Here is a 57671-nt window from a genome sequence, read left to right on the forward strand (position 1 = left end):
CGGACAACTACGCGACGAGCTGCTCAACGCGTGGCGGTTCGATTCGCCGCTGGAAGCCCGGGTAATCATCGAGGACTAGCGCTGCGATTACAACGCCAATCGGCCCCATTCCGCCCATGGCGAACTCACCCCAGCCGAGTTTGCCCTACAGTGGGCCACGACCCACCAACCCCAAGTCGCATAGCGACTAGACCACCAAACGGGTCCCCCTCAATACCCGCACACCATCGTCAGCACCGGCAACTGCCGCGCGGTACGGGCCTGCCCATAGCCGACCGGCACCGTGGTCGGCGGGAACCACAAGTCGCACTGCGCGATATCGCCGGCGTCATAGCTGGCGCGACCCGACGGATCCGGCGGAAGATAGGCCGGCCGCAATTCGCGGACACGTTCCTTGAACACCGTCATCCCACGCGTCCAACCGACTCGCTCAGCGATCACCGCCAACAATTGCGCGCGGATCGCCTCCTCGAAAACATCTACCGCCGACCCGGCCGGCTTACGCTCGTACTTCGGCGGCCCCTCAGAAGCCAACGCCGCCCGCACCGTGTTACGCGAGACACCCAACGTCCTGGCGATCAACTTGATCGGCAACTCCTCGGCTCGATGCAGCCTGCGGATCTCAGCCCAGTCCTCCACTGACAACAACTCCCTTCTCCTGTCGGCTCATAAGCCGAGACTCAGTCGAAGGGGGTCAAAATTCACCCGTCGACACGGGGTCAATTTTCAAGCGACGCCGACAAAATTGAACGAATCGAAAAAGTCCCGAGAGACCCGCTAGCCCAGGTAGGTTCATGACTATGACGCAACCAAATCCCCCAGGTTGGTACCCCGACCCCTCCGGATCTCGGGGCACCAGATACTGGGATGGCGCCCAGTGGACCGGGGCAGCCCCGGCCGCACCGGTCAAGAAGCGCAAGGTATGGCCGTGGGTCCTACTCGCTGTGGTGGTGCTGTTCTTCGGCGGTTGCGGAGCACTGGTCGCGATCGTAGGCAGTTCAGCCGGCGAAAAAACAACCAGCGCGGGAGGCAAAGGCAGCAAGGCGGATTCCAGTGCCGGTGTCGGGCAAGAGGTCCGTGACGGGAAGTTCGCGTTCACCGTCACCGGCGTCCGCACCTCGCCCGATACCGGAACGTCGAAGGCACGCGGCGAGTTCATCATCGTCACCATGACGGTAAAAAACACCGGGAACGAACCACAGTCTTTCTTCGTGGAGAACCAGAAGCTGTTCGATGGCGACGGCAAGCAGTTCGCGGCCGACTCGATGGCGGCAATCGAGTTGAACAGCGGCGCGAACGGAGAGAACACGTCGATGCTGGTCAACATGAATCCCGGATTCACAATCACCGCCCAGGTGCCCTTCGACGTCCCCCCGGGCACCAAGGCCACTGTTATCGAACTTCACGATTCGGCGTTCAGCGGCGGGGTAAAGGTCAAACTCAGCTGAGCAGGATTTATTCGAGTTTCCGCGCTCGGCGCGGGTTTGGGTTGGTCGACGTGGATGTAGCCGCAGTGCCCGGCGGCAAATAAGAGCAGGTGATTTGCATGCTCTCATCTTTGGGGTCACCGAGTTCTTAGAGCAGCGTGGTGGCGATGTGACGGATGGTATGTATCCACTTGGCCGAGGCCTGCCGCCGCGAGCACAGTACGTCTTTCAGGGCGTCGTCGATCTTCGACAGCGACACCCAACCCGGTTTGCGCATCGGAACCATCGGGAGTCGCCAGCGGTCGACCGACGCAGTAACGCATTCCTGCCGCATCTTCTTTGGCAATGTAAGCGATAAATACAGGAGTGCAGATCTTGGGCAATACGGTCCGGCTCGCTTTGTCGAAAGCGATCATGCACCGGACGACGGCAAGCGGGGAAGGCGCTCTCAATCAGCGGGTCCGGGGTTCGAAACCCTGACGGCGCACCACCACAAGCGTGTTTGTCTACCGGCTTACCCAACGCCCGGCAGCACCAACTCCGGCTCGACCGGAACCCTGCCCGCAGTCATCACCCAGCGAAGGCTCCCAACCAGGACGTGCCCGGACATGCGCGTCACGGTGGACTCCAGCACCGGGGCGTACGGCAACCACAACGGGCGCCGCGCCCACGTCGGCAGCATCGCGACCGCCACCGCGGCCAGCACGCCGTACACCGGTCGGGCCGGCAGGGCCAGCGGTGGAGTCAGCAGCAGAAAGCGCGCGGCATCCCGGGCCGCTGGCGTGGCGCGCAATTCGGGTCGGTAAGCCTCAATGCGCTCATGCAACTCGCGTTCGGTCTCCGGCGGCGTCGGCACGCCCAGTGCCCTTGCCACCACGGCCATATCGGCGACGTACCCGTCCCGGCCGGATTGGTCGAGCGGCGCTGCGCCATACAGTTGATGGGCGAGCAGGAAGCTATCCACCTCGGCGATGTGCACCCACTCCAGTAGGTGCGGGTCCGACGCGTGATACGGCCGTCCATCAACGGTGACACCACGCACGAAGGTGTGGATGCGCCGGACCTGGTCGACGGCATGCTGGGCGTCGGCAGCGCAACCGAACGTCGTCGTCGCCAGGAAGGTGCTGGTGCGCTGCAACCGCCCCCAGGGGTCACCTCGATAGTCGGAGTGGTCGGCAACGCCGGCCATTGCCAGCGGATGCAGCGACTGCAGTATCAGGGCCCGCAACCCGCCGACGAACATCGACGCGTCCGCGTGGACGCGCCGGATGGGCCGGTCCTCGCCGAACCACCGTTCGCCCGGGGTGTGGTGGATGCGCTCACGGTTGGTCGGCCCCTGCGGTCCGGCCACCATGGCGAACAATCTGCTTTCCAGGTCGCGCCTGACCGCGCTGACCGCTGACGACAGAGTCATCCCTTCACCGTACGAGCTGAATGTTGGGCGGCGCTCTTGAAGATGATGTCGACGGCGGCTTCGATGATCTCGTCGTTGGGCACTGTGCCGTACATCAGCGACGGGCACGCGACGACCCCGGTGAGCATCGACACGGCAGCGTCCAGCGCCGCTCCGGAGAAAACCTCTCCGAGCATGGCGTACATCTGGTGCTGGCCGTCGGTGTTGACCTTGTCCCGGACCTGCCTCATCTGCTCCTCAGAGGCCCATTGCGCCATGCTGGCGAGCACCCGGTCGAGCCGCAGTTCGAGAATCCCGGAACGAAATACCTTGAGTTCCTCGACGACATCCGCGCGCAGGTCACCGGTGCGTTCGTGATGGGGCATCTCGCCGAGCGATTCGATCGCCATGATGATCAGGTCGATGCGGGTGGGCCAGTGGGTGTACACGGTGGTCTTGGAGTAGCCGGCGATCTCGGCGACCCGCGCATGGGTGATCGCCTCGGACCCGTCCCCGGTGAGAATTTTCAGGGTGGCACGGGCGACGTCCGCGCGGGTGCGGGCCACCCGCGCGTCTTCAACGCCGGACTCGTCGTTAGCCGAGACGGGGGTCATATTCGCCGCGCCACCTAGTTTGCATCGGCCCTTCCTTTGCGGGCGCCGCCAGAGAGAACTCGTTCGGCCCAGAAGTCTACTGGGCGGCTCGTCGACCCTCTGTAAGTCCGACTCAGTAGTGAACCCATCTATCAGTAGACACTTTTCTGTTCACTATTGTACGTTTAGATCAGTATTGAACGGGTGATCCATCACACTGACATCCACGCAATGGAGGGAAACCCATGTCAGCTGTCTTGTTCGGGTCCATCAGCACTCTCGCCGACACGTCGGAATTACAGCGGCAAGCCTTCAACGAGGCGTTTGCAGCCTCCGGACTCGACTGGGAGTGGTCACGCGAGGACTACATCTCGATGTTGGCTTCCAACGGTGGGGCACAACGGATTCAGGATTACGCAGAGTCCCGCGGTGAGGACGTCGACGCCGCGGCGGTACACGCGCGCAAGTCCGGCATTTTCCAACGGCTTCTCGGCGACTCGACTGTGCCTCTGCGTCCCGGTGTGGCTGCCGTCGTTGCCGAGGCCAAGGAACACCATCACAAACTTGGCTTCATCACCACCACCTCACCGGACAACGTCGCCGCGCTGTTGAAAGCTCTACAGCCGCAGATCAGTGCGGACACTTTCGATCTCATCGTGGACAAGGAGTCCGTGACAGCACCGAAACCCGATGCCGTGGCGTACGAATTCGCCCTCGAACGACTCGGCGAGCACGCTGACAGCGTGGTGGCGATTGAAGACAACGTCGGAGGAGTCGCCGCCGCGACTGCCGCCGGCATCACCTGCGTCGCCTTCCCGAACCGGAACACCAGCGGTGGCGACTTCAGCGCCGCCACGGAGACCGTCGAATCTCTGGACGCCGCAGCCGTTCTCGGCCTGGTGACCCGCTGAGTCCAGCCCTGACCTATCCGAGGAACACGCAATGAGCAATCTTCAGGCCCGAGTGACCACGAGTGACAGGGCGTTTCACGTCGAAGGGTACGAAAAGATCGAGTACGACCTGCTATACGTCGACGGCGTCTTCGGCCGCGACAACACACTGCTGGCGGACAGTTACCGTCCGTACGGCCGGACGCTGATGGTGATCGACGAGACCGTGTATCAGCTCTACGCCGACTCGATACACGACTACTTCGAGCAGCACGAGATCAAGCTGACCGTGGTCCCGGTCCAGATTCGGGAGACGGCCAAGTCACTGGAGACCTACGAGCGGATTGTCAGCGAGTTCAATGCTTTCGGGCTGGTCCGCACCGAACCTGAGCTCGTCGTGGGCGGCGGATTGACCACCGACGTGGCGGGGTTCGCCTGCGCGAGTTACCGGCGCAACACCCCGTACATCCGGATTCCAACCACCCTGATCGGCCTGATCGACGCGAGCGTGTCCATCAAGGTCGCGGTGAATCACGGCAAACACAAGAACCGCTTGGGTGCCTACCACGCTTCGCAGCAGGTCCTGTTGGACTTCTCGTTTTTGAAGACGCTTCCTGAGGATCAGGTGCGCAACGGGATGGCCGAACTGATCAAGATCGCCGTCGTCGGCAACGCCAAGATCTTCGAACTGCTCGAAGCGCACGGCGCCGATCTCCTGCGCACGAGATTCGGCCATCTGCACGGCAACTCGGAGTTGCGTTCCGTGGGTGACCATCTCACCTACCTCGCGATCGCCACCATGCTCGACCTGGAAGCGCCCAACCTGCACGAGATCGACTTGGATCGGGTGATTGCGTTCGGGCACACGTGGAGTCCGACACTGGAGCTCACCCCGCCCATCCCGTTCTTCCACGGTCACGCGATCAACATCGACATGGCGTTGTCAACCACGCTGGCCGAGCAGCGGGGTTATCTCTCCGTCGCCGACCGCGATCGCGTGCTGGGGGTGATGAGCGCACTGGGACTGGCTTTGGACAGTGAACATTTGACCGAACAACTGCTTGCCGAGGCGACGGCAGCCATCCTTCGAACCCGCGACGGCCTGCTTCGTGCGGCGGTACCCGACCCGCTAGGTCGATGCACGTTCCTCAACGATGTCAGTGCCACCGAACTGGCCGATACGTTGTTGCTGCACAAGAAGATCTGCCTGGAATTTCCCCGCGCTGGTGACGGCGTAAATGTCTTCGCCGCACCGGAGGTGGTGGGGCAGTGACGGCAACGTTGGAGATCGAGCGGCCGGCAGCGGTTCGCGAGCCGGCACGCAGGGACGCCAACGTCGGCCGAACTGTTGCCACGTTGCTCGCCCTGTTGCTCACGCTGCCGATCGACCTCGCCGTGGTAGCGCTGACACTGCTGAGCCGGCGGCGGCCACCCCAAACGCCGGTCGCCGCCCAAGCCCGTCGCACCATCTTGCTCAACGGCGGCAAAATGACCAAGGCCCTGCAGTTGGCCAGGTCCTTTCACCTGGCCGGGCACCGGGTGATCCTGGTCGAATCTGCCAAGTACCGCCTGACCGGACACCGGTTCTCCCGCGCCGTCGACGAGTTCTACTGCGTGCCCGAGCCGACGGCTCCCGACTACGCCTCGGCACTCCTGCGTATCGCCCAGTATGAGAACGTCGACGTGTTCGTGCCGGTGTCCAGCCCGGCGGGCAGCGTCCCCGATGCCTGGGTGGGAGCACTGCTCGACGGCACCTGCAACACTCTTCATGTCGATCCCGGAACGGTTCGACTGCTCGATGACAAGGCCGAATTCGCGGCTACTGCAGCATCACTGGGCCTTCGCGTACCCGACTCCCACCGGATCACCAGCGCTGCGCAGGTCGCGGATTTCGAATTTCCACCCGACCGCGACTACATCCTGAAGCGAATTGCCTACGACCCGGTGGGCCGCATCAACCTCGCCCGCCTGTCGGCCCGCACACCTGAGCGCAACGCCGCCTTGGCGCGGTCCCTCCCGATCTCGGCGGACGACCCCTGGATCTTGCAGGAGTTCATCGACGGGCGCGAATACTGCACCCACGGCACCGTGCACGACGGCTGGCTGCAAGTCTACGGGTGCTGCGAATCCTCGGCGGCCCAACTGAACTACCAGCATGTGGACAAGCCCGAAATACAGTACTGGGTAGAGACATTCGTCGGGAGTCTCGGCCTGACCGGGCAGGTGGCCTTCGACTTCATCGAAGGTCGGGACGGGCACACCTACGCCATCGAGTGCAATCCACGGACCCATTCCGCGATCACCATGTTCCACGATCACCCGGCATTGGCCGCCGCCTATCTCGACGACGAACACCCGCTGATCACGCCGGACCGCGGTGCTCGCCCCACCTACTGGATCTACCACGAGTTCTGGCGTCTACTCACCCAACCCGGACGGTGCCGCAGACTCCGGACCATGCTGGGCGGTAAGGACGCGATCTTCACCCGGTGGGATCCGTTGCCGTACCTCATGGTGCACCACCTGCAGATTCCGGCACTGCTGTGGGACAACCTGCGCAGCCGAAAAGGCTGGAGCCGCATCGATTTCAATATCGGCAAGCTCGTCGAGGACGGCGGCGACTGAATGGCCGTCTCAGCACGCGTGTCGGTGTTGCACCTCGTCGGGTCGGCCCTTGACGACTTCCATGCCGAGTTGTCCTGCCTGTATGCGCGCGCTTGTCTGGGTGCGCTCGCCGATCCGGACCGCTACGACATGCATGTGGCGTACGTGTCACCGGGTGGGACGTGGCGATTCCCGAAAGACCTCAGCACCGAAGCACTGAAATCAGCTGCGCCGATGACGGTATGGGATGCAGTCGAGCACCTGCGCTGCCTGAAGGTGGATGTCGCCGTGCCGCAGATGTTCTGCATCTGCGGGATGACCTCCTACCGCCGCCTGCTGGGTGTGCTGGGCATCCCGTACATCGGCAACCGACCGGAAGTGATGGCGGTTGCTGCCGACAAAACCATGGCACGCGACATCGTGGCCGCGGCAGGCGTCGCTGTCCCGGCGGGCCAGGTGGTGCGAGATGGTGATCGTCGATTGAGGCTGCGGCCGCCGGTCGTCGTCAAGCCGGTGAACGCAGACAACTCGGTGGGCGTATCGCTGGTGCGCAGGCCGATGGATCTTGGCGCGGCGATCGACGCGGCGCTCGGGCACAGCGCAGCCGCCCTCGTCGAGTCTTATATCGAGCCGGGACGAGAAGTACGGTGCGGCATCGTCGTTCGCCGCGGCAAGCTCGTGTGCCTGCCGCTGGAAGAGTACGCCGTGGACGCCACGACCAAACCGATCCGGCACCGCGATGACAAACTGCGCCGCACCAACGCCGGCGAACTGTACCTCGCCGCAAAGGAACCCAGCCGGGCCTGGATCGTCGCCCGCGATGATCCGATCACCGAGGTCGTATGGGAGGCAGCCCGGCAGTGCCACCGGGCTTTGGGCTGTCGCCACTACAGCCTGTTCGACTTTCGCATCGACCCCACCGGTAAGCCCTGGTTCCTCGAAGCCGGTCCGTATTGCTCGTTCGCCCCGTCCAGCGTACTTGCGGTGATGGCTGCAGCATCAGGGGTGGACGTCACCGAACTGTTCGCCGACCAGCTTCGCGAACTCGGCCTCGAAGGGGGGCCATGCTCGCGCACACCGCACTGACGCCGCTGGGGGCGCGGGTGCCCGACATGCGGGTCGACGGTTTGGGTGGCCGCGACGTTCGCCAGCTCCGCCGGTTGCTGGCCCGGCACGGGGTGCTCGTCCTCCCCGGGCAGGTCATCGGTGACGCGGCTTTCCTGCGGTTCTTGCGCAGCTTCGGTGAGACCGTGTTCACGGTCGGCGAGACTCCGGTGCCGGGATTCCCAGACCTGAATATCGTGAGCAATGTGGGTCGCAGCAGGCCACCACGCTCGACGTTTCACACCGACACCAGCTACGTGCGAAATCCCCCGTCCTACACCGCCTTACGGGCGGTGCGCGTGCCGGAACACGGTGGGCACACCTTGTTCACCGATCAGTACGCGGCGTACGCGACGCTGCCACCGGAGGTGCGCCACCGACTCACCGGGTGCACCATCACCCACGTCGTGACGGGTCTGGAGCCAGGCCCGGAGCAAGAGACGCAGGCGGAGCATCCGGTATTCCTGCGGCACCCGCTGTCCGGGCGGACCGCGCTGTATCTCTCGGCGCCGCAGCGCTGCGCCGCGGTCAGTGGGATGTCGCCGCGGCAGGGAGCCGAAACGGTCGGCTTCCTGTTCCGCCACTCGACGCGGGACGACAACGTCTACCGCCACGAGTGGTCACAAGGCGACGTCGTGATGTGGGACAACCGATGTGTACTGCACCGTGCCGACCACCGCGGAGTGATCGGCGGCCGCGTGATGCATCGTGGCATGGTCGTCGATCGGGAGCCGTTGACCGTCGAGCGATCGGATTGGTGACATGGAAGAAACCGAAATACTCGTCATCGGCGCTGGTTTGGCCGGTTTGCGCTGTGCCGATGTGCTCGCCGCGGCCGGTCGCGAGGTGCTGGTCTGGGAAGCGTCGGACGCCGTCGGCGGTCGCATCCGGACCGATGTCATCAACGGGTTCCGTTGTGACCGAGGCTTTCAGGTCCTCAACCCCGCCTACCCCGAGTTGCGTCACACCGTGGATTTGGCGCAGCTGCGACTGCAACCTTTCGGGGCCGGCGTGATCGCGCGCCGCGATGAGGGCTCCGCGGTCTGGGTACACCCGATCCGTCACCCGAAGCGGGTGTTGACAATGCTGTCCTCGGGTGGGGTAAGGGCACGCGATGTGATCGCGCTGGCGCGGTGGGCGTCCCCAGCGCTACGACCGAAAAAGCTGACGGCACCCCAGCATTGGGATGTCAATGTGAGCGAAGCGCTGGATCGGGCCGGTGTGAGCGGCGACGTGCGCCGGGTGGTGGATCGTTTTCTGGCCGGGGTGTTGCTCGAAGAGTCCGGGGCCAGTTCGAATGCGTTCACACTGTTGTTGGCCCGCATGTTCGCGTTGGGCTTGCCGGCGTTGCCGGCCGACGGTATGCAGGCTTTGCCGAGTCAGCTCGCCGATCGACTTGGCAAACGAATTGCGCTGCAGCACCGGGCCATTCGGGTGGTGTCGGACACCCACGGGTCTCACGTCCAGGGCGACGCGGGCAGCGTCCGCGCCCAGCACGTGGTAGTCGCCACCGACGCTGTCGCGGCAACGCCCCTGACCGGCGAAGCGGCACCCCAGATGCACGGGGTGGTGACCGATTGGTGGGCGAGCGACCAGTCGGTACCGGGTCCCCCGATGCTGCGGGTGGATGCCCGCCGAGGGCGCGGACCGGTGCTGAACACGGCGGTGATCAGTGCCGCCGCACCGACTTACGCGCCACCGGGTCAGCACCTGATCGCGGCTTCTGCGTTGGTGCGCGATGGCACCGTCCCCGACGAACATACGATGCGTCAACATGCCGCAGACATCCTGCAGACCGACCATCGCGATTGGGTGCCGGTGACCCGGCACGTCATTCCTGGCGCACTGCCTGCACAGCACCCGCCGCTGCGGGTGCGACGGCCGATCCGCACTCCGGCAGGGACGTGGCTATGCGGCGATCACCGTGATAGCGCTTCGATTCAGGGTGCGCTGGTCAGCGGTCGTCGCACCGGCGAGGCGATTCTGCAGGCCATCGGGGCCAACACCGGCTGACCGCTGCCACCTTCGCGGTGTGCGCGGGGGTTACTTCGACTCGCAGGCGAAGCCGTCGTTATCGCGGTCCAACGGGGGCCGGTAGGCGGGATCGCCCCTCGGGATGTTGTAGCGGCCATCGGCGACAGCCGCCTTGCAGTTGGCATACGGCGCATCGGGCTGTGCAGCAGGTGCGATAGCCGTCCCGTAACCCAGGACACCAACAGTTGCGGCCACCGCAGCAACGAGCATACGAACTGTCGTCTCAACACCCTCCCTGTGTTGATTGGCGAGATTACGACACCGCGACCGACGGCGGGCGGAAGTCGAGAAAGTGCCGAACTCCCCGCGAACGGGTTTGGGGCGGGTCCACCTCCGAACTGACCGCGCTTCAGCCGGCGGGACTCACAATCCGCCGGGCGGCCTCCACCACGGCGGCCCGTCGGGCCGCAATCACTTCGGAATCGACCGTTCGCGCATCGGGGTGCGGCGACTGCGCCCAGGCCAGGCCCACCCCGAACAACAGCACCAGCAATTCCATCGGCTGCCAGCAAACGTCCACGTAGCCGGCGGCTTGGGCTGCTTCGATGGCGCGGATATGACGGGCCGGCATGGAGTCCCATTCGTCGGCGGGGGGCGGGTCGAGCGCCAGCCCTTCCAGGTTCGCCCAGGTGATCATGCGCAGATGCTCGGGCCGCTGACAAGCCAAATCGTAGATTTCGCCGACGAATTCGGGCACCGCCTCCGGATTCAGCGTGGTGGCGGCGAAGAATTCCTCGCTGTCGGCGGCGACCACGCTGCGAAACAACGTTTCCTTGTCCCGGAAGTGCGCGTACAGCCGCTCCTTACTGGCGGTCGCCGCTCGGGCGATCCGGTCGATGCGGGCGCCGGCCAGGCCGTACTGGGCGAACTCGGAGCGCGCGGCACCGAGAATCGTGTCGCGAAGCTCGGACCGGGTGCGCACGATCCGATCATAACCCATACGAACTAGTTCGTTCGGTATAGTGGTCAGCATGGCACCCTTCCCCCCGCCGCGAACAAAAGACGTCGACAGCCGGCCGATCGACATGGATGCGGTGATGAACCATCCGCGCCGCGTTGAGCTTCTGCGTGGTGCATTGGAGCGCGTGCACGACGGCATCGCACCGGTGATCGACGCGACCCGGCCGTACGTGAGCGGTCTGAACACGTTGCCGGCCGACGGTCGATTCCTGTTGGTGGGCAATCATACTCAGTTCATCGGTGGCGAGGTGTTGCTGATTCCGCACTTCGTGCGACGCGCGATCGGCACCCGGGTCCGGCCGCTGGCCGACCGCCGTTTCGCCCAGCAGCCCGGGTTCGGCCACGACGTGATGACCGCCTACGGCGGAGTGGTCGGCGACCCGGAGACCGCACGGGAACTGATGCGCCACAACGAGACCATCCTGGTGTTCCCCGGCGGCGGACGCGAGATCGCCAAATTCAAAGGCGAGGAATATCAACTGAATTGGCGTGGCCGGGCCGGCTTCGCCCGCATCGCGGTGGAGAACGACTATCCGATCGTTCCGGTCGGGTTGGTCGGCGGTGACGACGTCTACAAGAGCCTGGTCACCCGCGACAGCCTGTTGGGTCGGCTCAGCCGGGCGGTCAGCACCAGGATGTCCGGCGATGCCGATATGGCGATGCCGCTGCTGCGCGGCGTTGGGCCCACCTTCATCCCTCGTCCGCAACGGATGTATCTGCAATTCGGTGAGCCGATCTGCACGACGAAACCAGCGCGCATGTCTACCGAGAAGTGGGTTGAGTCGGTGCGGGCGGACACCCAGCAGTCCCTGGAAGCGATACTGGACCGGCTGTTGGAGATCCGTACCGGCGACCCGTTCCGGGAGCTGAACCCGCTGGCGTGGACACGGGCAGCCACGGCGGCCTGAAGCGACTACTCAGCGGCGTCGAACTCGACCGGAAGCGTTGCCGGACCGGTGATTCCGACGATCGGCTGCCACGTAACCGGTCCGTAGCGACGAAGATTGCGCATCCGGGCGGCCATCACCCGCAGCGCCTCGGCGAGGTCGCGCCGGGCGAGGTTCGAGCAGTCACCGCCAGGTTGGGCTGCTCGGCGAGGAGCTGCCACTGCCCGGGATGGTCGCAGAAGACCTCCACCGCCGCGGCCAGTTGGTTGCGGGTGGTGTCGGTGCCCGCCATCAGAATGCCGATCGCGAGCATCCGCAGCTCCTCGATGCTCAGCCGGTCGCCGTCGTCCTCGGCGCGGATCGAGTCCGAAATCAGGTCATCGGTCAGTGAGTGGCGCCGGTCAGCCACCATGGCATCGATGTAGGCGTCGAGTTCGGCCCAGGCGGTCAGGATGTCGCGTTCGTACTCTCTGACATTCCAGGTGAACAGCGTGAAGAAGTCGTCGGCCCAGGCCGAGAATCGGCGCCGGTCGTCGCGGGGGGCGCCCAGTACGGGCTGATGACCGGTACCGGATAGGGCCGGGCGACATCCGAGACGATCTCGCTGCGGCCCGCGGCCATCAGAGGGTCGGTCAGTTCGGTGATGATGTCGGTGATGACGGTGTCCAGGCGGGCTACCGAGCGAGGAGTGAAGGCCTGGGGTGGATCGGGCGAGATGCAACGCGTAGACGACTACTCTATTTTCGGTTGTCGCTACGCGACGGGATCATCGGGCAGCCCGCGATCCTGACAGCGCTCGTCGCGCAGCGAGATCCAGCCCGTAGCCGATCAACCCGATGACCACGATCACCGCAACCACTTGTCCGTACGCCAGTTGATCGCGCGCGTTGAGGATCTGATAGCCCAGACCCGAACGCACGCCAAGCATTTCGGCTGGCACCAACACGACCCAGGCGATACCCAGGGCCACGCGCAGACCGGTCTGCAGATGGTCGCGGATGGCGGGCAGCACCACCACGGTGAGTTGTTCGGCCCGGGTGGCACCGAACGATCTGGCCACCTGCAGGTACCCGGGATCGATGGCGTGCACGCCGGCGGCGGTGTTGATCAGGATGGGCCACACCGACGCCGCAGCGATCAGGAAGATCACCGGCTCGTTGCCGATTCCGAACAGTGCCACCGAGATCGGGGCCCACGAAAGCGGTGAGATCATGCGCAGGAACTGCACCACGGGTCGGGTCGCGCGATCGGCCGTGTCGTTCAGCCCGATGAGCAGCCCGGTGGGCATGCCGATGACCGCGCCCACCAGTAACCCGACCAGCAGCCGCCACAGGCTGACACCGGTGTCGGGCAGCAACACTCCGCGGTGGTACAGATCGACCAGCGATGTGGCGACTCGTAACGGTGTCGTCTCACGCAGCAGCGACTGCGCGGGCGCCAGGACGGCGGTCGCCAACCACCACAACCCGATCGCCGTCCCGATCGCCAGCGTGGGCGGCCACCAGCGCCGGACGAGTGCACCTGACGGGGAATCTACGGGTGCCGAGAGGGTCGCTGTATCCAGAGTCATCGCGGTTGCACCTGTTCAGTTCGACTGAAATCGGAAGGGATGCCGAAGGATTCGAGCCCACCGCGGGCGCCCAGCGCACCACGCACGAAGGAGTCGTCGACCAACTCCGAATGCACGGTCGCGGGATCCAGTCGGTCGAGGAACCCGCGATCGCCGTCCACGACGGTGTCGTGCATGGCTTCGACCAGGCGGCGGGTGAAGCTGGGAAATGGAAAGGGTTGATATCCCAGCCGCTGTGGTTGCCAGTCGGGGTGGACGATCCGATAGTCCTGCGCGCGGTAGTTGAGCGCGGTCTTGATCGCCGGCAGGGGCTGCGGCAGGTACGCGCCGTTCGACAACGCCGCTGCTGCTGCAGCCCGGTCCGCGTTAATGCGTTGCTGTCCAGCGACAATTGAATCCACCAAGGCGGCGGCCGCCTGCGGCCGGTGTTCGATCAGGTCGTCGTGCGCGAGCACCACACAGCAGGCATGGTCACGCCACACGTCGCCGAGGAACGCATGGATGCGGCCGATCTTGCGGACCTGGGCCATGGCGTTGAACGGATCTGCCACCACGTAGCCGCTGATCGAGCGGTTGGCCAACGCCGGCACCATGTCCGACGGACTCATCACGATCAGTTCGACCGTGCGGGCGGTGCGTGAGGCGCTGCGGCGCACCACCGGCACCAGGTTATGCGCGCGCAGCAGTTGTTGCAGGATGATGTTGTGGATCGACCACCAAAACGGTATTGCCACTTGAGTTCCGGCCAACTGGCCGTAGTCGGTGATGTGCGGCGCTACGGTGAGTGCTGATCCGTTGGTGTGGTTCCAGCTCAACACCCGCACCGGACTACGCAGGAGGAATCGCAACTGGATCGCCGTCGGCATCAGCATGTGCACGGCGTCAACCTGGCGGGTGACGAACGCCTCGGCCAGGGAGGCCCAACTGCGAAACAACACCGGCTTGGCCGCGCTCACCACACCCGGCTGGTAGAGACCGGCGGCGTGTGCGATCAACAGCGGCGCCGCGTCGGTGATCGGCAGGTAGCCCACCCGCAGTTGTCCGCTGGTGTTCGTCCGGTCGACACTGGCGGCGTGCGCCAGATCAGCTACGCCGGCCACTCCGCCCGCCGCGGCGAGGGCCGCCGCGCCGGTCAGCAAGGACCGCCGCGACACCAGGCCCGTCACTGCCCCACCAGGCGGTAGTGGTCGAGGATCTCCTGTCGCAACTGCTGGCTGCCGGGCTGCCATTCGCGCCGGATCCGCCCGTCGGGACCGAGCAACACGACACGGCTGGCGAGCAACAACGCTTCGTCGACGTCGTGAGTGACCAGAACGACGGTGACGCCCAACTCGGCGGCCAGCGTGCTCAGCCACCGCTGCAGGTCGGCCCGGATGGCCGGGTCCAGTGCGCTGAACGGTTCGTCGAGCAGCAACAATCGGGGCCGGGTAGCGACCGCCCGGATGATCGCCACCCGTTGCGCCTGCCCGCCGGACAGCTGGTCGGGATAGCGGTCGGCGACCCGCTCCAGATCGAAGCGACGCAACAACTCCTCGGCGTAATCCCGGTTGAACGACGCCTGCTGGGCGGCGAACCGCCCGGCGATCAGCACGTTCTCCCCCGCGGTCAGCCACGGCAGCAGCAGCGCCTGCTGGAACACCACGCCGGCGTGCGGCCGCGTGGAGCCGGTGGACCATTCGACGGTTCCCGACGAGAGCTGTTCCAGCCCGGCAATCACCCGCAACAGAGTGGACTTGCCACTGCCGCTGCGGCCCAGGATCGCCAGGAAATCGCCGTGCTCGACGGTCAGGTCGATGTCGGCCAGCGCGTGGCTGCCGGCGTCAAAGCGCTTGTGGCCACCGACTATTCGTACAGTGGCAGCTCCCACGTTCGCGTTCCTTTCGACGACTGTGCCGTCGGCAGGGCACGGCACAGGCAGCACGCTGCCATTGCGGCGCGGGCATTGCTCCTGCACGTCGCCGCGGCGACTGTGGACAGCTGGCGCGCAGCTACGCCGGCAGCGAGCGGAAGCAGCGCGGTTGTGATCCCGAATGATGTTCCAGCACAGTGCATTCAGGTGTCTCAGTCCGAGATCGGTGGCGCGGCGTCCGCAACTCCGGCGGCCAGATGGGATCGTGCTGATCGCAACCGGTGCAAAAGCGTCCCGCTGAGTCGACACGCACTACCCCAGTCCCGCCACACCCGGTAGTTTTTCCTCACCGAGAATCGGCCGCTGTCGAAGGAGTCGCTATGGGGTTCATCCAGCCCAACCTCCCCGTCGTCGACGCGGAGTGGAGCAAGCGGACTCGTTCCGAGCGGGTGATCCCGATGATGCGCCACATCGCTGAGAACGGCTTCGGCACTCCCCTGGTGATGCATGTTATGTACGGCGTCAAGATCGTGCTCTACGTCCTGGGCATCTGGGTGTGCGCGTGGTCCACAGCGGGCATCGGCGATTTCACCGACCTCTCCGCCTGGTGGACCGAACCCATCGTGTTCCAGAAGGCCGTGTTGTTCACCATGCTCTTCGAAGTCGTCGGGCTCGGTTGTTGCTTCGGACCGCTGGCCGGGCGGTACTTCCCACCGATCGGCTCGATCCTGTACTGGCTGCGGCCAGGCACCATCCGGTTGCCCCCGTGGCCCGACCGGGTGCCGCTGACCAAGGGCCACAACAGAACTCCGCTCGACGCGGTACTCTACGGCGCACTGCTCACGCTGCTCGTCACGGCGCTGGTGTCTGACGGGAGTGGGCCGATCCCGGCCCTGCACACCGCGATCGGAGTGTTGCCGCGGTGGCAGAGTGTCGCGATCCTGACGCTGCTGGCCGTACTCGGCCTGCGGGACAAGGTGATCTTCCTGGCCGCGCGCGGCGAGGTCTACGCGCCGCTGGCGCTGGCGTTCCTGTTCTCCGGTGCCGATAGCGTGGTCGCCGCGAAGCTGGTCTGCCTGGTGATCTGGATGGGCGCGGCCACGTCCAAGCTGACCCGGCACTTCCCGTTCGTGATCTCGACCATGCTGGCCAACAATCCGTTCATCCCGTCGGGCGTCCTTAAGACGTCGTTGTTCAAGCACTACCCGGACGATCTGCGGCCCGGTGCGTGGTCGGGATTCATCGCGCACTTCTCGACCGCGATCGAAGGGCTGGTGCCGCTGGCGCTGCTCTTCTCACACGGCGGCTGGCCGACGACCGTCGCTGCGTTCGTGATGATCGTGTTCCACCTGAACATCCTGCTGGCCTTTCCGATGGGAGTGCCACTGGAGTGGAACGTGTTCATGATCTTCAGCGTGCTGTGGCTGTTCGTGGCGCACGCGCCGGTCGGACTTGCCAGTGTCATCAACCCGCTGCCGGTCGCCGTGCTGTTCGTGGTCCTCGTCGGCACCGTCATCGTCGGAAACCTGTTCCCGCACAAGGTGTCTTTCCTGCCCGGCATGCGGTACTACGCCGGCAACTGGGACACCACCGTGTGGTGCGTGAAGCCGTCGGCCGACGAGAAGATCCGCATCGGCGCCCGCGCGCTGGGACCGATGCAGCATTTGCAACTCGAGCGGTTGTACAAAAGCAAAGAGGACACCCTGGTCCCCATCCATCTTGCCTACGCCTTCCGCGGGATGAACACCCACGGGCGCGCGTTGTTCACCCTGGTCCACCGGGCGCTGGCCGGCTACGACGAGCAGGACTACAACCTGTGTGAAGGCGAGATGTTGTGCGCGGTGGCGGTTGGCTGGAACTTCGGCGACGGGCACATGCACAACGAGTGCCTCATCGAGGCACTGCAGCAGCGGTGCGGATTCGCCCCCGGTGAGGTTCGGGTGGTGATCCTCGACGCGCAGCCGATCCACATTCAGCGTCAGGAGTACCGGCTGGTCGACGCGGCGACGGGTGAATTCGAGCGCGGTTACGTCAACGTCGACGACATGGTCACCACGCAACCTTGGAACGACGATCTCCCGGTACACGTCACCAGCAGCACCGGGCTGAACGCATGACGACCGCCCTGGTCACCGACGCGTCGACCGGTCCGGGGCACGAACTGCCCGGTCTGTTCGCCGCCGACGGTATTGCAGGATTCAAGGCGCTGGTCTCCGGGCACTTTCGTGGCGCGCCACTGATTCAGTGCCGCGCCAACAGCGCGGTCCGTGCCTCAGATGTGGTGTGCGGCAACCATAATGCTTGAATGGGCACTAGCGGCGGGTCGTCCAGGGCCCGCACTTCGACACGACCGTGTAACGCCGGGCCCGCCGGCGCGGTCACCAATGCGACGTAGTCGTTGCCGACGACCGCGGTGACCGGCGGGGTGCCCTGCATCTTGTTGACCACCACCGTCGGCTCGAAACCCGCACGGCGACAAGCTGCTACGAGGAAGTCCGTATAGAACGAGAACGTTGGCGGTGCCCACACAACAAGCGGGTAGGCGGCGATGTCGGTGAGCGCGATGCTGGTCTGCTTGCTCAGCGGGTGACCGGCTGCTACCGCGACCCGCAGTTCGTCGTAACCGATGACCGCCCCGGCGAACTCCGGTGGCGTGGTGGCGCCGCGCCGCAGACCCACGTCGATGGATCGATCGAGCAGGGCTTGCTGCATGTCGGAGGGGAACATCTGTCGCGCCGTCACCGAGACCTCCGGCAGCGCCGCGCGCACCGGTTCGATGATCGTGAAGATCTCTTCGGCAGTGATCGCCGGGGTATGTCCGACGACGAAGGGCGGCTGACGGCCGGCGGCCACCTGCCGCGTGGCGTCGGTGAGTGCGGCGGCGGCAGCCAACAGCAACGGTGCACCCTCGCGCAGCTTCTGCCCGGCCGGGGTCAGCTGCAGTCGCCGGCCGCGACGGTCGAACAGGCTGACGCCGATAGCGTGCTCGAGTTGGCGCATGGCCGTACTCAATGCCTGCTGAGTGAGATGAAGCCGCTGGGCGGCGGCGGTCAGATTCTCGTGTTGGGTCACCGCGATGAACTGGGACAGCCGGTACAGGTCTAATGGTGCATGGTGGTCCGACACCGCCAACCCCTCACCATGGACAACTTCCGGTTGTCATTCGACCATTAAACACTGTTGGCGATTTGTATATCCGCCGACATAGTTTCGCGTCATGAGCAACCACAGCCTGAACGGTAAGACAGTGCTGATCGCCGGCGGCGCCAAGAACCTGGGCGGACTGCTCGCCCGCGATCTGGCGACTCGCGGCGTCAAAGCCATTGCGATTCACTACAACAGCGACGCCACCAGAGCAGCCGCGGACCAGACGGTCGCTGCCATCAGGCGACGCCGGACCCGAGGCCTATGCCTTCCAGGGCGACCTGACCTCGGCCGCAGCGGTCTCGTCGCTGTTCGACGACGCCAAGGCCGCCCTGGGGACGATCGACATCGCGGTAAACACCGCCGGGATGGTGATCAAGAAGCCGATCGCCGACATCACCGAGAACGAGTACGACACGATCTTCGCCGTCAACTCCAAAGCCGCGTTCTTCTTCATCCAGGAGGCGGGCAAGCACCTCACGGACCAGGGCAAATTGGTCACCGTGGTCACTTCGCTACTGGCTGCTTACACCGGGTTGTACTCGATCTATGCCGGCTCCAAGAGCCCCGTCGAACACTTCACCCGCGCGGCCTCCAAGGAGTTCGGGGAACGTGGTATCTCGGTGGTCGCCGTCGCACCCGGACCGATGGAGACGCCCTTCTTCTACGGGCAGGAAACCGATGAGTCGGCGAAGTTCAACCAGACGGCGGCCGATTTGTCGAAATTCACCAGGACGGGTTTGACCGATCCGGACGATATCGTTTCGCTGATCCGCTTCCTGGTCAGTGACGGTTGGTGGATCAACGGACAGACCATCTTCGCCAACGGCGGTTACTCCACGCGTTGAGCGGGTCAGCGGTTCCTGATCCTGTGGATCACCACGATGACGGCGACGACGCCGGCCCCGGTCAGTGACACCGTCACGATGGGCTTGTTGAGGAACTCGAACACCTTGGCTTTGACGTCGTCGGCCAGGCGGCGCGGGTTGGCCCGCTCAGCAAGCGAGTCGACCGTGGCAGCCAACTGCTCGCGGGCGACATCGATCTCCTTCTTGATGGTGTCGGGATCGCGGTCCGCCACGTGTCTGTCCTCCAAATCAAGCTGATGCACTGACCAACTACCCTAGTGCCGACGCTTCGGCGACGAGAAAGGGATGCACTTTGACCGAGACCACACGACTGGCACCCGGCGACCCAGCGCCCGCTTTCAGCCTGCCCGACGCTGACGGCAACACGGTGTCGCTGTCGGACTACAAGGGCCGCCGCGTCGTCGTGTACTTCTACCCGGCGGCTTCCACGCCCGGCTGCACCAAGCAGGCGTGCGACTTCCGGGACAGCCTGGCCGAGTTGAACGAGAGCGGTCTGGACGTCGTCGGCATCTCCCCCGACAAGCCGGAGAAGCTGGCCAAGTTCCGCGACGCGGAGAAGCTGACCTTCCCGCTGCTGTCGGACCCGGACCGCAAGGTGCTGGCGGCCTACGGCGCGTTCGGCGAGAAGAAGATGTACGGCAAGACGGTCACCGGCGTCATCCGGTCCACTTTCGTCGTCGACGACAAGGGCAAGATCGAGATCGCGCAGTACAACGTGAAGGCCACCGGGCACGTGGCGAAGCTGCGGCGGGACTTGTCGGTTTAGGCCCGATCGAGCCTTCCCCGGCGGCCGGGAGTTGTCGTACCCCGGTGCTGTGATGGTGTTGTGTCTGCCGCCGCTGTTGCTGAGCCTGTCGGGTTGATGCCCAAGGAGCGCTTGGAGGTGTTGTTTGAGGAGTTGGCGGAGCTGACGGGTCAGCGTAATGCCATCGATGGGCGCATCGTGGAGATCGCTGCTGAGGTGGACCGTAAGCAGTTGTGGGGGATGACCGGGTGTCGGTCGCTGGCGTCGATGGTGGCCTGGAAGACCGGGGTGTCGCCGGCCAACGCCCAGACGGTGGCGGCGATCGCCGGGCGACTGGAGCAGTTCCCGCGGTGTGCGGCCGGCATGCGCGAGGGCCGGTTGTCGCTGGATCAGGTGGGGGTGATCGCCCAGCACGCCGCGGACGGCTCTGATGAGCATTATGTGGAGTTGGCGGCGGTGGCCACGGTCACCCAGTTGCGTACCGCGGTCAAGCTCGAACCCCGAGCTGATCCCGGGCCCGCCCCCGAGCCGCGGCGGCGGATCACCAAGACCTGCGATGAACACACGACCACGTGGCGGATCACGTTGCCGCACATCGAGGCCGCGGTGTTCGACACCGCGTTGCAGGCTCATCTCGATGCCCTGGTCGCGACGTGGAAACGCGACCACGGCGAGGACGACGCGCCCAGCGCGCCGCCCCTGCCCACCACTGTGGATGGGTTCATGAGCCTGGTCGAGGCCGGCTGGGACACCGAGGTCGCCCGCCGCCCGCACGGGCAGCGCACCACCGTGGCGGTGCACCTCGACGTCGACAAGCGCGCCGCGGCGCTGCATCTGGGTCCGCTGCTCACCGACGCCGACCGCCAGTACCTGACCTGCGATGCCACCTTCGAGGCCTGGTTCCAACGCGACGGGCAGCTCATCGGCACCGGCCGGCAGACCCGCCAGATCAACCGCCGGCTACGCCGCGCCCTGGAACACCGCGACCGCTGCTGTGTGGTGCCCGGCTGCGGAGCCACCCGCGGCCTGCACGCCCACCACCTGCGGCACTGGGAAGACGGCGGCCCCACCGAACTGACCAACCTGGCCCTGGTCTGCCCCTACCACCACCGCCTACATCACCAGGGCGGGATCACCATCACCGGCACCGCCGAGAACCTCATCGTCACCGACGACGACGGACACCCCCTCCCACCCGGATCACTGGCCCGACCCCCCACCACACCACCACCGGATGTCCCACCCTGCCAAGGACCCCTCGGCGAACGCGCCGACTGGTGGTGGTACACACCCTTCCAACCCGAAGCGCCACCGAATTAGGTTGGCGATCAACGGAACTCGCCTGCACACAGCTGCGCGGAAATTCCCGCGTCTCGCGTTTAGCGGTCCGGAGCTAAGTTCGCCAGCAGTAACGCTTCCGCGATCGCCGCCCGCTCCAGCACGCCCAGGTGCAGGCTCTCGTTGACGCTGTGCGCCTGGGTGCCCGGATCCTCCACCCCGGTGACCAGAATCTTGGCTTGTGGGAACGCCTCGGCGAACTCGGCGATGAACGGGATCGACCCACCCATGCCCATGTCGATGGGATCGGTACCCCACGCCTGGCGGAACGCCGCCCGCGCCGCGTCGTACACCGGTCCGCTGGCCTCGATCGCGTAGGGCTGGCCGAGTTCGCCGCGAGTCACGCTGACGTGCGCGCCCCACGGAGCGTGCCGCTTGAGGTGGGCTTCGACCGAGTCCAGGTGCGCGCTCGCATCACCGCCGGGCGCCACCCGGATGCTGATCTTGGCTTTCGCCCGCGGAATCAGCGTATTCGACGCTGCAGCAATGGATGTGGTGTCGATACCGATTACGGTGATCGCGGGCTTGGCCCACAATCGCTGCGGCACCGACCCGGACCCGATCTCGCTCACCCCGTCCAGCAGGCCCGAGTCGGTGCGGGCCCGCTCCGGCGGATAGTCGGGGTAGTTCAAGCCGGTGATGTCGGTCTGGTGCAGACCCTCGACGGCCACATTGCCGTCGTCGTCGTGCAGGCTGGCCAACAGGCGCACCAGCACGCTCAGCGCGTCGGGAATCACGCCGCCCCACAACCCGGAGTGCAGGCCGTGGTCGAGGGTGGCGACCTCCACCACGCAGTCCGCCATCCCCCGCAACGACACCGTCAGCGCCGGCACCTCGGTACTCCAGTTGTCCGAGTCGGCGATCACAATCACGTCGGCGGCCAGCTCGTCGCGGTGGGCGGCCAGCAATTGCCCCAGCGACGGCGACCCCGACTCCTCCTCACCTTCCACGAACACCGTCACGCCCACCGGCGGTTGACCGCCATGTGCCCGGAATGCGGCCAAATGTGTTGCGATGCCTGCTTTGTCGTCGGCGGTGCCGCGTCCATAGAGGCGTCCGTCCCGCTCGGTCGGCTCGAACGGCGGCGAGTGCCACTGCCCGCGGTCGCCCTCGGGTTGCACATCATGGTGGGCGTACAACAGCACCGTAGGCGCCCCGGGCGGAGCGGGATGATGCGCGATCACGGCGGGGGCACCGCCTTCGCTGACAATCCGCACATCGCCAAAACCAGCCTGCGACAACAGGTCTGATACCGCCTGTGCGCTGCGGTGCACCTGGTCGCGCCGGGCCGGGTCGGCCCACACCGAATCGATGCGTACCAGATCCTCGAGGTCGCGCCGCACCGAAGGCAGCACCGCGCGCACCCGCTCCACCAGATCAGTCATGGTTCCGAGGCTAGCCATGCCCGTGTCACTGACGTGAGGTGAGTCGTGTGACCAGTGATCATCGGCGGGCGAGGGCACGGCAGGACCGACTGACCCCTCGGCCCGCTCTAGGCTTGCCGGGTGAGCACCGACGGGCCCGATCCCACCACCCCACTGTGGCGGGCCGCGCAACTGTTCCGGCTGTTGAGCTGCCTGTACGCGCTGGGTTTCCACATCGCGGTCAGCGCGGATCTGCGCCATCCGGCGCTGGGTTGGACGCTGTTCGCGGTGCTGATCGGGTGGAGCGTGGCATGTTCGGTCGCCTACCTGCGCGGGTTCGGCCGTCGCCCGGCCTGGGTGATCGCCGAACTCGTGGTGGTCGTGATGCTGATGCTGTCGACCGAGGTCGTTGCGTCCGGCCAGTGGGCGCACAACAATCAGACCTGGCCCACGACCTTGTGGGCCAGCAACGCCACTATCTCGGCGGCGCTGCAGTTCGGACCGGCCGGCGGCATGCTGACCGGCCTGGCTGTGGCGGCGACCAGCGAATTCGTCAAGGGCTACCTCAACGTCAACTTTGGACGCAACGCCACTATCATCGTCGAGCTGGCTGTCGGGCTGGCCATAGGTCTGGCGGCTCGGACCGCGCGCCGCGCCCATGAAGAATTGCAGCGGGCGGCCCGTCTGTCCGCTGCGGTGGAAGAACGCGAGCGGCTGTCCCGCCAGGTCCACGACGGCGTCGTCCAGGTACTCGCGCTGGTCGCCAAGCGGGGGCACGAAATTGGCGGTGCCACAGCCGAACTCGCCAGACTTGCCGGCGAACAGGAACGCGCGCTGCGCAAGTGGGTCACCTCCACCGACATGCAGCGCGAGTCGGAGGCGACGGTCGATTTGCGTGCGCTGCTGCGCTGCCGGGAGTGCGACCACGTGTCGATGAGCCTGCCGGGAACCCCGGTGACCCTGGACAGTGCCGTGGCCGGCGAACTGGATGCCGCGGTCGGCAACGCGCTGGACAACGTACGGCTGCACGCCGGTCCGGAGGCTCGCACCTTCGTGCTGCTGGAGGACCTCGGCGACGAGGTCGCGGTCAGCATTCGCGACGACGGAGTGGGCATCGCACCTGGACGGCTGGAGGAAGCGGTCAGTCAGGGACACGTCGGGATCGTGAAGTCGATCATCGGGCGGTTGGAAGCGTTGGGCGGCAGCGCCGAGCTGACCACCGGGCCGGGTGACGGTACCGAATGGGAACTGAGAGTGCCACGGGGAGAGGGACGGCATGGCTGAGGATGCGGCACCTACGGTGATGGTGGTCGACGATCACCCGATCTGGCGCGACGCGGTCGCCCGGGATCTCGCAGACGACGGGTTCAACGTGGTTGCTACCGCTGAGGGCGTGGCGTCGGCGCGCCGCCGGGCGGCGGTGGTCAAACCGGACGTGGTGGTGATGGACATGCGCCTGTCCGACGGCGACGGTGTGCAGGCGACGATGGAAGTCCTTGAAGTGTCACCCGACAGCCGGGTACTGGTGCTCTCGGCCTCCGACGAACGCGACGACGTGCTGGAAGCGGTCAAGGCGGGGGCGACGGGCTACCTGGTCAAGAGTGCCTCCAAGGCCGAACTGGCCGATGCCGTGCGAGCCACCGTGGCCGGACGGGCGGTGTTCACCCCGAGTCTGGCCGGACTGGTGCTGGGTGAATACCGGCGCATCGCGCAGCGCCCGCAATCCGAGCCGGCGGGACCCAGCCTGACCGAGCGGGAGACCGAGGTACTGCGCTTCGTCGCAAAGGGCATGTCCGCCAAGCAGATTGCCGAAAAACTATCATTGAGCCACCGGACGGTGGAAAACCACGTGCAGGCCACCTTCCGCAAACTGCAGGTGGCCAACCGGGTGGAGCTGACGCGCTACGCCATCGAGCACGGGCTCGATCAATGACCGGATTCGGGTAGTCCTACTCATCCGACCACCGGGGTATCCCCGGCAGGGTGGGTCACCATGACCCAACCGCATCAGGCTGTGATCAGTCGGCTGTCGCAAGAATTCGACTCTCTCGCCCGGCAGATGTCGCGAGTTTCCGGTGAGCTCAGTCAGCTGGATCGGCTGATCTCCGCCCCCGCGTCCACGCCGCCGGAAACCGCCGTCCCGCCGGCACCGCGATACGTCCCGCCGCCCGTCGCGCCGGCTCCCGTCGCCCCGCCGCACCAAGCCGGCACATACTGGCAGCACTACTACCAATCCTGGCGGCCGGCGACAGTCGCACCCCGCCCACCGCGCCCACCGCGTCAACCCAAACCCGTGCCGTCCGCCCCGCCCACTCCCCCGCGGCCCGTCGCCCCGGCCAGCCCGGACACGGCCCAATCCGGTTGGATCGGCAAGGTTCTGGCCGTCGCCGGTGTAGCTGTCACGCTGATCGGCGTGGTGCTGCTGCTCGTGCTGGCCGCGCAGGCCGGACTGTTACGACCGGAGATCCGGGTGGCCGGCGGCAGCGCACTGGCGCTCGCGCTCGTCGGCGTCGCTGCCCGATTGCGTAGCCGCCCGGGCGGCCGGATCGGTGCGATCGCCCTGGCCGCCACCGGTATTGCCGCGGAATACCTGGATGTGATCGCGGTCGTCACCATCTACAAGTGGGTCCCCGCGTCGCTGGGACTGGTACTGGCCGCCGTCGTGGGTGGCGCGGGTCTGGCTGTGTCGCGACGGTGGGGTTCCGAGCATCTCGCGCTGCTGGTGCTGATCCCACTGATCGGCCTGGCTCCCGTCCTCACCCGCGGTATCGACCTGCTCCTGGTCAGCTTCATGTTGGCGCTGTCGGCGGCCGCGTTGCCGGTGCAGTTGGGCAAGGACTGGATCTGGATGCACACCGCCCGCACCGCGGCGACGACGCTGCCGTTACTCCTCGCACTGGTCGCGGTCAACGACCACGACAACGCCTGGTTGGTCGGCGGAGCATGCGGAGTGGCGGCGACACTCGCCATCGTCGGCGGCGTGGTGCTGCTGCCCAGCACCACCAACGCGACCGCACTGGCACTGTTGACCGCCGCCGGTACCTTGCCGGTGCTGGCCAGCGCAGTCGGAGTGAATCACGTTCTGGCAGCGGTTCTTTCCGCCGCGGTGGCGGCCGCGATGCTCACCGTCACATTGCTGGGCGACCACCCCCGCATCGTCAGCCAGATCTGGTCGGCCTGGTCGGCGATCGCGGCACTGGTGGCCGTCACCGTTGCGTTCGACGGCTACGTCGCGGGCCCGCTACTGCTCGCACTGGCTATCGTGGTTGCGATCGCCGGTCGTCGGAATGACGTAGCACGCTGGGCTGCAACAGGATTCGGCACCATTGGGGCGGGGTGGTTCTACCATTACGCACCGCTGACGGCCTTGGTGCGGGCCAGCACGACGCCGCCGTCGGTTGCGGTGTCCACCCTGGCAGCCAGCCTGCTGGTGGTTGCTCTGGCATCCGTGCTGACCCGGGTCTTCCTCAACTCCGACTGCGCGGGCCTACTACTCGCGATCGCGGCGGCAGCGGTGGGCTACGCCGTGACCGCGTTCACCGTGACTGCGGGTGTTCTGATCGGTGGCACCGGAGGCGGATTCCTGGCCGGGCACATGGCGGCCACCATCTGCTGGATCGGCATGGCGGCAGCGCTTTTCGTGTATGCCCTGCGGTCTGGACATGACCACCGTAGCGAGGCGATCACGGCAGGGTTGGCGCTGACCGCGGCAGCCACCGCCAAGTTGTTCCTGTTCGACCTCGCCACGTTGGACGGCATCTTTCGGGTGGCGGCGTTCATCATCGTGGGTCTGGTGTTGCTGGGTATGGGCGCCGGCTATGCCCGCAGCCTGGCCGGCGTAGACCAACGCACCTGAAACGCACGGGGCCCCGCCGAACAGAGTGCAATTCGGCGGGGCGCCAACCGGTTACGCGAGCGGCCCCGCCCCGATGGCTTGCGCCAGCTGCTGTGGCAGGTAGCTCAGCAGCCCCGGAATGATGCCGCCGAACTGCGCGCCGCCGAGCGGCGAGGGATCGATGCCCTCTATGAGTGTCAATTGACCGCCCTGTAACGGCGTGAGCAGTCCACCCAACGGCAGACCGGTCGAGGTGTTGAGCGGCACTCCCAAACCAATGTCCACCGGAACATTGAGCGTCAGCATCGATTGCCCGTTCAAGAACCCGTTGGCAATCACCGCCGGCGCGCCGAGCAGCGACGCCGCCGCTCCCGGAATGTTGCCCGCCTGGAGGGCGGTCGTGACCGCCACCAGACTCGACTGGGCCGCAGCACCTGTGGTGACCACTGGACCTATCGCGTCAATCGCCAACACAAGCGGCAGGCCCACATGCAGCGGGAGCGTAGGTGCTACCAGGTCGATCGACTGAGTGACATCGGTCATGGTGGTGATGAGGTTGGTGGCGTTCTGCGATATCGCTGCGGGAATCGAACCGACCGGCAGCAGGTTGGTGAAGTTCTGTGCCATCTGCCCAGGGATGGTGAAGATCGGTCCGAGATCGCCGACTGCACCCACCGGCGAGACGACTACCACACCGGTGGGCAGGACCACACTGCTGAAGCCGGTGAAGAACGGCGCCAGGAACCCTGTTGCCAGAGTGTTCGCCGCGCTGGTGTAGTCGCCCGCCGCCAACGCCTGACCAGCCGCCTGCAGACTGGCCGGGAAGGCCTGCACGCCGGTGCCGAAGTCGCGCGCGGCAGCTGTCAACGACGTCGAAATCGTGTTGAAATAGCCTATCTGGTTATTAATGAACCCTTGGGCCAGCGCACCGGGCTGGAAATCAGCCAGACCCGAGAGCGCGTTGTGAATTACCACCGGTAGGTTCCCCAGCGTTGCGGGCAGGTTCTGTATGGCGCTGGCGAATCCGGTACTAATGGTCTGCAGGTAGCTGGCCTGATTGGCAATGAATTGCCGTAGGAATGGCATAGGGTTCGCCGAGACGGCACGAGTCAGGCTCTGCAAGTTCGCTGCGGTATTCGTCGACAACGCCTGGTACGGCGCCGCCACCTCGCCGGCGAATGTTGCAATCGCCTCCAGGGGAGACGCTCCCGCGGCGGCGCTGACCCCGCCGAGCAGCGACTGCGCAGCGGCCTCAGCGGCAGTGTATTGCGCTGCGCTCGCACCCACCAGATCTGCGAATTTTGCATGAAACGCATTGAGCTGCTTGCTGATTGCCTGGAACTCTGTCCCGTGCGAGCCGAATAGTTGAGCAATTGCCGCGGAAATCTCGTCGGCGCCCGCGGGCAGCACCGAAGTGGTCGCAGTCGCAGCCGACGCAGCGGCCTCGGTCAGCGCTGACTGGATACCCGCAAGGTCGTTGGCCGACGCCTGCACGAGTTCGGGTATCGCCACTACATACGACATATCAGTCTCCTTTGACTAGGCCCGGTATGACCCCTGGTCATCCGTACAACCCCGAAACTAAACACTTGTTTCTACATCGGGTCAAGTATCATAGGAAATTCACAGCATATTTTGCTCTACTAAATAGCTGAAATCCGGGTACCTTCAATAGCCCTGAATCCGCCGGATTCAGAGCGCAATATTAACCAAATCGCATGCAACTCAGCCGTTCGGGGACCGAACTAACTAGGTGCTGCCGCCAGCAGTGAATTCGTCAGGCGCGCGGCCCGAGCGACAACTGTTCAGGGCGGTGACGCGGCACGCCAGTGCGGTGTCTCGCCCGCGACGACCGGGTTCACCGGGCAACGGTTGCACATCTCAGACCCTTCGACACGGTACTTTGGTCGAACTAGCGAGTAACTTACTGCGGAGTAGGTTGTACGTTCGGATGGTAACTCGCAACCCGACGCATGTGCAATAGCTTCTCCGTGCGAACCGTCCGCTGCAGCATGGCCACAACGCTCACCACCCCCCGCGAGCAGACACAGAATCGCATTCAATCGGGTCGCGTGATGCGATTCTGTGTCTGCTCGCGCAGAAGCGGGGCCTAGGGCGCCTCGAGGATCGCCACCGCGGCCGCCGTATCCCCCTCGTGGGTCAACGACACGTGGATCGTCACGTCGGCCAGGTGCTTGGCGATTTCGCCACTGAGCCGGACCCGCGGGCGGCCCCACATGTCGGTGACCACCTCGATGTCGCGGTGGATGTCCTCGGGCAACACCGGCCGCTGCGCGAACCGCGAACCAGACCAGGCCTTGATCACCGCCTCCTTGGCCGCCCATCGGGCGGCCAGGTGCCGCGCCGCCGACGAACTCTTGTCGGAGGCGTCGCGACGCTCACCCGGGGTGAAGGTCTCGGCGAACACCGTGCCCGGCTGGTCGACCTGCTCGGCGAAATCAGGAATGGAGACAAGGTCAATCCCGATTCCGACGATGCCCATGGGTGGTGAGGCTATCGGATCAATCCGCGACGACCTGGTACGCCCCGTCCGCGCCCAACCGGGATGCGGTATTCAGCAGCATCGCCGCCTCCTGCGGCTTCTCCGGTCCGTCGTGGTCGAAACGGCGGTCCGGCGGCCGCTGATACATCGGCTCGCCGCCGGCAATGGCTGATGCCAGCCGCCGTTGGCCGGCCAACAGCCGGGACTCGGCGCGGCGCTGGTAGTCCGCCCGCTGCCCGGGTTCCAGCGCCGCGATGAACGCCTGCGGGTGGACCAGCGCGACCAGACCCGACACGTGGCCGAACCCGAGGCTGGTGAGCAGCCCGGCCTTGAGCGGGAACTTGTCACCCAAGCGCAGTGCGTCGCGCAACCAGACGAAGTGCGCCGAACCGGCCAACTCGTCGTCGACGCAGTCCAAACTGCGGTTCGGCGGAATCACGCCGTCGCGCAGCATCTGGCACATCCCCATCATCTGGAACACCGCCGCGCCGCCCTTGGCGTGACCGGTCAGGCTCTTCTGCGACACCACGAACAGCGGCGCACCTTCGGAGCGACCCAGCGAGTCGGCGAGCCGCTCATGCAACTCGGTCTCGTTCGGATCGTTGGCCAACGTCGACGTGTCGTGCTTGGAGATCACCGCGATGTCGTCGGCAGTGACGCCCAGTTTCGCCAGCGCCCGTGCCAGGGCGGAGTCTCTGCCGCCGCGGCCGGCGCCCAAGGCGCCCAGCCCGGGAGCCGGGATCGACGTGTGCACCCCGTCGCCGAAGGACTGCGCGTAGGCGACCACCGCCAGCACCGGCAACCCCATCCGCAGCGCCAGGTCGCCGCGGGCCAGCAGGATGGTGCCGCCCCCCTGCGCCTCGACGAAGCCCAGCCGACGCCGGTCGTTGGGCCGGGAGAACTTCGCGTCGTCGATGCCGCGGCCCCGCATCATCGCGGTGTCGGCGGTGGCGGCCATGTCACCGAAGCCGATGATGGCCTCCAGCGTGAGGTCGTCCAGCCCGCCTGCGACCACCAGCTCGGCTTTGCCCAGCCGGATCTTGTCGACGCCCTCCTCGACCGACACCGCGGCCGTCGCGCACGCGGCGACCGGGTGGATCATCGAGCCGTAGCTGCCGACATAGGACTGAATGACGTGTGCGGCAACGACATTCGGCAGTACTTCCTGCAGGATGTCGTTCGGCTTGTTACGGCCGAGCAGGTTGCCGTGGTACATGGTCTGCATCGACGTCATGCCGCCCATGCCGGTGCCCTGAGTGCTGGCCACCAGGCTCGGGTGCACGTAGCGCATCACCTCGGCCGGGGAGAACCCGGCGGACAGGAACGCGTCCACGGTGGTGACGATGTTCCACAGCGCCACCCGGTCGATCGAGTTGGCCATGTCCGGGCTGATGCCCCACACCGTCGGGTCGAAGCCGGTCGGGATCTGCGCCCCGACCACTCGCGACAACTTAGTCTTGCGGGGTACCCGGACCTCCGTGCCGGCTTTGCGGGTGACCTGCCAGTCGCCGGAGTCGGGCGCCGGCCGGATCACCGTGTGCTCGGGATCGAACTCGGCGAACGCTCGGGCCTCGGCTTCGGAGGACACCACGAAGGTGAAGTCCTTGTCCAGGAAGACCGACACCAGCAGCGGCGACGCGTGGTCGGGGTCGATCGCACCGTCGTCGACGAACTCGCGGATACCGCAGCGCTCCACCACGGTGTCGTGGTAGCGCTCGACCAGTTCGGATTCGTCCACCAGATCGCCGGATTGCGTGTCGTACCAACCAGGTTGGGGGTCCTCTTCCCAGCGGATCAACCCGGTGGTCCAGGCCAGCTCCAACACACCGGCCGCCGACAGCTCGTTTTCGACCTCCATCTCGAAGCGGGTGCGCGACGATCCGTACGGCCCGAGTTCGGCGCCGCCGACGATCACCACCAGGTCGGCCGGGTCGACGGCGAGGTCGTCCCAGTCCGGCGGCGGTGCCGGGCGGTACCCGCGGGGCGGCGACGGCAGCGCGGCGATGGTCCCCTCGGCCGGCGCGTCGTCGGCAGGGGCGGACTCCGAGGTCATCTCCTCGCGCGCCTTGGCGGCCAGCTCCGCCATGTCCAGCTCGACGTCGGCCAGCCCGCCGGTGAAGTCGGCCTTGATCGGCGAACTCGACGCGGCGACTTTGGATTCCACGTCGCACAGGCCGAGCAGCATCGCCGCCATCTCGTCGGTCGAATAGGTGGTGACACCGGCCTGCTCGACGGCGGTGACGATCGCGTCGTTGTGCCCCATCAACCCGGTACCCCGGGTCCAGCCGATCAGCGCGTGCGCCAGGCTGACCCGTTCGGCCCACGAGGTTTCGGCGTGCCAGCGGCTCACCACGGCGTCCAGCGCCGACTTGGCTTCACCGTAAGCGCCGTCACCGCCGAACATTCCGCGGTTGGGTGAACCGGGCAGCACCACGTGCAACCGGGAGGCGATGTCGCGCTCGGCACCGATCTTCGACAGCCCGCTGATGAGTCGTTGCGCCGCCCACAGCAGCACCTTCATCTCCATCTCGGCGCGGGCCCCGACCTCGGAGAGGTCACCGACCACCCGCGGCGCTGCGAACGGGAACAGCAGCGTGGGAGTCTGCGCGTCCTTGAGGTGAATCGATTGCGGCCCAAGGCTTTCGATCTGCTCGGTGCCGACCCATTCGACCAGCGCGTCGATGTCGGAGTAGGACGCCATATTGGCCGGCACCACCCACAGCGTCGCGCCGTAGCGTGCGTGATCACGGTAGAGGGTGCGGTAGAACGCCAGCCGTTCGTCGTTGAGCTTCGAGGTGGTCGCGATCACCGTCGCGCCGCCGTCAAGCAGTCGCGCGGCCACCGACGCGGCGATCGATCCCTTGGAAGCACCTGTCACCACGGCGATTTCGCTGCTGCAGGGACCGGGGTCCGGGTTCTCGGCACCGGCGGCGATCCTGCCGTACAGCGAGGCGTGGACCTGACGGCCCGCGGCCAGCGACTTGCCCTGCCACCAGGTGGCCTGGGTCGCCACCACGTGACCGGCACCTTCGAAACGCTCCGAGAGCCGAACCCAGTCGGCGTCGATGTCACCTTCGTCGGTCAGCCACAGCTTGACCAGGTCCTCGCGGGCGCTGGCCCAGCGGTCGTCGAAGACGACGGCCTTCTTCCCGTCGAACGCCGGCGCCACCAAACGTGGCCAGTCCGCACCCAATTCGGTGGTGACCAGGTCGATGAGTTCGGCGTCGGTGGTTGTCGGCGACACGGCGACCGGGTCGTCAAGACCCAACTGCCCCAGCACCAACCGGGCAGCTGAAGCCAGCACCCCGTCCCGACCGGTGATCTGGTCGGTGAACTCGCTCAGTGCGGCCGCGTCGACGGTCGCGCCACCGCCACCGCCAGCCGAGGGCAGCGACACCGACACGCCCCGGCGGGCGGCGACCGCAGCCACTGCCGCGTCGATGACCTTGTCGACCGACGCCGCGTCGGCCAGCGCACCCTCGTGCAGATGGCCCATGGCGCCGCCACGGACACTGGTGCCCTCGCGGGTACCCAGCGCCACCTCGACGGTCACGTGCTTGGCCCAACCCTCGCCCAACTCCCAGGTCTTGGTGACCCGTTCGGCGATGGCGCCGGGGCGCTTGCCCGAGGGGCCCAGCACGGTACGCAACTGGTCGTTGATCGCATCGGAAAGCACTGGGCCATAGGGTTTGTAGGTGCGGGCCAGCTTGGTGACCTGCGCGCGCAGCCCGGCCAGGTCGGCCTCGGCGGCGCCGTCGATGGCACCCAGGTTCAGCTCAGAACCCAGGTCCACCAGCAGCTGGTTGCGCCGCGACGACGCGCCGTCGGTGATCGACTCGATGGAGTCCAGCGGCTCGATCTGGTCGATGCGCATCTTGGCCGAGATCGCGATCAGCGCCACGGTGGCGTCGGCGGCGTCGAAACCGATGTCCTCGGGACGCGGGCCTCCGGACGGTGCCGCGGCGGGAACCGGCGCGGCGGCAACGGCTTCCGACGCCGGCGCGTCGGTCCCGGGCTCATCGGCCACCGGTTCGTCTTCCGGCTCCGGGTCGGTGTCAGTAGCGAACAGCACCGAGGCATCCCGCTCGGCATTGAGCACTTCCACTGTGCTGTGCGCGTATTCGGGCAACTTGAGGGTGTTGGTGGCCAGACCCGCGACGGTCGGCGCTGTCTTCACGCCGATCTCGACGAAGCGCTCCACGCCCAGGCCGCCGGCGGCCTCCTCGATGAACAACAGGTCCTGAGTCTCGATCCAGCGCACCGGGCTGGCGAACTGCCAGGCCAGCAGCTCGATCAGGACCTTACGGGCCAGGTCGCGGGGCCGCTCGTTGCGCCAGGTGTCGTAGTCGGCGAGGATTTCGTCGAGCGGTTCGGCGGGAACCAGGTCGCGGATCTCCTGAATGAAGTCGCGATCCAGCGTGAACGGCCGCGGCACCAGGTTGGGGATGTAGCGGCCCAGGATCACCTTGGGATCCTTGTCGCGCGGCATCAGCCGTTCCAGCGACCGCCGGAATTCGTCCACCCCGACGCGCAGCACCCGCGAGTGGAACGGCACGTCGATGCCTGGCACCAGGATGAAAGAGCGCTTGCCGCCGGTGATTTCGCGGCGCCGCTCTACCTCGGCTTCCAGCTCTTTGAGGCCCCGCACGGTACCGGCGATGGCGTACTGCGAACCACGCAGGTTGAAATTGACGATCTCCAAAAACTCACCGGTGCGCTCGGCGATCTGGGCGACGAACGCGGTGACCTCGTCGTCCGGCAGGTCGATCTGCGAGGGCCGGATCGCGGCCAGGCGGTAGTTGGAGCGGCCCAGCTCGTCACGCGGCACGATGTCGTGCATCTTCGACCCGCGATGGAACACGGCTTCCAGCAATGCTTCCAGTTCGAAGACACCGCTGACGCAGGCCAGCGCGGTGTATTCGCCGACCGAGTGGCCGCAGGTGATGGCCTCGTCGACGAACGCGCCCTGCTCGCGCATCTCGGCAACCTGCGCGGCCGCCACCGTCGCCATCGCCACCTGGGTGAACTGCGTCAGGAACAGCACCCCGTCCGGGTGGTGGTAGTGCACCCCGCTGGCGATGATGCTGGTCGGGTTGTCGCGCACCACGTGCAGCACCGAGAAGCCCAACGTGTCGCGGGTGAACTTGTCCGCCTCGTCCCACACCTTGCGGGCCGCTTTGGAGCGGGCCCGCACGTCCATGCCCATGCCCTTGTGCTGGATGCCCTGGCCGGGGAAGGCGTAGACCGTCCTGGGCGAGGCCAGCCGGGCGCTGGCAGACATGACCAGCTCCGCGCCGACTTTCGCGGTGACCTCGAGAACCTCTGCGCCCTGGTCGATTCCGACCCGCTCCACCCGGAAGTCCACTTCGTCGCCGGGCAGCACCATGCCCAGGAACCGCGCGGTCCAGCCGATCAGTCGCGCCGGCGGGCGCGCCTGGCCGTCGGTGGCGGTCACCGCGTGCTGCGCCGCCGCAGACAGCCACATGCCGTGCACGATCGGCGAGCCCAACCCCGCCAGGAGCGCGGCGGCCTTGTCGGTGTGGATGGGGTTGTGGTCGCCGGACACCACGGCGAACGGGCGCATGTCGACGGGCGCGCCGATGGTGACGTCGCGACGGCGCCGGCGCGGGGTGTCGGTGGCGTTCTCCGAGACCGCGCCACCGGCGCGGGCCGGGTCGGCGAGTTCGGCGGACCCGGTGCGCCCCAGGATCGCGAACCGCTCGTCGAGGGTGGCGATGAGCGCGCCGTCATTGTCGGAGACCCGGACCGAGACGGGCACTACGCGGCCCATATCGGTGTCGGTGGCCGCCGAAGCCGTTGCGACGACGGTCAATTCGGTCGGTACCGTCGGCAACTGCTGAGCCAGCCGGGTCGCGTGGTCGAGGTGCACCAGGCTGAGCAGGCCTTCGACCACGGGCACGCCATCGTCGGTGGTGGCCGCGCCGATCGCGGCGAAGACGGCGGGCCAGCAGTGCCCGACGAGCGCGTCGGGCACGGTGGTCAGGCTGGGTGCCAGCGGCTCGCCGAAGGTGGCGGTGACGCCGGTGTGGTCAGCGACCCGTTCGGGATCCCAGCCGACGGTGACGGTGGCGGCGCCGTTTTCCACTGCGGGCAGCGATTCGGGGCCGTCGACACCGGCAGCGATGGCCAGCACACAACGCATGGCCGCACTGGCGTTCTCGGTGGACACCACGGGTATGCCACCGTCGATTGTGTTGGCGGGCAACTCGAATGGAATATCGATCCAGGTTCCCGACACCGGCACACTGAGCACGACGCCGTTGTCGTCGGAGCCGACCGCCAGCCGCGACCCGGTGGATGTGTGTGTGGCGGTGCGGTTTTCGCGCACCTGCCAGTCGGCCGGCGGTGCGATCCGGTGCACCGGGTTGGTGGTGGTGCGCCCGGCCCACCGCACGTCGGGTGCGTCGAGCACGAGGGCCAGCGGTCCGCGCAGATCGGCGCGACCGAGGCGGCGCGCCGTCACATCCGTCGGCTGGGCCCCGGTGGCGAGTACCTCGTCGATGGCGGCCTGCTCGAAGCGGTCGAGCAATTCACCGACCGGCTCGTCCATCCGGGTGATGCCGGACACCGCCGCCGGCCCGGGGATGATGCACACCTGGTCGGCGTCGTAGCGGGCGTCGTGCGCCTGCCACAGCGAGTCGCTGCGCCACCAGCGGCGCACGTCCTTGTCGATGACCGGCACGAAATTGACCGGCTTACCCGGCTTCTTGCACAACGTGACGAAGAACGGCACGTCGGCGGGATGCAGCTGCACTGTCTCGGCGTCCGGGTAACGCTCGACCAGGGCCGCGAGAGCCCGGTCCGGGCTTTCCAACAACTCGCGGTCGGCGTAGAGGGTCTCGATCTGACCGACATCCTGCGGGTGCAGTCGGGATTCGGTGCGCTTGAGCATCTCTTCGAACCGGTCCCGCCACGTGTCGGCCAGCCAGGGACTGCCGGGTGCGGCGGTGTCGGCGGTCGAATTGCCTTCTCCGATGGCCAGTTCGACATAGCGGCGCAGCCACTGCAGGTAGGTCATCTCTCCGACGTCGCCGAAGTACGGCTTGGCGGTGCCGGCCATCGCGGCGATGATCTCGTCGCGCCGCTCGGCGACCGCGTCTGCGTCACCGGCCACCTCGTCGAGCAGCTGCCCGCACCGGGAGGCGCTGTTATCGATCTCGTGGATGTCTGCGCCCAGCTGGCTGCGGCTGGAAGCCATGCCGCCCTGGGCTTTTCCGGCGCTGATCCACTGGTCGGTGCCCTGGGTCTCGACCAGCATCTGCTTGACCGAGGGCGAGGTGGTGGCCTCCAGCGTGGCCATCGCCGCGGTGCCGACCAGGATGCCGTCGATCGGCATCGACGGGAAACCGTAAGCCTCCGCCCAACGTCCGGACAGGTACTCCGCAGCCCGTTCCGGGGTGCCGATGCCACCGCCGACGCAGACGGTGATGTTGGAGCGCGAGCGCAACTCCGAGTAGGTGGCCAGCAGCAGGTCGTCGAGGTCCTCCCAGGAGTGGTGACCACCGGCGCGGCCGCCCTCGACGTGCATGATCACTGGCTTGGTGGGCACCTCGGTGGCGATGCGGATGACCGAACGGATCTGCTCGATAGTGCCGGGCTTGAACACCACGTGGCTGATGCCGATGTCGTTGAGTTCTGCGATCAGGTCGACGGCGTCCTCGAGTTCCGGGATGCCGGCGCTGACCACCACGCCGTCGATCGCCGCGCCAGACTGGCGAGCCTTCTGGACCAGCCGCTTGCCGCCCAGCTGCAGCTTCCACAAATAGGGGTCCAGGAACAGCGCGTTGAACTGGTAGGTGCGGCCGGGTTCGAGCAGCCCGGACAGCTGCTCGACACGGTCGGCGAAGATCTCCTCGGTGACCTGTCCGCCCCCGGCCAGCTCGGCCCAGTGCCCGGCGTTGGCCGCGGCGGCGACGATCTTCGCGTCGACGGTGGTCGGGGTCATGCCGGCCAGCAGAATCGGCGACCGGCCGGTCAGCCGGGTGAACTTCGTCGACAACTTCACCCTGCCGTCGGGCAGTCGGACCACCGTCGGCGCGTAGCTCGACCAGGCCCGGGCCACCTCGGGGGTGGCCCCGACGGTGAACAGGTTGCGCTGACCACCGCGCGTTGCCGCGGGCACGATGCCGATGCCCAGACCGCGGATGACCGGCGCGGTCAACCGGGTCAGGATGTCCCCGGGACCCAGGTCGAGGATCCAGCGCGCACCGGCGTCGTGGACCTTGGTGATCTCCTCGACCCAGTCGACCTTGCGGACCAGGATCGCTTCGGCCAGTTGCCGGGCCAGCGCGACATCCAGCCCCACCTTCTCGGCCCAGCGCCCGACAATCTCGATGCCGTCGGCCAGCCGCGGGGTGTGGAAGCCGACCTCGACCTTGACGGCGTCGAACACCGGCGCGAAGACGTCGCCGCCGCGCAGCTTGTTCTTGCGCTCGGCTTCTTCCTTCTCCGAGATCTGGTGGCAGTACAGCTCAAAGCGGGACAACTGTTCCGGGGTACCGGTGATGACGACCGAGCGGCGGCCGTTGCGGATGGACAACACCGGCGGCAGCACGGTACGCACGTCCTGGGCGAAGTCGTCGAGCAGGCGTCCGATCCGCTCCGGGTCGGCGTTGGTGACCGACACCATGGGCGGGCGGTCGCCGAGCACCGAGATCCCCCGCCGCCGGGCGACCAGCGTGCCGGCGGCACCCACCAGTTGAGCGATGGCGAACAGCTCGACATCGCGCGCGCCGCCGGCCTTGAGCGCCTCGACGGCGAGCACACCTTGGGAATGTCCGGCAACGGCGACCGGCGGGGTTTCGACCAGGTCCATGCCTTGCCGGGCGAGCGCGCGGATGGCCGCCACCTGGGTCAGCAGCACCCCGGGCACCGAGACCGCCGCCGACGTCAGGTGCTTCTCGGAGGGGATGGCATCTTCGGCGGCCAGCGCGCGCACCCACCGCAGCGGCTCGAAACCGATCGGACGCACCACGACCAGCTCTTTTGCCACCGGCTCGAGTAGCAGCTCGACCTCGCCGACCAACGTCGCCAATTCGGATTCGATGCCCGCCCCGGACACCAGTTCTTCCAGCGTCTCCAGCCACGCACTGCCTTGGCCGCCGAACGCAACGGCGTACGGCTCGCCGGTGGTCAGGCGATCGACCAGAGCATGTGCGTTGTGCGGACCGCTGCCGTCACGGTCGGCGGACACCCAGTCGTGCCTCTCGTGGATCGTCACCTTGTATCTCCCTCAAAACCTCTGTGTCGCATCTCGGTTCGATCGCCCGGTTTCCCGGGGCCGCATCGACTTCCGGGCGATTCCGCACCGAATCGCCAGCCGATCGTCGGTGTGACCGGTGCGGTCCGGGGCTGCTGCGGCGGCCTCAGAACCTCGAACGATCGGCATCGGTCCCAATAAGAGTGTCATGAGGATCTCCACGAATTCTTGGAGCGATTGGTTACTGGCGAGTTCTACGCACGGGTAACCGTGTCGTGGGTAACACCGCGTTTGGCCGCCGGAGCGAGCGGCGCCGACAAACGTCCTGCATGCAGGTGGTTACGGTCGAGTAGCTATAACTCCGCTGTTCAAAGCAGTATTGTTATCAAATCGTTATATGAAAAATTTCGCCCTCAAGCGTCGCGTAATGAGCCGCCCAGCGGGCTGTCGCGGATTCATCCGTGTAGCCGACCGCCGAAGCTGCGCGAACAAGTGTTTGCTGGAAAGTGCGAGGCGGGCCCGCGGCAGAGCCTGGGAACCGACCGGGGGTCAGGCCCACTGCCCGAATTGGGGCTTGAGGATCTCGTTGACGTCGACGCCGACGCCGCCGACCGAGCGCTTGTCGATCTCGACCTGATGCAGGTGCGCGGCGGGGTGTTCGTACCCCTTCGGCGATCCCCAGTTGTGCTGCCAGAAGTAGGTGCCCAAGCCGTCGTTGACCGCCCAGTCGATGGTCTTCGAGTTGGCGTAGACACCCGTGCGCTGGTGCCCGACAACCGACTCCCAGGACCGCAGGTAGGGGACGATCTGGTTCTTGTACTGGTCGTGCGAGGGATCGTCGTCGATGGAGGCGTAGATGGGGGCACTGGACGGGCCGCCGGCGGCGGCGTGCAGTTCCATGCCGCGCTTGGCGTGCTGCAGGCCTGCGGCAGCCCCACCCAGCCAGTCCGACGTGCTGCCTTTGCCGAATTGGTAACAGGACACGATCTTGAGTCCGCTCCCGTGCAGGTCGCGCGCCTCGGCCAGCTGAATGGGCTTGCCCAGCATCCAGGCACCGCCGGGCCGGCGGTCCGACACGTACCGGATCGCCCCGACGGCACCCGCGGCCCGGATCTCGCTGGCAGGGATGACGCCGGCCGCGTAGTCCAGCAACGTGCCGAGCGAGGCCGCGGCGGGCGCCGCGCGCAGGGACGCTGCCGCAGCACCCAGCCCCAGCAGGCCGGGTGTCGCCGCGGCGAGTTTGAGCACGTCACGCCGAGAGACCGACATGCGGCACAGAGTAGTTCACTGTTCCCAGAAATCACGTTGGCCACACTGGACACAACGCATCACCTTGGCATCGTTCTTGGGTTGTCGAGCCTGTACTCAGCGCCGCATTCTGTGCGCGCCGACGTCCTCACTGCAGTCTCGGTGCCACCTGTTCAGGCTCGACACTTCCGGTGCGTCCGGTCAGCGGTCGGGCAGCACGATCACGCTGATCGCTTCGAGTCCGCGCCGGGCCGTCTGCTGAGCGATCTCGTCGATCAACATCGGCGCCGCGGGGTTGATCGAGCGCGCCCACGCGCGGAAGCCCTGCACGATCACCGGGTCGTTCTCCAACAGCGGTTGCACCCTGCGCAGAGCACCCACCACGTCGTCGGGCAACGGCTCGGCCACCTGCGCATCAATCCACCTGCCTGCGAGTTCCGCTACCGCCGAGACGTTGTCGCCCAGCGCGATCACGTCAGCGGCGAGTTGGCGGAGTCGATCGAACAGCACCCGCCGCCCCGGGCATCCGGACAGTTCCGCCAACAACGTGCTGGCAGCGGGCGGCAGCACCATCTGCCCGAACAAAGCGGGCACCGGCAACTGCCACTCGTCGAAGAGCTCGGCATACATCGCGGCCACCGGGGCGGCCAACGGCTCGGACAGTCTGCCCATCACGCCGATGCTGTCGCGGTGGGTGGTCGCCAGTCGGCGCAGGATGTGCTCGTTGACGTCGCCGCCGCCGGCGTCGGTGGCGGCATCGATCGCAGTGATCAGCTGGTCCAACCGGTCGCGCTGGCGCACCAGCAGTGTGCGGTGTTCGTCGAGCAGGTCGGACAGCGTCGTCTGCCCGTCATCCAGCAACCGGGCGATGTCGTTGATGCTGACGCCGAGGCTTCTCATCAGGTCGATGCGCAGCAGGTCGAGCACCTGCTCGACATCGAAGACCCGATACCCGTTGCTGAGGTGCTCGGCACGCAACAATCCGATTTTCTCGTAGTGGCGGATGCGACCTGAGGCGATTCCCGTCAACGCGGTGACCTCGCCGATCAACAACTGGTCAGCCACGTCTTGACCTTACAACGGTCATAAGGTCTGTACTGGAAGCAGAAAAGCTTGGAGACAGGACTGCAGGAGGCTTCCGGTGGATCACGATCAGCTCATCGATCTCACCCGTCGTGCGCTCAAATTGGCGCGGGACAAAACGACCGACCTCGCACCTGCGCCGCACCGGGTCAACGCGGCTGAGTACACCGCACGGGAGCGGCACGAGCGCGATCGGGTCATGGTGCAGGCCAGCCCGCAATTGGTCGGCTATGTCTCCGAACTGCCGCGGCCGGGGGCCTATTGCACCAAGACAGTGCTGGGCCGGTCCATCCTGTTGACCCGCACGGCCGACGGCTCGGTCAAGGCATTCGACAACATCTGCCTGCACCGGCAGGCGCCGGTCGCATCGGGTTGCGGTGTCGCCAAACGGTTCACCTGCCCCTACCACGCCTGGACCTACGACAACACCGGCCGGTTGGTTGCGTTGCCGGGACGGGAAGGATTCCCGGACACCACGCTGAAGTCTGACGGGCTGACCGAGCTGCCGGCCACCGAATACGCCGGATTCCTCTGGATAGCATTGGATCCCGAAGTGGAGCTGGATGTCGCGGCCCACCTGGGGCCATTGGCTGCCGAACTGGATTCGTGGGGTATCGGACGGTGGACTCCGCTGGGCGAGAAGGTGCTCGATTCGCCCATCAACTGGAAGCTAGCGGTGGATACCTTCGCGGAGAACTACCACTTCGCCACCGTGCACGAAAAGACGTTTGCGACCCTGGCGCGCAGCAATTGCACGGTGTTCGATGCGTTCGGACCCCACCACCGGTTGATCTTCCCGCTCAACACAATTCTGGATCTGGAGGATGTGCCTGAGCAGCAGTGGGTGCCGCTGAACAACCTGGTGGTCATCTACGCGTTGTTCCCCAACATCGTGATCTCAGTGACCATCGCCAACGGTGAGTTGTTCCGGGTCTACCCGGGTGATCAGCCGGGGCGGTCGATCACCGTCCATCAGAATTCGACGCCGTTGGACATCTCTGAGGAATCCGTGGCGGCCGGCGCGCAGACCGTCTTCGAATACGCCCACGCCACCGTTCGCGACGAGGACTACCGGTTGGTCGCGCAACTGCAGGCCAACCTGGAATCCGGTGCGCGCGAACAGCTTCTGTTCGGGCGCAACGAGCCGGGGTTGCAGCACCGACACCTTGCCTGGCAGCAGGCAGTCGACGCGCGCGGCTGAATCTTTCGGGATTTACGCCGACTGCGACAGCGCCTCGGCGAGAGCTTCGAGCACCTCTGCGTGTTCCGGAGCGTCGGCCATCGCCGCCCGGACGACCTCGAGTGCCTCGCTGCAGCGACCGGACGCCAGTAGCTGGGTGAGCCGGTCGACCAGGTCCGGTGCCGCTTCGGTGGCCAACACCTGCAGCAACTCCCAATCCCGGTACAGCGCCAGCGAACGCTCGTTGAACGCGAACGCCGTCACCGGCTCACCGGCCAGCGTTCCCCGGTAGCGGTAGGGCCCTTCCATGTACTCGATTGGCAAGCCGTGCGCCGGGGCCGGCACCAGCGGCTCGCCGACGATATCCAATTGGAGTGGAGCACAGACGATTCGATGCCGATCAGGCAGATAGCGGGCCTTGACGGGCGGGCGGATCAGCGCTCTGATCTCGTCCGGCCAGCGCACGTAGCTGGTGATGGTGACGTCGAAATCCTCGACGCACTCCGGGGCCCTGCCGTCGGGGTAGCTGGTGGTGATGCCGGTAAACGGTTGCAGCGCATTGCCTTCGGTGCGCAGGAACTGGCGCCAGATGCTCATGTCGACGCCGTTGTCGAAGTTGATGGTCCGCCATTCGTGCGATCGGGTGCGCGGCGGCTCACCAGTTCCCCCACCCGCGTACTTCGGGAACCATTGCCGGTCGACGTGCCCGCTGGTGCCGGTGACGCGTTCGGTGCTGTCACCCCAGCGCAGCGTTCCGGTCATCACCATCCCGGTCTGGAAGTAGGAGTAGGTGTCGTCCTGACCGAAGCAGGCGATCTTGCCGTGGTAAGCCGCTGCGCCCAACGGGGTCGGTGCGCGTGTCGGCGTGACCGCCAGGTCCAGGTGCATGGGCTGCCCGTGCTGGTCGGTGCCCACCAGGCTGATGTCGTAGGTGTAGGGCAGCAACTCTCCGTCGTCGTCGCGCGTCGTCCAGCGGGCGGTGCCGGCACCGGTGTCGTATGCGAGGTCGAGATGGCCGACAGCGGTGGTCATCTTGGGCTTGACCCCTGGTTCCATGCTGGCCGGCGGCATGTCGTAATCGGTGAAGGTGCCGTACGCACCGGTGTCGAGATCGAACAACGCCAGCGTGTAGAAGTCGGCGACGATCGAGCCGCCGGGCCGGTTCTTGTTGAAGATGGTCAGGAACGCGAATGACCTACCGGTGTCGGCTGCGGCGAGTTCACCGGCGATGAACCAGGTGTCGGACTCCTGACCGGGGTGCTCGCCTTCGGCGGCGGGAAATTCCAGTTGGCTGTCACCGGGTACCAGCTGGAACGGGTAGCTGCGCCAGTCGTTCGTCACAGGTTGCCTTGCCTCTGCTGAATTTTTGCTATGTTAGCATCAATAGTGAATTTAACCGTCGCCTGCCCTGAGGTGGTGCCCCGATGACGGCGAATCCCCGCTCTTACGACGAATTGTTCGTCGGCGGTCGATGGCGCAAACCCACAGCAACGGAACGGATTTCCGTCATCTCCCCGCACTCCCAGGAGACGATCGCCGAGGTTCCGGCCGCAGGCCCCGACGACATCGAGGCCGCGGTCGCTGCGGCGCGCCGAGCCTTCGATCACGGCCCGTGGCCGCGGCTGGAACCGCAGGAACGGATGCGCAAAATCGATGAGCTGGCCGGCGTCTACGGTCGGCACATCGAGGAGATGGCCGACCTGATCACCGCACAGATGGGTTCGCCGCGCAGCTTCAGCAGACTGGGCCAGGCGGCCGGAGCCGCCTCGATGATCCACCTGGCATTGGCGACCGCGCGGGAGTTCCCGTGGGTGGAGCGCCGTCGCGGTGTGCTCGGCGAAGCGCACCTGCGCCGCGCCCCGGTCGGGGTGGTCGGGGCGATCGTGCCGTGGAACGTCCCGCAATGCCTGATCATGCCGAAACTGATTCCCGCATTGCTGGCGGGCTGCCCGGTTATCATCAAGCCCGCACCCGAAACCCCTTTGGACGCTTTGTGGTTGGCCGAGATGATCGAGCAACTCGACCTGCCCGAAGGTGTGGTCTCGGTGCTCACCGGCGGGCCGGAGGTCGGCGAGGCGCTGGTGCGTCACCCGGGCGTGGACAAGATCGCGTTCACCGGTTCCAGCGCCACCGGCCGGCGCATCGCCGCGTTGTGCGGTGAGCAGTTGAAACGGGTGAGCCTGGAACTCGGCGGCAAGTCCGCGGCGATCGTCCTCGACGACGCCGACATCGGCAGGACGGTAAGCGGATTGAAGACGGCCAGCTTGATGAACAACGGGCAGGCCTGCGTTGCGCAGACGCGCATCCTGGTCAGCCAACGGCGCCACGACGAGCTGGTGGACGCGCTGGCCGACATGATGTCCTCGCTGCGGGTGGGTGACCCTGACGATGAGAAGACCGACATCGGACCCCTTGTCGCCCAACGACAACAGGCCCGGGTACAGGACTACATCCGGTCCGGGCAACAGGAAGGCGCCCGCGTCGTGATCGGCGGGGACGACAGCCCCGCGCCGCGCGGCTGGTACGTGCGCCCCACCCTGTTTACCGACGCGACCAACGACATGCGGATCGCCCGCGAGGAGATCTTCGGCCCGGTGCTGACCGTGCTCACCTACGACGACGAGGACGACGCGATCCGGATCGCCAACGACAGCGACTACGGCCTGGCCGGTTCGGTGTGGACTGCCGACGTCGCGCATGGCTTGGAGATCGCCGCGCAGGTGCGCACCGGCACCTACGGCATCAACATGTACATGCTCGACATCAGTAATCCGTTCGGCGGCTTCAAACACTCCGGGCTGGGGCGCGAATTCGGTCCGGAGGGGTTGCACGAATACGTGGAGCTGCAGTCGATCGCGTGCGGCGGCAAGTTACCGCCGCTCTGACTCTCGTTGCATGTAGCACGGCGTGCTACCCTATGGCACATGAGTGGTCAGCGCCAAGTCAGTCAGCGTGACCTCCGCATGCGATCGAAAGAAATCATGGATGCCGTCGAGCGGGGCGACTCTTTCGCGGTCACGCGGGACGGCCGTCAGATCGGCGAATTAATTCCCCTGCGTGGGCGGCGTCGCTTCGTCTCGCGCGCCGACTTTGCCCGGGGGTCGCAATTAGCGCCACTGATCGACATAACCGCCTTCCGCGCCGACCAAGACGCCGCGTTCGACCAGTCCACAATCGACCCGTATGAACGCTGATCCGACGCGGGGTCTGCTCGACACCAACATCCTGATCCTGCGCAACGCCATCGACCCGGACGAGCTGCCAGACGAAATGGCAATCAGCGCTGTCACTTTGGCTGAACTGTCCGCGGGCGTCCATCTGGTCGGCGGCAACACCGCGGACTCCGTCGAGGAACGCGCCCGCCGCGCGGCCGTGTTGCAACGCGCAGAGAACGAGTTTGACCCGATTGCATTCGAGACCGAGGCTGCTCGGGCATTCGGACGTATCAGCGCGTCGGTCCAAGCCCGTGGCCGAACTCCCAGACGGCGGATAGCCGACCTGATGATCGCGTCGACGGCCGCGGCCGCACAGTTGCCGCTGTACACCACCAACGCAACCGATTTCGACGGACTGGACGGTATTCTCCGCGTCGTCGCGGTACGACGTCCACCGTCGTGACGAGTCACCCAGCCGGCTCGCCTCCTGCTGGGCACCGCCACGACGGGTCACGGCCAAGGCGGGCGAGCAGCCTTGTCTGCACATCCGCGCCCTCGGCTATGTGAACCGGCGCATCGAACATGCCAGACTCGGTCAAGGTCCGCCAGGCGTGCGGTAGACCGGAGTGGAACAGTTCGCACCACCCGGGGTCGGACCGGACATCGGCCCCGACGGCGCGAGCGATGCAGTCCACCCGCATCATCCACTGATGAGGTATCCGGATCCGCTCAACTGCAAGGTGATGTCGACCGGGCAGCACAGCGCACCGTGCTGGTTGCTCACCTCGATCCGCAGGTCGACCAGTTGACGCGGCGGGTCGACCGTAGTGTCCAGGCGCTTGGCCGTTGCCTGTCCCCGGCCGATCATGGTGTCGCCGGCGTAGATAGATCCGATCAGTCGCATGGAGCGGCGCAGCACCCGACTGGTCGGGCCCGCCCACTCGGTCGCGATCCGGTCGGCGAATCCGGCCAGATGCATGGTGTTGACGAAGATCGTCGGGTGGCCTTGGCGCTTGGCGTATTCGGGGTCGAAATGCCCCGGGAAGAAATCCCAGGTAGCGCCCGCATTCATCACCACCCGTTCATAGCTGATCTCGTCGACAACCTCAGGCAGGTCGACAGGAACGCTCAGCGCATCCCAATCCAGTCGGTGGTCTCCGGTGTCCGAGATCATCCGGGGTCCCCGGTCGAATCGCTCGGATTGAAGCGGAACAAGGTATTCCGGTTCAACGCCACGACCGTGCCGTCATCACGCAGGAATGTATCCAGCGTCTGAATGAAATGTCCCACACCAAGTTTGGTGGTCTTCTCGGCAGACACCGAAACCACCTCCTCCACGATGGAGAGTCGGTCGCCCTCGACGATCGGGACCAAGAACTCGGCCTCGTTGGATGCGTTCACAAAAGTCCTGCCGGGCAGCGGAACCCGGATCGCGATTGCTGCCGTCGGCCGAACGCCATCGCCGGCCCACGGCAGTGGGATCACCCAACCCATCAGCAATCCCGGCGGCGCAAGGAGCCCGCCCCACACCTGCGTTGCGAACTCGCGGTTCCAGTAGGCCGGGTTGCCGTCGTGTACCAGGGCGGCGAAATGCTGGATTCTGGCACCGCTCACCACAGTTCCGGCAGTGCGGGGTTCGGTGCGGAAGCCCACCATCTTCAGCGCGTCCTCGTATGTTCCGAACGCGCATTTGTAACTGATGTCCTCGACCATTCTTCGCCAGAGTAGTTCAGGCTGATCTAGGTGGGAACATCCGGACACCACCCTCCTTTGACTCCGAGACGACAGTGGGTCGGGCATTGGGCGCGCGCGGACATGCTGGGCCTGCTGGGTCAGCTCAGGGCGTGACCGGTATCAGCCGACCAACTGCGGACTGGGCACCGAATCCCAGGTCAGTTCCCGGGAGGTGAAGTACCAGCCGCCGCGCTCGTAGCTGAGTTTGTCCCGGAACGCACCGGTGGCCTGCAGCGTGGTTTCGCCGCCCGCGGTGTGGAAAAGGATTGCCACACAATGCTGTGTCGCGTGGACGCCGTCGACGTGTAACTCGTGGTCGACGGTGACCAGACGTCGCCCGTCGCCGCCGTCGAACGCGGCACGCAGATCGTCGAACGACTCTCCGTCGCGCACATAGGTGGCACCGGAATGCCGGAACGTGGTGATCCACGCGTCGCGGTCCCCGTCGGCGTGGGCCCGGTTGTGCCGCGCGGTCAGATCCAGAATCGCGCCGCGACCGGTCGCGGCCTGCAGCATCTGCTGTTCCTGGTAGGTCAACGGCATGTTGGTTCGCCTTTCCTGCGGTGTGTATTCATCGGCTCACTGTGTATCCGTGGCTTTCCCGGTCCCACGCCCCCGCCGTCAAGCCCCGGGCCCGCAACACGTCCTTGCGGACGCGGCCGATGACGTTCTTGGGAAGTTCATCGACGGTATCGATGTACCTGGGCACACAGAAGTACGGCATGCGCGCGGCGCAGAAATCCAGCAGCTCCACGTAATCCATTGCCGCACCCGGCCTTAACATGACAACTGACAGGATGTCGTCCTCCCCCAGCGCACTGGGCACTGCCACGGCGGCGGCTTCCTGCACAGCCGGATGACTGGCCAGCACGGCCTCCACTTCCACCGAGGAGACGTTCTCACCGCGGCGACGCAGCGAGTCCTTCACGCGGTCCACGTACGTCAGGTTGCCGCCGTCGTCGAACCTGCCCAGGTCACCGGTGCGGAACCACTCCGGATGGGGGTCCACGAGCAATGCGTCGTCGCCAGGCCGCACGTAGCCCTGACTCATCACTTCGGCATACCGGGGCCGGCAACTGATCTCCCCCACCGATCCGGTCGGACATTCGACGCCGTCGGCATCGACGATGCGGACCTCGAAGTTCGGATTCGCGCACCCGGATGTCCCCGGAACACCCTCGTAGGCAACGCCGTTGACCGCAATCGGAAATGCCTCAGTCATGCCGTACATGGTGACGACCGCGCAGCCGTACCGCTTCTCGATCGACCGGTACGACACGGCATCGATGGGCGCCGCCGAGATGAACCGCAACGGCAACTGCGCGTCGCGCGGATCGGCGGGCAGGTTCTGCAGCATGGACACCATCGCGCCCGCACCGACGAACCCGACGGCATCGTGGGAGCGCACGTCGTCCCACACCTCGCCCGGATGAAAAGCTTCGGCCAGTACCGCGGTGCCGCCGACCAGCATCGGTGCCAGCACCACCGGCGCCGCGCTCAGGTGAAACAGCGGCATCGCGGTCCACAGGGTCTCCCCCGCCGCGAACTCCCAGGCCGACACTGCGGTCGCCGCCACCGTGAACAGGTAATGCCAGGACGTGGCAACAGCTTTCGACGGCCCGGTGGTGCCGGAGGTGAAGAACAGCGCGCCGAGGTCGCCGGCAGCGGCGGGCTTCGCGGGCACCGATACCTCGCGGTCCAGTGCCGCGGTGAGCGAATCGTCAAGCACCACAACATCAGTGCTCAGTTGCGCGGCGATCTCGTCGAGGCGGGTCCGTCGCTCGGCGTCGGTGACGATTACCTTGGCCTGCGACAACTTCAGGTTGTGCAGCAGAAAGTCGCCCTTGTTGGCGGCGTTGACCGCGGCACTCACTGCGCCGATCCGGGCCGCACCGAGCCAGAAGTAGATCCATTCCGGGCACGTCGCAGTGAACAGTGCGACGCAATCGCCCTGTCCCACACCGAGATCAGCCAGTAGAGCCGCCGCGGCAAGAGAACGCCGGCGTAGCTGGGCGAACGTGATGTCCAGACCGGCCACCGACATCATCACCCGGTCCGGGAACTGCTCGGCCCGACGATCGAGCACGGCAGGCACCGTGAACTCGTCGACACCGAAATCACCCGGGCCCGGAGACACCGGCGGGATCAGGCCGGAGCGGCGGCCGGGTCCGGCTCGCCGTCGGCGGTGTACCCGAAGTCTTTGGGCGACGGCGCGGCACCGGGGTAGAAGCGGTGCGCCCAGCGACGCAGGGCCGCATAGTCATGCGCCTCCTCCGGCGCGAGGTTCGGCTTCTCCAGGTACTTCATGTTCTCCCAGGTGAAGAAGTCCTGCTTGATCACTTCCTGTTGCAGCGCAAGGAATTTGGCGGCGCGACCGGTGGGCTTGTCGCCGCTGTCGCCGGGCTCCCGCAGCGAGGCCTGGGTATAGAAGTAATCGGTGTAGTCCTCGTCGACCGGCGTCTGGCCGGTGACCTGACAGGTCTGCACCAGGTCACTGGGGAAGCGCACGATGCCCAACCCGAGCGAGTAGTTGTCGTAGATGATCTTGGCGTCGACCGGCCCGTTCGGCGTCAGCCAGGTTTTAGCCCGGCCGCCGCCGAAGTGGGCCTTGACGGTGGCGTGCAGGTGATAACCGGACACCTCAAACGACGCGGTGTTGGCCGGGTTGGCCGCCTTGTGCACGTACTGGACGTGGTATGGGTCGGCCGCGTTCTCGATGATCATCTGCGCGTGCACCTTGACCCGGTTGACCATCCGGGTGTGGGGGTGCAGCGGGTAGTACTCGTCGGTCTCCAACTCCGGCAGCACCGGCGGCTGCCAATACGGCGCGCGGCCGTGGCGTTCGTGCCAGACCAGGATGAATCCGTACCACTCGGTCGTCGGGTAGGTGCGGATGCGGACGTTGTTCTTGCAACCGATCTTGCTGTACGGGATCAGGGCGTTGGTGCCGTCGCCGCGCCACTGCCAGCCGTGCCAGGGGCAGACGATGTGTTCGCCCTCGACCGTCCCGCCGACACCCATGTTGGCGCCGAGGTGCTGACAGTAGGCGTCCAGCACGTTCACCTTGCCGGACTTGGTGCGGAAGAGCACCAATTCCTCACCGAAGTAGTGCACCCGTTTGACTTCGCCGGCGGCCAGGTCAGAGGCGAACCCGACGATGAACCAACCCGTCGGAAAGCGATAGGTGGATAGCGCGATACCGGACGGCCCGAACTCCCGTTCCGAGGGATCTTCGGCCGCCGAGTCCGCGGCCAGGTCTGAAAATGTATCCGTCACGACTTCTCCGTTGCCCACGCTTCACCGCGGTTCGACGACCAATGTCTATTTTTACTATCTTAGACATTGAACGTCAACGCGGCCGCTCATCGGGTTCAGTCGATGAGCTTCAACGCCGCCCGCGGGCACTGGTCCACCGCCGCGCGCACATCGATCTCGCGGTCGGCGGGCACCGGACCGTCGGCGATCTGCACCACGTCCTCATCGCCCAACTCGAAGATGTCGGCGGCGAGCGATTCACAGAACCCGTTGGCCTCGCACATGTCCGGATCAACGATCACGCGCATCAGATGTCCCCTTACTTTGCCGTGACGCCGACCGGTCGGGTCCCGATCACCCCGCTGGCGGCAAGGTGCGCGAGTTCCTCCTCGGTCAGCCCGCACTGATCGCGCAGTACTTCTTCATTGTGCTCGCCCAACGTCGGCGGTGGGCGACTCAGCCAGTTTTGTTGACCGGCCAGCAGCGCGAACGGCGGCGTGGGATAGAGGCCGGGTCCGGTTCGCGGATGTTCCAGCGCCTCGAAGAAGCCGCGCTTCCGCAACTGAACGTTCTCGGTCACCGAGGACGGCGAGACGACCGGTGCCACCGGGACACCCGCACCCGCCAGCCGTTCCGCCACGCTGTCCCGCGGCTGGCCGGCGAACCAGTCCCGCAACCTGTCATCGATCTCGTCGGCCCGCGCACGTCGGTCCGCCGCGGTGGACAGTCCGTCGGCTGACCAGGCGGGCGCGCCCAGCACGTCGACCAAACCCGCCCAGTGCCGGTCGTCGCACACACTGACCGCGATCCACTCGTCGTCCGGCCCCGCACACCGATACAGGTTCTGCAGCACACCGCCGTGCCCACGGTTGCCCCGCCGGGTCAGGGTCTTGCCGAAAACTTCGTATTCGATCGGCTGAATTGCGGTGGTATTCAACACCGTTTCCACCATCGGCAGCTCGACCTGCTGTCCCGACCCGGTGCGTTCGGCGAAATGCAACGCTGCCAGCACCGCGAACGCGGCGTGCACACCGGCCAGTGGATCGCAGGCACCGCGCGGGGTCACCGGCGGGGTCTCCGGCAGACCGGTCACCCAGGCCAGGCCGGCGATCTGCTCCATGGTGGGCGCGAATCCGACTCGGTCCCGCCACGGACCGTCCAGCCCGAAAGCCGGCATCCGGGCGACGACGAGTTCAGGGTTCATCTCCAGCATGACGTCGGCGGTGAGGCCGAAGTTCTCCATCACCCGCGGCGAGAAATTCTCGATCACCACATCAGCCTGGGCAACCAGCCGGGTGAACAGCCGCCGACCCTCCGCCGACCCCAAATCCAGTGTGACGGACCGCTTGTTGGTGTTCATCGCATGGAACACCCAGCCGTATTCCCACCAATCGTCGACATCGGTACGCATGCCGCCCGAGTACCGGATGCCGTCGGGACGCTGGATCGACTCCACCTTGACGACGTCGGCGCCGAATGCGGCGAGCAGGTGGGTGGCGGCCGGGCCGGCCCAGAAGGCGGTGAGGTCGACGATGCGGACACCCTGCAACGGCAGCCCGGCTTCGGGCGACACTGGTCCGGATTCCCTTTGTTGCCATGCCGATTGACCGTTCCCGTCCCCGAGTCCGGGCGACGTGCGCGGCGGTGCCGGAGCACAGCGCGACATCAGCCACGGTGGCCGCGGCTGGTGGAAACCGGCGGGATTCGCGACGAACACGCCCCGTTCGGTCATGTAGTCCATGTCCCGGACGGTGGCGCCGTTGCCCAGCGGGGCGATCGGCAGCCGGAAGAGCTGGCCGAGTTCGACGATCTCGGCGACGGTGCGCTGCGCCATCCACGGCCCGATCGCTTCGTAGATCATGTCGCGGTACTCCCAGCGACCGATCTGGAAGCGCAGCTGCGGAATGTCTTCGAACTGCGGGCATTCGACCATTGCGGTGAAGTCGAGCCACTGTTGCCCGGTGACCATGGTGATGCCGACGTAGCCGTCCTTGGCGGCAAGGATGGAGGGCACCTCGAGGGTGCGCCGGATCGGCGGCACCCGAAGCAGTTGGGAATGCAGCCATTCGCTGCTCTGCATCGCCGTGATCGCTTCGAGCATGGACAGGTCCAGGTGCTCCCCCGGTCCGCCGTGCTCGACGCGGCGACGCACGGCCAGCACTCCGAATGCCGCATACACACCGCCCATGTACTCCCCGAGCTCACCGCCGATCGAGATGGGCGGACCGGCCGGATCGCCGCGGAAGCCCGTGCACCCCGACCACGCCTGCAGGGTGAACTCGGTGGCAGCGCGATCGGCGAACGGGCCGCTCCAACCGAAATCGGAGATGGTCACGACGACCGCCTGCGGGGATCGTGCCAGCAGCCGCTGCGGGTCGATCCCCAGCGCGGCCGCCCGGGCGCGTCCGGTGGCCACCACGACGACGTCTGCGCCGGCGAGTTCGGCGCGGAAGCGCTCGGAATCGGCCGACACGGCCAGGCTGCTCTTGCCGGCATTGAGGTAACTGAACAACGGGCCGGTTGCGCCGTCCGGCACCGGCGAGCAAGTCGCGGAATAGCGCCGCAGCGGATCCCCTTGCGGCGGTTCGACTTTGCGAACCACCGCACCGGCGTCCACCAGCAGCTTCCCGCAATAGCTGCCGGCCAGGCGGTCACTGATCTCGACGACTCGCAGATCGTCGAGCGGCGTCGGCCGGTTATCGGCCCCGTGACTCACGCGGCTATTTATACCATTACTGCTAAAATAGCTAAGCCAGACGAGTTCGCGGGGTCAGCAACCGTGTACTCTCTCCTGCTGCAGGTTGCGAGGAACCGGATGACCGCTCTGGGTATTGGGCCCGACGCCCGCCGCCGGCTGTCCGCGCCGCGGATCGCCGAGATCGTCGCCGACGAGTTGCGCCGCCAGATCATCGACGGTGAGCTCGCCGATGGCGACCTGCTGCCACGCCAGGAAGTGCTCGTCGATCAGTTCAAGGTCAGCCTGGTCTCGCTGCGCGAAGCGCTACGGATCCTGGAGACCGAGGGACTGGTCTCGGTGCGGCGCGGAAACCGGGGCGGCGCGGTCGTGCACGCACCGGCCAAGACCAGCGCCGCCTACATGTTGGGACTGTTGCTGCAGAGTGAGAACGTCGTCGTCAGCGATCTGGGCGCCGCGTTGCAGGAACTCGAGCCCGCCTGTGCGGCGCTGGCGGCCCAGCGGCCCGACCGGGCCGACACCCTGGTGCCCGAACTCAAGCAGGTCAACGACGAGATGGCGGAAAACCTGGAAGACGGGCGGCTCTTCACCGAGATCGGCCGCAAATTTCACAACCTCATCGTGCGGGGTTGCGGCAACCACACCATCATCGCGGTGGTGGGCAGCCTGGAGACGCTGTGGTCCAGCCACGAACAGCAATGGGCCGACGAAAGTTCGGCCAGCGGCACCTACCCGTCGCCGACCAGGCGCCGGGCCGCGCTGAACACCCACATCAAGCTGACCGAGACGATCGCCGAGGGCGACGTGGACCGGGCACGCCGTATCGCCGGTCGGCACCTCGCCGACACCCAGACCTACGTCTTGTCCGGCCGCGCCGAACAGCGGATCTATGCGTTGTCGCCGCAAGCGTTGTCCCGGCCGCGGGACCTCCGGCGCCCTTGACCACTCGACGAACCGCTCTGGTCACCGGCGGTAGCGGTGGCATTGGAAAAGCGTGCGCCGCCAAGCTTTGTCAGCTCGACTATGACGTCGTGGTGCTGGCGCGGCGCGAAGGCCCGCTGCGTGCGGCGGCCGCCGAGGTCGGTGCCCGCGCCATCGTCGCCGACGCGGCTGACCCGGATGAGTTCGCCGCCGCGCTGAGCCCACTCGAACGCATCGACCTCGTCGTCCATGCGGCCGGCGCGCTGGGTGGAACGTACGCGCGCAAGCAGACTTTCGAGCAGTGGCGCACCATCATCTCGGCCAATCTCGACTCGTGCTTCGTGCTGACCTCCGCGGTACTGCCGCGGATGCGGCCCGGGTCGCGGCTGATCTTCATTTCGTCCTCGGCCTCGCACGAACCGATGATGGGCCGCACCGCATATTCCGCGTCCAAGGCCGGCATGAACGCGTTCGCGCGGGCCTTGGCGCTGGAGGTCGACCGCGACGGTATCGCGGTGCACCTGGTGACGCCGGGTCCGGTGGAAACCGAGATGCTGCAAGATGTTCCGTTCGAGATGTACGCGATCCAGGTGTCCGACATCGCCGAGACGGTCGCCTGGCTGGACACCGTCGACCCCTCGGTGGACCTGCCGGAAATCCGGCTCAGCGCCGTGCAGCGCGGGCCGTACGCCCGCGCCCCGGTGGTGCCTACCGAAGCCCGCCGGCGAGCAAAGGCCCAGAGAACCTCCTGATCACCGATTCACCGAACTCAGCCAGTGACTGCGGGGCGGCGAAATCGGCGAACCACACGTAGAAGCGTTCGACCCGTTGCGCGGCCAGCGCGGCGAAGTGGGCGGTCAGCTCGTCGGCGTCGCCGCACACCAACCCGGGGCTGAGGTGGCCGAAGCGTCGGGTGCTGACCTCGCGGACCTGCTCGGGATCGATGCCCGAGCGGACGAAGCCCACCATCTGCTGGACCGATATCCGTGCCGAGCCGGTGGCGTCGGACAGCCGGGCCAGCCGGTCGAGGTGATTTGCCTGCAGGTTCCACCAATCCGCGTGTTCAGCAACGAGTTTCATCATCCGCGGGCCGCTGCCACCCAGGACCAGCGGTATCGGGTACGTAGGCCGGGGATGCTGGTCCCGGGCCCAGTACTGCTTGATCAGTCCCAGGTGTCGCCCGAGCTGCTCGACCCGGGCAACCGGATCCTGCTGACCGACATCGAATTTGGTGAACTCCGCAGGCCAGGATCCGGACCCGAGGCCCAGTTCGAATCGGCCCTCCGACGCCTCGGACAGGGTGACGGCCTGTTTGGCGAGCACCGCCGGATGCCGGAAAGCGTCACACAGCACCAGATGACCGACCCGCAACCGTTGCGTCTTCGCGGCGACCCAGCCGGCGACGCCCATTGCCTCCCAGATGTTTTCACCCGGCTGCCCGGGCGCCTCGAGATGATCGATGAAAGCGATCCCATCGAACCCGCCGGCCTCGGCATGCTTCGCCCGGTCCACGATGTCGGCCACCGGTAGCCGAACCTGCGGCAGAAACAGGTACCACTCGACCATCCGACCACCTCACCATGTCCGTTTGCGCGTGGGTCGCTAGTTTACTATTTTTATTATGTTAGGGGTCTTATGGATGTTGGTCTGACGTCGGAGCAGTTGTCGCTGCGCGACACCGTGCGCGCCATCCTGCGCACCGAGTGCCCGCCCGATGCCGCCCGACAGGCCCTCGATGACCCCGAACGGTGGCGTGTCCTGTGGAAGACGGTCGTCGACCTCGGCTGGACCGAACTGGCAGCGCGTGACTCCGACGGTGAATTCGGTCCGGTCGAGCTCGCGGTGGTCCTCGAGGAGTGCGGCGCGGCGCTCGCGCCCGTGCCGCTGCTGTGCGGGGTCGGGCTGGCCGCAGGGGTTTTGCGTGCCGCGGGTCCCGCAGTCGACGAGATGCTGGCGCAGATCACCTCCGGGGTAGTCGCGACCCTGGCCGTGCACTCCCCCGGTGTGCGGCTACCGGGCGCACCGATGACATTTCAGGACGGCCGCGTGCACGGACGGGCGGTCGCGATACCGCACGGTTCCCGCGCGGAGTTGATCGTCACACTGGCGATCTCCGACGACGGGCCGGTCGCTGCCGTGGTGCGCGCCGGTGAGGGGGTGACCATCCGGGCCGGCGAGTCCACCGATCCCGCCCAACCCGTCGCCGACGCCGATATCGACGCGGCACCGGCGGCCGTCGCACCCGTCGACAGCATCGAATCCGCCCTGGCCGCACCGTTGGTCGCGGTCGCCGCCGACCTGATCGGGGTAGCGGGCGCAGCCCTGCAGCGGTCCATCGAGCACGCCAGGACGCGGCGGCAGTTCGGCACCCCGATCGGCGCGTTCCAGGGCATCAAGCACGCGCTCGCCGACAACTACGTCAGCCTCGAGCGCGCCCGCAGCCTCACCTACGCCGCCGCCGGGTCGTGCTCCTGGACCGCGGCGGCCATGGCCAAAGCGGCGGCCGCGGATGCCGCCGCCCAGTGCGCGCGCACAGCGGTCCAGGTGCACGGCGCGCTGGGTCAGACCTGGGAACACGACGCCCACTTGTTCGTCCGGCACGCCTGGCAGAACGCGTCGCTGCTGGGTGACAGCCGCGCGCTGTACACCGAGGTGGGCCGGCGTCTGGCCGGAGGCGCGCCATGACGGTGGTCGACGAATTCGGTGCGTGGCTGACCGATTTTCTGCCCGGCGACTATCACGACCGCTATCGGGAGTACCGCTGGGACATAGCGCTGCGGCGCGACTATCAACGGGCCGCCTTCGAGGCCGGCTGGATACAACCCACCTGGCCGCGCGAGCACGGCGGGCGCTCACTGAGCCTGCGCGACGCCATGGAGATCCGCATCGAGGCGGCACTGCGCAGTGCGCCCAAGCTACCCAACATCGCCGGGCCCAACGTTGCGGCGGCGGGCATCCGCCAGTTCGGCACGCCCGAACAGATCGAGCGCCTGCTGGTTCCCGCGTTGCGCGGCGACGAATGGTGGGCCCTGGGCATGTCCGAACCGGAGGCCGGGTCCGATTTCGCCGGTTTGCGCACCCGTGCCGTGCGCGAGGGCGAGGTGTTCCGGGTCAACGGCCACAAGATCTGGACCACCCAGGCCCACCTGTCGCGGTGGTGCACCCTGTATGCCCGCACCGACCCGGACGCGCCGAAGCACCGCGGCATCTCCTGCCTGATCCTCGACCTGGAGTCACCGGGGGTGCGGATCGAGACCATCCGGATGGCCTCGATCTCCGACGAGACGTTCTGCGAGGTCTTCCTCGACGACGTCGAGGTGCCGGCAGCCAACCTGCTGGGTCCGTGCAACGGCGGCTGGAATGTCGCGCTGGCGTCGTTACACCATGAGCGGCAGATGATCTGGATCATGAACTGGGTCGAGATCAAACGCGGGCTGGCCTCCATCGGCGACAACCCGGACGTCCACACCGAACTGGGCAGGTTGCACGCCGACGCCGAGGCGCTGCGGGCCACCGGCTACCGCGCCCTGGCCAACGAACTCGCCGGGCGGCCCAGCCCGGAGGCCGACACCATGAAGCTCCTCGGATCGCTGACGCTGCAACGGGTCTGGGAGTTGAGCGCAGCCGCGGCCGGCCCGGCTTCGAGCTCGGACCCGGACCTGCTGTTCGAACGCCAGGATGCGCTGGCCGCCACCATCTACGGTGGGACCTCCGAGGTCCAACGCAACATCATCGCCGAGCGGGTGCTCGGGCTGCCGAAGGGATGACCACGATGGACTACGATCTCGGTGACGACGCCGGTGAGCTGCGAAACCGGTTGCGCCAGTTGATAGCCGACCACATTCCGGAAGATTTTCTCGGCGCCTGCACCGACGATCCGGACGACCTGGCGACCACCGAGTCGTTCTGCAAGCTGTTGGCGTCCGAAGGGTTGCTGGCGCTGGCGTGGCCGAAAGAACATGGCGGCGGTGGCGGTTCGATCTGGCAGCAGACCGTGCTGCGTGAAGAGATGTGGGCCAACTACGAGCCGCGTGGACCGCAGTACATGGGCATCAACTGGGTCGGTCCGGC

48 protein-coding genes and 5 pseudogenes (1 of these 53 running past the window's edge) are annotated in these 57671 nt (G+C 66.4%); 26 read left to right on the forward strand and 27 right to left on the reverse strand.

What is annotated here, in order from left to right:
- A pseudogene (locus ACZYZ9_RS11715) lies at positions 1 to 184 on the forward strand (integrase core domain-containing protein); the annotation flags it as partial.
- Positions 185 to 213: 29 nt separating this feature from the next.
- On the opposite strand, the pseudogene ACZYZ9_RS11720 reads toward ACZYZ9_RS11715, so the two are convergent.
- Positions 214 to 648: pseudogene (locus ACZYZ9_RS11720) on the reverse strand (IS21 family transposase); the annotation flags it as partial.
- Positions 649 to 800: 152 nt separating this feature from the next.
- Here ACZYZ9_RS11720 and ACZYZ9_RS11725 point away from each other — a divergent pair.
- Both ACZYZ9_RS11725 and ACZYZ9_RS11730 read left to right on the forward strand, forming a co-directional pair.
- Positions 801 to 896: pseudogene (locus ACZYZ9_RS11725) on the forward strand (DUF2510 domain-containing protein); the annotation flags it as partial.
- Positions 897 to 944: 48 nt separating this feature from the next.
- Positions 945 to 1448, forward strand: coding sequence for a DUF4352 domain-containing protein (locus tag ACZYZ9_RS11730; RefSeq protein WP_463826794.1), 504 nt, complete (start codon positions 945 to 947; stop codon positions 1446 to 1448).
- Between the two features lie 127 nt (positions 1449 to 1575).
- Here ACZYZ9_RS11730 and ACZYZ9_RS11735 read toward each other — a convergent pair whose 3' ends face one another.
- The 3 genes from ACZYZ9_RS11735 to ACZYZ9_RS11745 all read right to left on the reverse strand — a co-directional run bounded on the left by ACZYZ9_RS11735 (position 1576) and on the right by ACZYZ9_RS11745 (position 3434).
- Positions 1576 to 1704 carry a hypothetical protein gene (locus tag ACZYZ9_RS11735; RefSeq protein WP_463826441.1) on the reverse strand — a complete coding sequence of 43 codons (129 nt, stop codon included), beginning with the start codon at positions 1702 to 1704 and terminating at the stop codon, positions 1576 to 1578.
- Positions 1705 to 1941: 237 nt separating this feature from the next.
- Entirely contained in the window at positions 1942 to 2841 is a 900-nt protein-coding gene (locus ACZYZ9_RS11740; RefSeq protein WP_463826442.1) for an oxygenase MpaB family protein, read from the reverse strand.
- Positions 2838 to 3434, reverse strand: a complete 597-nt coding sequence (locus ACZYZ9_RS11745) for a TetR/AcrR family transcriptional regulator (protein WP_463826443.1) — start codon at positions 3432 to 3434, stop codon at positions 2838 to 2840. The genes ACZYZ9_RS11740 and ACZYZ9_RS11745 overlap by 4 nt, the downstream gene beginning before the upstream one ends.
- Before the next feature lie 224 nt (positions 3435 to 3658).
- Here ACZYZ9_RS11745 and ACZYZ9_RS11750 point away from each other — a divergent pair, with 224 nt between their 5' ends.
- The 6 genes from ACZYZ9_RS11750 to ACZYZ9_RS11775 are packed head-to-tail and all read left to right on the forward strand — an operon-like array spanning position 3659 to position 10024.
- Complete coding sequence (locus tag ACZYZ9_RS11750; RefSeq protein WP_463826444.1) at positions 3659 to 4324, forward strand: HAD-IA family hydrolase; 666 nt, start codon at positions 3659 to 3661, stop codon at positions 4322 to 4324.
- 31 nt (positions 4325 to 4355) lie between these two features.
- Positions 4356 to 5576, forward strand: coding sequence for a sedoheptulose 7-phosphate cyclase (locus ACZYZ9_RS11755; RefSeq protein ID WP_463826445.1), 1221 nt, complete (start codon positions 4356 to 4358; stop codon positions 5574 to 5576).
- The gene (locus ACZYZ9_RS11760) at positions 5573 to 6928 is read left to right on the forward strand and encodes an ATP-grasp domain-containing protein (RefSeq protein ID WP_463826446.1); all 1356 of its coding nucleotides are present in this window, start codon (positions 5573 to 5575) and stop codon (positions 6926 to 6928) included. Before ACZYZ9_RS11755 ends, ACZYZ9_RS11760 begins: the two co-directional genes overlap by 4 nt.
- Positions 6929 to 7993, forward strand: a complete 1065-nt coding sequence (locus tag ACZYZ9_RS11765; protein ID WP_463826447.1) for a D-alanine--D-alanine ligase family protein — start codon at positions 6929 to 6931, stop codon at positions 7991 to 7993.
- On the forward strand, positions 7972 to 8772 hold the full coding sequence (locus ACZYZ9_RS11770; RefSeq protein ID WP_463826448.1) for a TauD/TfdA dioxygenase family protein: 801 nt from the start codon (positions 7972 to 7974) through the stop codon (positions 8770 to 8772). Before ACZYZ9_RS11765 ends, ACZYZ9_RS11770 begins: the two co-directional genes overlap by 22 nt.
- A gap of 1 nt (position 8773) precedes the next feature.
- Entirely contained in the window at positions 8774 to 10024 is a 1251-nt protein-coding gene (locus ACZYZ9_RS11775) for a flavin monoamine oxidase family protein (RefSeq protein WP_463826449.1), read from the forward strand.
- A gap of 30 nt (positions 10025 to 10054) precedes the next feature.
- Here ACZYZ9_RS11775 and ACZYZ9_RS11780 read toward each other — a convergent pair whose 3' ends face one another.
- Complete coding sequence (locus ACZYZ9_RS11780) at positions 10055 to 10240, reverse strand: excalibur calcium-binding domain-containing protein (protein ID WP_463826450.1); 186 nt, start codon at positions 10238 to 10240, stop codon at positions 10055 to 10057.
- 154 nt (positions 10241 to 10394) lie between these two features.
- Positions 10395 to 10967 carry a TetR/AcrR family transcriptional regulator gene (locus ACZYZ9_RS11785; RefSeq protein ID WP_463826451.1) on the reverse strand — a complete coding sequence of 191 codons (573 nt, stop codon included), beginning with the start codon at positions 10965 to 10967 and terminating at the stop codon, positions 10395 to 10397.
- A gap of 49 nt (positions 10968 to 11016) precedes the next feature.
- Between ACZYZ9_RS11785 and ACZYZ9_RS11790 the strand changes: the two genes are divergently transcribed.
- Positions 11017 to 11913, forward strand: coding sequence for a lysophospholipid acyltransferase family protein (locus ACZYZ9_RS11790; RefSeq protein WP_463826452.1), 897 nt, complete (start codon positions 11017 to 11019; stop codon positions 11911 to 11913).
- A gap of 5 nt (positions 11914 to 11918) precedes the next feature.
- On the opposite strand, the pseudogene ACZYZ9_RS11795 reads toward ACZYZ9_RS11790, so the two are convergent.
- From ACZYZ9_RS11795 to ACZYZ9_RS11810, 4 genes and pseudogenes are all read right to left on the reverse strand, one after another.
- A pseudogene (locus ACZYZ9_RS11795) lies at positions 11919 to 12591 on the reverse strand (cytochrome P450); the annotation flags it as partial.
- 67 nt (positions 12592 to 12658) lie between these two features.
- Complete coding sequence (locus tag ACZYZ9_RS11800) at positions 12659 to 13462, reverse strand: ABC transporter permease (protein ID WP_463826453.1); 804 nt, start codon at positions 13460 to 13462, stop codon at positions 12659 to 12661.
- Positions 13459 to 14628: an ABC transporter substrate-binding protein gene (locus ACZYZ9_RS11805; protein ID WP_463826454.1), complete on the reverse strand. Its 1170-nt coding sequence runs from the start codon at positions 14626 to 14628 to the stop codon at positions 13459 to 13461. The genes ACZYZ9_RS11800 and ACZYZ9_RS11805 overlap by 4 nt, the downstream gene beginning before the upstream one ends.
- Positions 14625 to 15329, reverse strand: coding sequence for an ABC transporter ATP-binding protein (locus ACZYZ9_RS11810; RefSeq protein WP_463826455.1), 705 nt, complete (start codon positions 15327 to 15329; stop codon positions 14625 to 14627). Before ACZYZ9_RS11810 ends, ACZYZ9_RS11805 begins: the two co-directional genes overlap by 4 nt.
- A gap of 362 nt (positions 15330 to 15691) precedes the next feature.
- Here ACZYZ9_RS11810 and ACZYZ9_RS11815 point away from each other — a divergent pair, with 362 nt between their 5' ends.
- Entirely contained in the window at positions 15692 to 17428 is a 1737-nt protein-coding gene (locus tag ACZYZ9_RS11815; protein ID WP_463826456.1) for a DUF3556 domain-containing protein, read from the forward strand.
- 124 nt (positions 17429 to 17552) lie between these two features.
- Here the strand turns inward: ACZYZ9_RS11815 and ACZYZ9_RS11820 are convergent, their stop codons facing one another.
- Positions 17553 to 18437: a LysR family transcriptional regulator gene (locus ACZYZ9_RS11820; RefSeq protein ID WP_463826457.1), complete on the reverse strand. Its 885-nt coding sequence runs from the start codon at positions 18435 to 18437 to the stop codon at positions 17553 to 17555.
- Between the two features lie 91 nt (positions 18438 to 18528).
- Here ACZYZ9_RS11820 and ACZYZ9_RS11825 point away from each other — a divergent pair.
- Positions 18529 to 19303, forward strand: a pseudogene (locus ACZYZ9_RS11825) (SDR family oxidoreductase).
- Between the two features lie 5 nt (positions 19304 to 19308).
- On the opposite strand, the gene ACZYZ9_RS11830 reads toward ACZYZ9_RS11825, so the two are convergent.
- On the reverse strand, positions 19309 to 19536 hold the full coding sequence (locus tag ACZYZ9_RS11830) for a DUF3618 domain-containing protein (protein WP_463826458.1): 228 nt from the start codon (positions 19534 to 19536) through the stop codon (positions 19309 to 19311).
- Between the two features lie 80 nt (positions 19537 to 19616).
- On the opposite strand from ACZYZ9_RS11830, the gene bcp reads away from it, so the two are divergent.
- Both bcp and ACZYZ9_RS11840 read left to right on the forward strand, forming a co-directional pair.
- Positions 19617 to 20090 (forward strand): thioredoxin-dependent thiol peroxidase, encoded by a 474-nt coding sequence (gene bcp, locus ACZYZ9_RS11835; protein WP_463826459.1) that lies wholly within the window; start codon positions 19617 to 19619, stop codon positions 20088 to 20090.
- Positions 20091 to 20150: 60 nt separating this feature from the next.
- Positions 20151 to 21389, forward strand: coding sequence for an HNH endonuclease signature motif containing protein (locus ACZYZ9_RS11840; RefSeq protein ID WP_463826460.1), 1239 nt, complete (start codon positions 20151 to 20153; stop codon positions 21387 to 21389).
- 59 nt (positions 21390 to 21448) lie between these two features.
- Here the strand turns inward: ACZYZ9_RS11840 and ACZYZ9_RS11845 are convergent, their stop codons facing one another.
- The gene (locus ACZYZ9_RS11845; RefSeq protein ID WP_463826461.1) at positions 21449 to 22792 is read right to left on the reverse strand and encodes a M20/M25/M40 family metallo-hydrolase; all 1344 of its coding nucleotides are present in this window, start codon (positions 22790 to 22792) and stop codon (positions 21449 to 21451) included.
- 120 nt (positions 22793 to 22912) lie between these two features.
- Here ACZYZ9_RS11845 and macS point away from each other — a divergent pair, with 120 nt between their 5' ends.
- Genes macS through ACZYZ9_RS11860 form a run of 3 tightly spaced genes read left to right on the forward strand, consistent with a single transcriptional unit; the run spans position 22913 to position 26627 of the window.
- Positions 22913 to 24055, forward strand: coding sequence for a MacS family sensor histidine kinase (gene macS / locus ACZYZ9_RS11850; protein ID WP_463826462.1), 1143 nt, complete (start codon positions 22913 to 22915; stop codon positions 24053 to 24055).
- A complete protein-coding gene (locus ACZYZ9_RS11855) occupies positions 24048 to 24704 on the forward strand; it encodes a response regulator (protein ID WP_463826463.1) in 657 nt (218 codons plus the stop codon). Before macS ends, ACZYZ9_RS11855 begins: the two co-directional genes overlap by 8 nt.
- A gap of 60 nt (positions 24705 to 24764) precedes the next feature.
- Positions 24765 to 26627, forward strand: a complete 1863-nt coding sequence (locus tag ACZYZ9_RS11860) for a DUF2339 domain-containing protein (RefSeq protein ID WP_463826464.1) — start codon at positions 24765 to 24767, stop codon at positions 26625 to 26627.
- Positions 26628 to 26678: 51 nt separating this feature from the next.
- Here ACZYZ9_RS11860 and ACZYZ9_RS11865 read toward each other — a convergent pair whose 3' ends face one another.
- From ACZYZ9_RS11865 to ACZYZ9_RS11885, 5 genes are all read right to left on the reverse strand, one after another.
- Complete coding sequence (locus tag ACZYZ9_RS11865; RefSeq protein ID WP_463826465.1) at positions 26679 to 28118, reverse strand: PE family protein; 1440 nt, start codon at positions 28116 to 28118, stop codon at positions 26679 to 26681.
- Positions 28119 to 28716: 598 nt separating this feature from the next.
- A complete protein-coding gene (gene acpS / locus ACZYZ9_RS11870) occupies positions 28717 to 29109 on the reverse strand; it encodes a holo-ACP synthase AcpS (protein ID WP_463826466.1) in 393 nt (130 codons plus the stop codon).
- 19 nt (positions 29110 to 29128) lie between these two features.
- Positions 29129 to 38350: a fatty acid synthase subunit beta domain-containing protein gene (locus ACZYZ9_RS11875; RefSeq protein ID WP_463826467.1), complete on the reverse strand. Its 9222-nt coding sequence runs from the start codon at positions 38348 to 38350 to the stop codon at positions 29129 to 29131.
- 528 nt (positions 38351 to 38878) lie between these two features.
- Complete coding sequence (locus ACZYZ9_RS11880) at positions 38879 to 39598, reverse strand: DUF1906 domain-containing protein (RefSeq protein ID WP_463826468.1); 720 nt, start codon at positions 39596 to 39598, stop codon at positions 38879 to 38881.
- Positions 39599 to 39778: 180 nt separating this feature from the next.
- Positions 39779 to 40642 carry a MerR family transcriptional regulator gene (locus ACZYZ9_RS11885; protein WP_463826469.1) on the reverse strand — a complete coding sequence of 288 codons (864 nt, stop codon included), beginning with the start codon at positions 40640 to 40642 and terminating at the stop codon, positions 39779 to 39781.
- Positions 40643 to 40718: 76 nt separating this feature from the next.
- Between ACZYZ9_RS11885 and ACZYZ9_RS11890 the strand changes: the two genes are divergently transcribed.
- A complete protein-coding gene (locus ACZYZ9_RS11890; protein WP_463826470.1) occupies positions 40719 to 41861 on the forward strand; it encodes an aromatic ring-hydroxylating oxygenase subunit alpha in 1143 nt (380 codons plus the stop codon).
- Positions 41862 to 41873: 12 nt separating this feature from the next.
- Here the strand turns inward: ACZYZ9_RS11890 and ACZYZ9_RS11895 are convergent, their stop codons facing one another.
- On the reverse strand, positions 41874 to 43181 hold the full coding sequence (locus ACZYZ9_RS11895) for a lipocalin-like domain-containing protein (protein WP_463826471.1): 1308 nt from the start codon (positions 43179 to 43181) through the stop codon (positions 41874 to 41876).
- 83 nt (positions 43182 to 43264) lie between these two features.
- On the opposite strand from ACZYZ9_RS11895, the gene ACZYZ9_RS11900 reads away from it, so the two are divergent.
- Genes ACZYZ9_RS11900 through ACZYZ9_RS11910 form a run of 3 tightly spaced genes read left to right on the forward strand, consistent with a single transcriptional unit; the run spans position 43265 to position 45458 of the window.
- Positions 43265 to 44725, forward strand: a complete 1461-nt coding sequence (locus tag ACZYZ9_RS11900) for an aldehyde dehydrogenase (RefSeq protein WP_463826472.1) — start codon at positions 43265 to 43267, stop codon at positions 44723 to 44725.
- Positions 44726 to 44764: 39 nt separating this feature from the next.
- Positions 44765 to 45034: a type II toxin-antitoxin system Phd/YefM family antitoxin gene (locus tag ACZYZ9_RS11905; RefSeq protein ID WP_463826473.1), complete on the forward strand. Its 270-nt coding sequence runs from the start codon at positions 44765 to 44767 to the stop codon at positions 45032 to 45034.
- Positions 45024 to 45458, forward strand: a complete 435-nt coding sequence (locus ACZYZ9_RS11910; protein WP_463826474.1) for a PIN domain-containing protein — start codon at positions 45024 to 45026, stop codon at positions 45456 to 45458. The genes ACZYZ9_RS11905 and ACZYZ9_RS11910 overlap by 11 nt, the downstream gene beginning before the upstream one ends.
- Positions 45459 to 45695: 237 nt before the next feature.
- Here ACZYZ9_RS11910 and ACZYZ9_RS11915 read toward each other — a convergent pair whose 3' ends face one another.
- From ACZYZ9_RS11915 to ACZYZ9_RS11945, 7 genes are all read right to left on the reverse strand, one after another.
- The gene (locus ACZYZ9_RS11915) at positions 45696 to 46169 is read right to left on the reverse strand and encodes a MaoC/PaaZ C-terminal domain-containing protein (RefSeq protein ID WP_463826475.1); all 474 of its coding nucleotides are present in this window, start codon (positions 46167 to 46169) and stop codon (positions 45696 to 45698) included.
- Entirely contained in the window at positions 46166 to 46708 is a 543-nt protein-coding gene (locus tag ACZYZ9_RS11920) for an FAS1-like dehydratase domain-containing protein (RefSeq protein WP_463826476.1), read from the reverse strand. Before ACZYZ9_RS11920 ends, ACZYZ9_RS11915 begins: the two co-directional genes overlap by 4 nt.
- Before the next feature lie 141 nt (positions 46709 to 46849).
- On the reverse strand, positions 46850 to 47272 hold the full coding sequence (locus tag ACZYZ9_RS11925) for a nuclear transport factor 2 family protein (RefSeq protein WP_463826477.1): 423 nt from the start codon (positions 47270 to 47272) through the stop codon (positions 46850 to 46852).
- A gap of 28 nt (positions 47273 to 47300) precedes the next feature.
- Positions 47301 to 48866 (reverse strand): AMP-binding protein, encoded by a 1566-nt coding sequence (locus tag ACZYZ9_RS11930; RefSeq protein ID WP_463826478.1) that lies wholly within the window; start codon positions 48864 to 48866, stop codon positions 47301 to 47303.
- A gap of 8 nt (positions 48867 to 48874) precedes the next feature.
- Complete coding sequence (locus ACZYZ9_RS11935) at positions 48875 to 50005, reverse strand: aromatic ring-hydroxylating oxygenase subunit alpha (protein WP_463826479.1); 1131 nt, start codon at positions 50003 to 50005, stop codon at positions 48875 to 48877.
- Positions 50006 to 50100: 95 nt separating this feature from the next.
- Entirely contained in the window at positions 50101 to 50292 is a 192-nt protein-coding gene (locus tag ACZYZ9_RS11940) for a ferredoxin (RefSeq protein ID WP_463826480.1), read from the reverse strand.
- 11 nt (positions 50293 to 50303) lie between these two features.
- The gene (locus ACZYZ9_RS11945) at positions 50304 to 52712 is read right to left on the reverse strand and encodes a CaiB/BaiF CoA-transferase family protein (protein WP_463826795.1); all 2409 of its coding nucleotides are present in this window, start codon (positions 52710 to 52712) and stop codon (positions 50304 to 50306) included.
- A gap of 87 nt (positions 52713 to 52799) precedes the next feature.
- Here ACZYZ9_RS11945 and ACZYZ9_RS11950 point away from each other — a divergent pair, with 87 nt between their 5' ends.
- Together ACZYZ9_RS11950 and ACZYZ9_RS11955 are read left to right on the forward strand one after the other, a co-directional pair.
- Complete coding sequence (locus ACZYZ9_RS11950) at positions 52800 to 53621, forward strand: FadR/GntR family transcriptional regulator (protein WP_463826481.1); 822 nt, start codon at positions 52800 to 52802, stop codon at positions 53619 to 53621.
- Positions 53618 to 54352, forward strand: a complete 735-nt coding sequence (locus ACZYZ9_RS11955) for an SDR family oxidoreductase (protein WP_463826482.1) — start codon at positions 53618 to 53620, stop codon at positions 54350 to 54352. The genes ACZYZ9_RS11950 and ACZYZ9_RS11955 overlap by 4 nt, the downstream gene beginning before the upstream one ends.
- Here the strand turns inward: ACZYZ9_RS11955 and ACZYZ9_RS11960 are convergent.
- Positions 54309 to 55166 carry an LLM class flavin-dependent oxidoreductase gene (locus ACZYZ9_RS11960; RefSeq protein WP_463826483.1) on the reverse strand — a complete coding sequence of 286 codons (858 nt, stop codon included), beginning with the start codon at positions 55164 to 55166 and terminating at the stop codon, positions 54309 to 54311. The two genes, ACZYZ9_RS11955 and ACZYZ9_RS11960, sit on opposite strands and share 44 nt — an antisense overlap.
- Before the next feature lie 69 nt (positions 55167 to 55235).
- On the opposite strand from ACZYZ9_RS11960, the gene ACZYZ9_RS11965 reads away from it, so the two are divergent.
- The 3 genes in view from ACZYZ9_RS11965 to ACZYZ9_RS11975 are tightly spaced (each overlapping or abutting the next) and all read left to right on the forward strand, a layout consistent with a single transcriptional unit that may run on beyond the window.
- Positions 55236 to 56285 carry an acyl-CoA dehydrogenase family protein gene (locus tag ACZYZ9_RS11965; RefSeq protein WP_463826484.1) on the forward strand — a complete coding sequence of 350 codons (1050 nt, stop codon included), beginning with the start codon at positions 55236 to 55238 and terminating at the stop codon, positions 56283 to 56285.
- Positions 56282 to 57367: an acyl-CoA dehydrogenase family protein gene (locus ACZYZ9_RS11970; protein WP_463826485.1), complete on the forward strand. Its 1086-nt coding sequence runs from the start codon at positions 56282 to 56284 to the stop codon at positions 57365 to 57367. Before ACZYZ9_RS11965 ends, ACZYZ9_RS11970 begins: the two co-directional genes overlap by 4 nt.
- Positions 57364 to 57671: the beginning of an acyl-CoA dehydrogenase family protein gene (locus tag ACZYZ9_RS11975; protein WP_463826486.1), read on the forward strand. The gene runs 850 nt beyond the window's last position; 308 of the gene's 1158 nt are visible here — the first part of the coding sequence; it begins with the start codon at positions 57364 to 57366; the stop codon falls past the right edge of the window. The genes ACZYZ9_RS11970 and ACZYZ9_RS11975 overlap by 4 nt, the downstream gene beginning before the upstream one ends.

The sequence above is a fragment of the Mycobacterium sp. IDUB_28 genome (assembly GCF_055419285.1).

Bases quoted from the DNA above. Each gene is read 5' to 3' on its own strand.
- ACZYZ9_RS11860 (WP_463826464.1), top strand. From the start codon at position 24,765: ATGACCCAACCGCATCAGGCTGTGATCAGTCGGCTGTCGCAAGAATTC.
- ACZYZ9_RS11765 (WP_463826447.1), top strand. From the start codon at position 6,929: ATGGCCGTCTCAGCACGCGTGTCGGTGTTGCACCTCGTCGGGTCGGCC.
- ACZYZ9_RS11735 (WP_463826441.1), bottom strand. From the start codon at position 1,704: ATGCGCAAACCGGGTTGGGTGTCGCTGTCGAAGATCGACGACGCCCTG.
- ACZYZ9_RS11950 (WP_463826481.1), top strand. From the start codon at position 52,800: ATGACCGCTCTGGGTATTGGGCCCGACGCCCGCCGCCGGCTGTCCGCG.
- ACZYZ9_RS11800 (WP_463826453.1), bottom strand. From the start codon at position 13,462: ATGACTCTGGATACAGCGACCCTCTCGGCACCCGTAGATTCCCCGTCA.
- ACZYZ9_RS11960 (WP_463826483.1), bottom strand. From the start codon at position 55,166: ATGGTCGAGTGGTACCTGTTTCTGCCGCAGGTTCGGCTACCGGTGGCC.
- ACZYZ9_RS11855 (WP_463826463.1), top strand. From the start codon at position 24,048: ATGGCTGAGGATGCGGCACCTACGGTGATGGTGGTCGACGATCACCCG.
- ACZYZ9_RS11815 (WP_463826456.1), top strand. From the start codon at position 15,692: ATGGGGTTCATCCAGCCCAACCTCCCCGTCGTCGACGCGGAGTGGAGC.
- ACZYZ9_RS11740 (WP_463826442.1), bottom strand. From the start codon at position 2,841: ATGACTCTGTCGTCAGCGGTCAGCGCGGTCAGGCGCGACCTGGAAAGC.
- ACZYZ9_RS11790 (WP_463826452.1), top strand. From the start codon at position 11,017: ATGGCACCCTTCCCCCCGCCGCGAACAAAAGACGTCGACAGCCGGCCG.
- ACZYZ9_RS11845 (WP_463826461.1), bottom strand. From the start codon at position 22,792: ATGACTGATCTGGTGGAGCGGGTGCGCGCGGTGCTGCCTTCGGTGCGG.
- ACZYZ9_RS11900 (WP_463826472.1), top strand. From the start codon at position 43,265: ATGACGGCGAATCCCCGCTCTTACGACGAATTGTTCGTCGGCGGTCGA.
- ACZYZ9_RS11750 (WP_463826444.1), top strand. From the start codon at position 3,659: ATGTCAGCTGTCTTGTTCGGGTCCATCAGCACTCTCGCCGACACGTCG.
- ACZYZ9_RS11910 (WP_463826474.1), top strand. From the start codon at position 45,024: ATGAACGCTGATCCGACGCGGGGTCTGCTCGACACCAACATCCTGATC.
- ACZYZ9_RS11880 (WP_463826468.1), bottom strand. From the start codon at position 39,598: ATGTCGGTCTCTCGGCGTGACGTGCTCAAACTCGCCGCGGCGACACCC.
- ACZYZ9_RS11905 (WP_463826473.1), top strand. From the start codon at position 44,765: ATGAGTGGTCAGCGCCAAGTCAGTCAGCGTGACCTCCGCATGCGATCG.
- ACZYZ9_RS11940 (WP_463826480.1), bottom strand. From the start codon at position 50,292: ATGCGCGTGATCGTTGATCCGGACATGTGCGAGGCCAACGGGTTCTGT.
- ACZYZ9_RS11965 (WP_463826484.1), top strand. From the start codon at position 55,236: ATGGATGTTGGTCTGACGTCGGAGCAGTTGTCGCTGCGCGACACCGTG.
- ACZYZ9_RS11915 (WP_463826475.1), bottom strand. From the start codon at position 46,169: ATGATCTCGGACACCGGAGACCACCGACTGGATTGGGATGCGCTGAGC.
- ACZYZ9_RS11745 (WP_463826443.1), bottom strand. From the start codon at position 3,434: ATGACCCCCGTCTCGGCTAACGACGAGTCCGGCGTTGAAGACGCGCGG.
- ACZYZ9_RS11775 (WP_463826449.1), top strand. From the start codon at position 8,774: ATGGAAGAAACCGAAATACTCGTCATCGGCGCTGGTTTGGCCGGTTTG.
- ACZYZ9_RS11770 (WP_463826448.1), top strand. From the start codon at position 7,972: ATGCTCGCGCACACCGCACTGACGCCGCTGGGGGCGCGGGTGCCCGAC.
- ACZYZ9_RS11755 (WP_463826445.1), top strand. From the start codon at position 4,356: ATGAGCAATCTTCAGGCCCGAGTGACCACGAGTGACAGGGCGTTTCAC.
- ACZYZ9_RS11920 (WP_463826476.1), bottom strand. From the start codon at position 46,708: ATGGTCGAGGACATCAGTTACAAATGCGCGTTCGGAACATACGAGGAC.
- acpS (WP_463826466.1), bottom strand. From the start codon at position 29,109: ATGGGCATCGTCGGAATCGGGATTGACCTTGTCTCCATTCCTGATTTC.
- ACZYZ9_RS11970 (WP_463826485.1), top strand. From the start codon at position 56,282: ATGACGGTGGTCGACGAATTCGGTGCGTGGCTGACCGATTTTCTGCCC.
- ACZYZ9_RS11925 (WP_463826477.1), bottom strand. From the start codon at position 47,272: ATGCCGTTGACCTACCAGGAACAGCAGATGCTGCAGGCCGCGACCGGT.